Here is a 57,671-nt window from a genome sequence, read left to right as displayed (position 1 = left end):
AATACACACCTTTAAAATGATGGTCCCACACTGCTGCCTCTCCCTTAAAATGCCGATAATTCGTTGCATAATCATCGTTAAAACCATCTGGAATCATGTGGATAATATTTTTCGCTTTGTCTCCATTGGCCTCGCTGTTAACCACCTGTTTTTTTCCATCTGCACTTGCCGTTGTGGTACTAATCCCTGAAAAAATCAGCCCTGCACTCAACGCTGCAACTCCAAGCTTTCTTATCATTCCATCATCCTCCTTTAAATTTGAACCTAACTTGATTGTAAGTGGAGAACTTTAACTGAGGGTGAATAGAATGTAAATAGTATGTAATTTTCCGTTTTTTTAATGTGTTTAGAGATAAAGTTGACTATCTAGTAACCTTTAGATAATACTAATGGTTGAATGAATTTCTGTATACGTTATAAAAGTTATGTCTGACATAACAAACGAAGAAACAGTTGCGGAGTTCAAAGAAATAGAGGTAATATATGGTATTCTTATAGAATTAGCTTCAACTACTTGGGATGATGAAGCAGAGACAAAAGTTCTAATAACCCGCTCTTGATTCCCATTATCCAAGCATTCATAAGGCCCAAGGAACTTGTGTCCCCTTTCTTAAATTTTCACCTACACTTCTCGACAAATTAAAACGAAGGTGTTAACATAAATGTGTAACCGGTTCCAGTTGGAGGTAGAATGTTATGGCGATAACGATTCGTGACGTGGCAAAGAAGGCTGGGGTTTCAGCTGCTACTGTATCGAGGGTAATTAATAATAGTGGCTATGCACATGAAGATACGAGAAAAGCGGTATTAGATGCGATTCATAAATTAAATTATAAACCGAATGAAGTGGCTAGGTCTTTATTTAAACAAAAGTCAAAATTGATAGGTTTGATACTTCCGGATATAACTAATCCATTCTTTCCAGCGTTAGCTAGGGGAGTAGAGGATCATCTTCGGGAGGCAGGGTATCGTTTGATTATTGGTAATAGTGATGAGCACCTCGAACAGGAAATCGATTATCTCGATACGTTTATCCAACATAATGTCGTCGGTATTATAGCTTCCGTCAATGAAGCTCATAGTGACATGCTTAAAGATTTAAATATACCGGTAGTTTTGCTAGATCGAACGATAGAGAGTTTGCCTGCTGTGTATGCAGACCAGTTTGAAGGGGGCAAGTTAGCTGCTCGGAAAATATTAGAACTTGGAAGTAAGGAAATTACGATTATAAGGGGCCCTGTAGAAGTGAAGCCTGTTTATGAGCGGTTTGTTTCTTCCTTTCAAACGCTAAGGCAAGTGGATGTGAAGATAAATATATTCGATTCCAAGCTTACTTTTCAAGGGGCGAGCAAATCGGTGAAAACATTGTTTGACAAATACCCGAACACAGATGGAATTCTTGCATGTAATGATATCGTTGCCGTTGCTGTCATGAATGAAGCACAGCGGACTGGACGAAGGGTACCTCAAGATGTTCAAATTATCGGCTTCGATGATATTTCTATATGTGAAATTGTTTATCCGGGATTATCAACGATTCGTCAGCCCGCATATGAGATGGGGGCTAAGGCTGCGGAAATTATAATTAATAAAGTAAATGGGGAAGTTTTACGAGATATACATTGTAAATTACCTGTTCAATTTATAGAAAGAGAGTCTACGAGAAAGGTAGGAGATTAAGATGGTAAATATTGTAGTGGTAGGAAGTTCTTCCATGGATTTAGTTGTTACAGCTGGAAAAAGGCCAAAAGCCGGAGAAACGTTAATCGGAAAGTCATTTCAGACTGTGCCTGGAGGAAAAGGGGCCAATCAAGCAGTAGCAGCGGCGAGACTAGGTGCTACTGCATCCATGGTTGGCCGAATTGGAAAGGATGCATTTGGTAAAGAAATACTCGAAAATTTAAAGAAAAATGGTGTTTCTGTAAACTGTGTGGAACCCGTTCCACATGTATCTTCTGGTACCGCACATATCACGATTGCTGAAGGAGATAACAGCATTATCGTGGTAAAAGGTGCAAATGACGAGGTCACCCCGACGTACGTAGAAAAGGCTGATTCGATTCTTAAGGACGCAGATATGATCCTAGTTCAGCAAGAAATCCCAGAGGAAACAGTCGAATATATTGCAGATTTCTGCAAACAATTTAATAAAAAATGGTTACTGAATCCTGCACCTGCAAGGGAAATAAGTGATAACGTTATTGAATCTGCAACGTATCTTACTCCAAATGAGCATGAGTTTACAGTTATGTTTGGTGAAGAGAATCGTTCCGAAGTACTTACCCGTTATCCTAATAAATTATTGATAACAGAAGGGAAAAATGGAGTTCGTTATTTCAATGGGGAATGCGAAGAAGTGGTTCCTTCTTATGTTGTGGAAGCCATGGATACTACGGGAGCTGGGGATACATTTAATGCAGCTTTTGCAGTTGCTATTGCAGAAGGAAAGGCAATAAAAGAGGCCATACAATTTGCGAATCGTGCCGCATCCATTTCTATTACGAAGTTTGGGGCGCAAGGCGGTATGCCAACAAGAAAAGAAGTGGAAGGAAGTTTATAAGCATGAAAAAGAATGGCATTTTAAATAGTCATATAGCAAAGATATTAGCGGATTTAGGTCATACAGAGACGATTGTAATAGGCGATGCAGGTCTACCTGTTCCTGACGGCGTATTAAAAATAGACCTAGCACTAACACCAGGTACTCCATCTTTTCAAGAAGTGGTAGAAGCTGTTTCGGATGACATGGTTATTGAAAAGGTGACAATTGCATCAGAAATAAAAGAGGCTAACTGGAATCAATATGAATTTATAGAAAAATCATTTGATCCGGAAATAATAGAATATGTAAAACATGAACAGTTTAAACAATTGACAGCAAATGCGAAGGCGATCATTCGAACAGGAGAAACGACAGCCTATTCTAATTGTATCTTGCAGGCTGGTGTCTTTTTTTAGTAGACAGGAGAGTAAAGATTTTCTCCTAAACTTTGAAAAGTCTAATAGTAGAAGCCAAATTCACTATAAAAGAGGGGTGATGGATGTGAGAATTTTGATGGAAAATATTCACAAGGCCTTTGGTGCAAATAAGGTTCTTGAGGGAGTAAATTTTGAATTAGAGCCTGGGGAAATTCATGCGCTGATGGGTGAAAATGGTGCAGGGAAGTCGACGTTAATGAATATTTTAACGGGGCTTTTCCATCAGGACCAAGGAAAGATTACGATAAATGAAAAGGAAACGGTGTTTGCCGATTCTAAAGAAGCAGAGGAAGCTGGTCTTGCTTTTATTAGGCAGGAGTTAAATATTTGGCCACAAATGACTGTTTTGGAGAACTTATTTATTGGAAGAGAGAAAAGGAATGCACTAGGTGTATTAAAAGAGAAAGAAATGAAAGCGTTAGCTAATGACGTATTCAAAAGGTTGAATATTTCCATTCCATTAAATAAGGAAGCTGGAAAGTGTTCTGTCGGGGAGCAACAAATGATTGAAATCGCAAAAGCGCTAATGCTTGATGCAGAAGTAATTATTATGGATGAACCTACCGCAGCTTTAACGGATAGAGAAATTAGAATGTTGTTCCAAATCATGAAGGAACTTACGGCAACCGGAGTTTCCCTTGTTTATATTTCTCATCGAATGGAAGAAATCTTTGAAATATGTGATCGCATTACAGTCATGCGTGATGGGGTGTCCGTGGCAACCTCGTTTATTAAAGATACTTCCTTTGATGAAATCGTGAAACAAATGGTCGGACGTGAATTGGAAGATAGATATCCAGAACGAAATCCTAAATATGGGCAAACGATTATGGAAGTGAAAGGTTTAACGAGAGCAGGCGTCTTTGAAGATATCCACTTTTCTATAAAGGAAGGAGAAATATTGGGGATATCCGGTTTAATGGGTGCAGGGCGAACCGAAATAATGCGTGCATTATTCGGGATTGACCCTTACGATCGTGGAGAAATAATAATGGATGGAAAACCCGTTTCTATTAAAAATCCATCAAGTGCAGCAAAACAAGGGTTAGCTTTCATTACAGAGGATAGAAAAGATGAGGGGTTAGTTCTGGATTTTTCAATACGTGAAAATATCGCCCTAACAAATTTAGAGAGTTTTGCCCCAAATGGGATGGTGAAAGCAACGGATGAGAAACAGTTTGTAAAAATGATGGTTGAGCGCCTAAAAGTGAAAACAGAGTCTCAGGAAACACAGGCTGGTAATCTATCAGGCGGAAATCAACAAAAAGTAGTAATCGCCAAGTGGGTTGGTACTTCTCCTAAGGTTTTAATTATGGACGAGCCTACAAGAGGGATCGATGTTGGTGCGAAGCGTGAAATTTATAATCTGATGAATGAGTTAACCGAACGAGGGCTTGCAATCATTATGGTTTCCTCAGATCTACCTGAAGTATTGGGGATGAGCGATAGAATACTAGTTATTCATGAGGGGAAAATTTCTGGTGAATTGTCCAAAGAAGAAGCAACACAAGAAAAAATTATGACGTTTGCTACAGGGGGTAATTAAAGTGAAAACATCAAAGCTATCAACGATTTGGAATAAATTTATTCCTCTATTGGCGTTAGTTGGTTTAATCGTAGTGGTTACGATCTTAAATCCATCTTTTATGGACCCGGCTAATATTATGAATCTATTACGCCAAATATCGATTAATGGGCTGATTGCATTCGGTATGACTTTTGTCATCTTAACAGGTGGAATTGACTTATCCGTTGGGTCCATCCTTGCTCTAACAAGTGCTCTTTCAGCCGGAATGATGGTAGCTGGGATAGACCCAATTCTTGCTATTGTTATTGGTACATTACTTGGAGCAGTATTTGGAGCACTTAATGGTGTGTTAATTGCTAAAGGAAAATTGGCCCCGTTTATTGTAACACTTGCAACGATGACTATTTTCCGGGGGCTTACTCTTGTTTACACAGGAGGTAAACCAATTACGGGACTTGGAGATTCGTATGCATTTCAATTGTTTGGTAAAGGATATTTTCTAGGAATTCCTGTTCCAGCGGTAACGATGATTCTTGCATTTATAGTGTTATGGTTTATGCTTCATAAAATGGCATTTGGACGTAAAACGTATGCACTCGGAGGTAATGAAAAAGCAGCACTTATTTCAGGTATTAAAGTAGATCGAGTAAAAGTCATGATTTATTCCATCAGTGGGATGATGGCAGGATTAGCTGGTATGATTCTAACTTCTCGTTTGAATTCAGCACAGCCAACCGCAGGCCAAGCGTATGAAATGGATGCGATTGCTGCAGTTGTTATTGGTGGTACAAGTCTTGCAGGCGGTAAAGGACGAATTGCCGGCACATTTATCGGGGTTTTAATTATCGGTATCTTAAATAATGCGATGAACTTACTCGGTATTTCATCTTTCTATCAACAAGTAGTAAAAGGTGTCGTTATTTTAATTGCAGTATTACTAGACAGAAAGAGATCATAAGAGGTGAAGAAAATGAAAAAGATAGTCGCAATTGCGATGGTTTTGATGATGGTCTTTTTAACAGCATGTTCCATGGAAAGTCCATTTGTCAAGGATGATTCAGGTGAAAAGGGAAATGTGAAAATTGGCTTAAGTGTTTCTACATTGAATAACCCATTCTTTGTTTCGCTTCGTGACGCAATCGTTGCAGATGCGGAAGCAAAAGGATATGAGATTATTGTTGTTAATGCACAGGATGACGCGGCAACGGAGATTAGTGGAATTGAAGATTTAATTCAACAAAACGTGGATGTTCTCTTAGTGAACCCAACCGATTCTGCAGCTGTTTCTTCTGCCGTACAATCAGCAAACAATGCAGGTATCCCTGTTGTTACGATTGATCGATCCGCGGATAATGGGGAGGTAGAAACACTCATTACTTCAGACAACGTGGCCGGTGGAGAAATGGCAGCTAACTTTATTTTGGAACAACTTGGCGAAGGTGCAAAGGTAGCAGAAATTCAAGGTATTGCAGGTGCATCCGCTACAAGAGAACGTGGAGAGGGATTTCATAATATTGCGGATGAACAGCTTGACATTGTGGCAAGTCAACCAGCTGACTTTGATCGGACGAAAGGATTAACCGTTATGGAAAACACGCTACAAGGAAAAGACGACATTCAAGCGGTGTTCGCGCATAACGATGAGATGGCCCTTGGGGCTTTAGAAGCCATTAAAGCAACAGGAAAAGATCTTGTTGTCATTGGTTTTGATGGAGTGGAAGATGCATTAGTTTCCGTTGATGCAGGTGAACTTACAGCAACGATTGCACAACAACCAGAGCTTATGGGAGAAGAAGCGGTTTCCACAGTGGAAAAGGTACTTAACGGTGAAGAGTTGGAAGAAGTAATTAAAGTGCCTTTGGAGTTAAAGACTAAATAGAAGAGCTAGGGGGACAGGTCCCTTGTCCCAGGTTAGTATTACTGTGAGTTACAGTAATGGCAGTCTTTTTACAAATAACCGCCAAAGTTAATGGAAGAAGCGGGTGTGCCAAAAGGCGTTGTGAACCTTGTACTCGGTGCTGGTAATACAGTTGGTCCCTTTCCTATGGTGTTGCTGTTGAACTAAGTTATTGGTATAAGGGAAATGTTAAGACCTCCCTGCACAAAATGAAGTGTCGGGTCATTGAATATTTTAGGAAGGGAATAGCCGGTTATCCAGCTATTCCCTATGCCGATATTAATAATCCAAATGCTAAGTGGCAATTCCCTATTCCAGCTTTTTATCGGTTACATCAAGTATATCGAGTAAGAACACAAATACCGGGATTCCGATAATCAATCCCCAGACTCCAAAAAAGTGTTGGGAAAAGATCAGGACAACAAATGTATAAAATACGGGCAAATCTGTTTTGGAAGACATTAATTTTGGGTTGAGAATATAGGCTTCAATAGCATGAATAATCATAACTGCGATCAACAAGTAAACTACTTTTAATATCCCGCCGATTGTAAAGGCAATGAGTGATAAAGGGATAAGTGAAATAATTACACCTGCAACAGGGATTAATCCCAAGAAGAAAATCATAATGGACAATCCAAAGATTTGCGGGAATCCAAGAATCATTAACATCACTGCAGAAAGGAATGTATTGATAAGTGCAATGATAAACTGCGCCTCAATGACTTTTCCAAAGGTTAGTGAGAACTTTCTACCAAAATACTCGATTTCACGGTAAAATGGTGCAATTTTGCTGGTTTTAAACTTGTTCGTGAATTCAATTAAGCGTGGTTTTTCTAGTAGGAAAAATAGGCTTAACAATAGAGCAATCAACACTTGGACACTCGTTGTACTAATATCGGAAATGGATTTTAAAAGAAACGAAAAGCCATTTTCAATGTAATTGGTAATTTGATTACTTGCAATAATTGATTCAATATAGTTAAAGATGGGATTGTCATAGGATTCAATCGAAAAGTTTGAAATTTGCTTGATCAACTGACTGATTTCAAATGTAATGATTGGTAAATACTTCACAATCCCGAATGTTAACAAGCTAACGATGATAGAGTATAGCAATAGGACAAGTACGGTTCGATTTAATTTAATATGTTTCGTTGTATACTCGACAAGCCCATTCATTAAGAATGAAAAAATAAATGTGAGTAGAATAAGGTTTATCATATTTCTAACACTAAAAAGAATAAGAATGATAAGGCCAAAAATAATAATTCGTTTTACCTCGGTTTTTCGAAAAAACCCTATAATGGATTCCATAAAACTAGTTACTCACTCCTTTTATTAATCGAATTTAGCTTAAATGATGTTTAAGTAATGGAAGACATTCTTCTTTATCACCAAGAAAAATGTTGTTCCACCTCAGAATTACTCCCCAAATGCAGTAGAAGGTGTTCAGTCACCCTCTTATGAAAGTATTAGAGCTCCGTTTACACTTGCAAAGCTAAATTATCGATTTTTTTCTTGATACCTACAGATACAATATGTCTTGGTTGGATTTTATTCGACTACTTTATGGAAACACTTGCCCCCTTATTAACTTACCCTTCTGAATTCAAAACGTCGGTTTAGTTGCCTATTTTGTTAAGTATCCACTTTTTCGGGAAAAAATACAAGACAAAACGAGGGACGTCCGCCTGTTTCACTTTATACGTAATTGTCTTCGTGTTTCACCGATTGTTCATAAATGAACTTCTTTCTATCACCAAATCTCCTTTTTAACTTGATATAAGGACAGTCAACAAAATAAAAAATGTGGAATTGGACAATATAATTGATGGTTATATTTGTTTTAAAAGGAGGATATTATGGGAAAAACGATTGCAGATGTTTTCATTGATTCATTATTGAATGCTGGGGTGAAAAGGATTTATGGAATTGTTGGAGATTCTTTGAATGCCGTGTTGGATTCGATTAGGCGTTCTGGAAAAATAGAATGGATTAGTGTTCGTCATGAGGAAGTGGCAGCTTTTGCTGCTGGATCAGAGGCATTATTGACAGACAGTATTGCAGTTTGTGCCGGAAGTAGTGGGCCGGGGAACCTGCATCTAATTAATGGGCTTTATGATTGTCACCGATCTAAGATTCCTGTACTGGCAATTGCTGCGCATATTCCAAGCAGCGAGATTGGTAGTGGGTATTTTCAACAAACTCGTCCGGAAATGATTTTTAAAGAGTGCAGTGCCTTTGTAGAGACGATTACAAGAGCGGACCAGATGCCGATGATGGTGAATATGGCAATGCAGCATGCGGTTGCCCAAAAAGACGTTTCTGTTTTAGTACTTCCTGGAGATGTTGCTGGTTTAAACCAGAAAGAGGATGTTGCAGCAACCCCTGTTCATTTTACAAAGCCTGTGGTTAGACCGTCTGAGGAAGAACTGGAAAATCTCGCGAAGCATTTAAATAAGGGAGATAAAGTTACTTTACTTTGTGGCGCAGGCTGTCAAGGGGCACATGATCAAGTGATGGAACTTTGTGAAAAGTTGAAGTCACCTATGGTTATTGCCTTACGGGGAAAAGAATTTCTTGAGTATGATAATCCATATAACGCCGGTCTGACTGGGTTAATTGGTTATTCCTCAGGATATCACGCGATGATGGAATGCGATGTTTTACTGATGCTTGGGACCGATTTTCCTTACAGACAGTTTTATCCCGAAAAAGCAAAAGTACTACAGGTAGATATTCGCTCTGAGCATCTTGGCCGCCGGACTGCCTTAACACAAGGTGTGGTTGGTGATGTAAAAGAGACCGTTGAGGCACTTTTACCGATACTTAAAGAGAAGAAAAATGATAAACATTTAAGGAGGCATGTAGGTGCGTACAATAAAGTAAGGGAGGATTTAGATAATTTAGCAGTTGGAAAGCCTGGGAAAAAACCAATTCATCCACAATATTTAACGAAGGTCGTTAGTGATTTAGCGATGGAAGATGCAATATTTACCTGTGATGTTGGGAGCCCGACACTTTGGGCTGCCCGTTATGTAAAAATGAATGGAAAAAGAAGGTTGCTTGGTTCCTTTAACCACGGAACGATGGCGAATGCACTTCCACAAGCAATTGGAGCTCAAGTTACAGAACCCAAGCGACAGGTGATTGCGCTTTGTGGAGATGGTGGGTTGTCTATGTTAATGGGCGATTTACTCACACTCCATCAACATCATTTACCTGTAAAAGTGATTGTGTTTAATAACCATGCTTTAAGTTTTGTGGAACTGGAAATGAAGGCAGCGGGATATCCTGAGACTGGAACGGAGTTGGATAAGACAACGGATTTTGCTGCAATTGGACGTGCCATTGGAATAGAAGGATATCGGGTAGAAGATCCGGCTGAATTAGAGGAGGCTGTGAAGAAGGCATTCAAACATGATGGACCTGCTATCATTGATGTGGTGGTGAATCGTCAAGAGCTTTCCCTGCCCCCAAAAATTACCTTTGAACAGGCGCATGGCTTCACACTTTGGATGATGAAGGCGGTTCTCAATGGAAATGGGAATAAACTGGTGGAAGTGGCGAAAACCAATCTGTTACGTTAGCTATATAATTAATGTTTGCCTTACTCTAAAATAATCTCCTCTTTCAAGGGGAGGGGGTTATTTTGATTCGATTTGGGATTTGAGCAAGAGATTGCACCAAACCAGAATTAAGGGGGAAAATGAATGCAAACAAGATATATCTGAAGGGTCTAGCCGAGAAACGGATAACCAATATTTATTTTGAAATATCAAACAACGTTATAGGGTCAAGGATGTTGAACTTACTTTAGGTTGTTGATTGCCGCTAAGCTTCATCTGGAATTTTTTCGACTTGTCTCAGCTCCATAAGATAAAAAACAGCTTTTCTCCAAAACTTAGAGAAAAGCTGTTTACACCATATTTTATAACGTCTCATTTTTATGATTCTCATATAAATCTTTAACTGCTTTCGGGGCTGTCCAGAAAGTAGTCAGCAATAAGAATACAACAGGGACAGCGGTAACTACGATGAACGACTGTAATGCATTGATACTGTTTTCTCCCAGTGTTACAAGGACAATAGCTACCAAGCCCATAACCATTGCATAAAAAGCTCTTAACCATCTTGGCGGATGTCCATTACCGGAAATGGCCATAGATATGGTTAGTGACATAGAATCTGTTGTCGTTAAAACAAAGATGACAGTGGCTAACAAGAATAAGAAACTGAAAATCAACCCAAACGGTAATTGTTCCGTAATTGCCATCATGGCAGCAGGTTGCCCAAATTCATTCAATGCAGTTGATATGGAACCCGGCAGTTTTAATTCTTGAAAGATTCCTGTCCCGCCAATAACGGCAAACCAGATTGTCGCAACGACAGGAGCAATAATCGCAACTGCTACAACAAGCTCGCGAATGGTACGTCCACGTGAAATGCGGGCAGAGAAAATCGCCATCATTGGTCCATAGCCGATAAACCATGCGAAGAAAAACACGGTCCATAGGCTGAGCCATGCCTCATCACCACGATAAGTGCTGAATGGGATAAGTTCATTAACATAGAGTCCGAATGCCTCCAAATAATGATTAAAAATAAAGTATCCAGGGCCAAGTATCAGTACGCCAATAATTAATGCAAGTGCCAAAATAACATTAAAGCTGCTTAAAATTTGAATACCTCTGTGAAGACCCGAAACAGCAGAGATAGCTGCAGCAACCACGAGTAAAATAATAATAACGATATGAACAGTTAAGGTGTTAGGTAAATTTGTAATGGTACTTAACCCATAACCTGCCTGTAAACCTAAAAACCCAATTGGTCCAATGGTTCCGGCTGCAACAGAAATAATTGCAAAAGCGTCAACAATGGTTCCAAATACACTTTTATAGACAACTTTTTCCCCGAAAATCGGGTAGAGAAGGGACCTTGGTTTTAATGGCATTCCTTTATGGTAATGGGAGTACATTAATACAATTGTTCCGAGTGTACCTAAAATCGCCCATGACAGGAAGCCCCAATCAACAAAGCTCATTGCAAGTGCAGGAACAACTGCCTCAGGTGAGGAATTTTCAATTCCTGAAAAATGAGGAGGAACCTCCAAGAAATGGCTGAGAGGTTCTGCGGCTGCCCAAAACACCCCGCCGCCGGCTAATAAGGTACACATAATGATGGAAATCCATTTAAATGTACTCATTTCTGGCTTATCGATATTACCCAAGCGAATTTTTCCGTATTTTGAAAAGGCTAATATTAAGGCAATAAAAAAGGTTCCAAGAATGACTATTTGATAAATGATTCCAAAATAAGTAGCTGACCAGCCAAATAAAGTGTCCACCATATTTGAGATAAAGTCTGCGTTGATGAGCGCAGCTACAACAAAGAGGATGAGTGCACCGCCACTTATCAGAAATGTAGGTAAATCTAAAGATTTCTTCTTTTTATTTGAAGTTTGCATTACTTCTTTTCCTCCAGTTTCTTAATTATTCGTTGGTATTATTCTTTCTCTGGATCTGAATTCTATTCTATGAATAAATCGTTATGATACGAGGGGAACGGCGAAAATACCTCGTGGAAATCTCATTTAAGCGCAGCTGACAGTTAGTTTCCCGCTGCAAGAATAGATTAAACTCAAAATACTAAGTGGGAAATCAAACAGTCAGTAACGACTCGAATGATTTAACTGTATAAAATAGAGAGTAGAAACGCAGAAAATAAAAAGTGGAATCATACTCCAACAACGGAAGTATAATTCCACCATTCCATACCCTAAATGACTTTTAGAGCGTTGTCAATCATCCTTCCTTATTCGTAATTGTCCCGCTTTTTCAACAATGTATATGGCATTAGACAGGCAGGTTATTTTAACGTATCGTATGGTAATAACGGCATAACTGTTATAAAAAAAGAGATATTTATAGTTTGACAATTTGGAGAAATAAGTTATTATGTAAGAGAATCGAATATATTTTCTTCGGGGCAGGGTGTAATTCCCGACCGGCGGTGACAAACATTTAAGGTTTGAAGTCCGTGACCCGCTTATAGCGGTGGATCTAGTGAGATTCTAGAGCCGACAGTGAAAGTCTGGATGGGAGAAGAAAACTGAAGTCAGCAAATAGGTGACGTGTATTCTTTTTGTGTACACAAAAATCCTGTTTAAATGAATATGACTTAGTTTATTAATCATGCCCCGTGAATTTTTTCACGGGGCTTTTGTCGTTATCGGAAAGGAGGAGGCGCATGGACACGCTGTATATGGAAAAAGCCATTGAGCTTGCAGGTCTAGGAAAAGGAAAGACACATACCAATCCATTAGTTGGTGCAGTGATTGAGAAAGATGGTGTCATTTTAGCTACAGGCTACCATCCGAAATACGGTGGCAAGCATGCAGAAAGAATGGCTATTGACCAATGTGATACTCCCGAAGATTTAATCGATTCAACAATATACGTGACGCTGGAGCCTTGTAATCATACTGGAAAACAACCCCCTTGTACCCAAACGATTATAGATAGCGGTATTTCAAAAGTTGTGATTGCCCAGCTTGACCCCAACCCAATCGTAGCAGGTAAGGGAAAAGCCTATTTAGAATCGCAGGGAATACAGGTCGTTACTGGTATATTGCAGGAAAAGGCAGAAGCGTTAAACAAGCATTATAACTTTTTTCACAAGAATCAGTTGCCCTATATTGCATTGAAACAGGCTATCAGTATGGATGGGAAAATAGCTGTTCATCCTGATCGGCGGACATTTCTTACAGGGGAAGAGACTTATAAAAAGGTGCGTGATGAGCGGCAGCATTTTCAGGCTATTTTAGTTGGGAGCGGGACAGTAACAGCAGATGATCCCGAGCTATTACCGAGTACGGTCACAGATTTTCCGCCTGTTCGCATTATTTTGGACCGGCGAGGAGAAACATTAGACTTTGAAAGGTATCAAATTTATAGCAAGAAAGTCCCTGTCTGGGTTTTTACAGGTAATCAAAAAATAGAGAATATACCTGCTCATGTCCGGGTGATACAGGATAATCATTGGACCGTTTCAAAAGTTATAGAGGTTCTTCAAAAAGAAGGTATTCAATCTGTTTATGTGGAAGGCGGAGGCAGGATTCATGATGCCTTTTTAGAAGCAAATATGTTTGAGGAAGTAATTACGTATATCTCATCAAAACTGATAGGCGGCAGGGCCGTTTCTGCTTTTTCTAGTGACAGAAACAATCTTCAGGTAACCCCTTTAACGTTACAAAGCGTTGAAACGGTTGGGGAAGATATACGAATTGTCAGCAGGAGGGCGGAAGAAACATGTTTACAGGATTAATTCAAGAGATAGGAACAATTAAAAAGATAAAAAAAGCGTCTCATCATATCGAATTAACATGCGCAGCCTCAAGAGAACTGCTGCAGGGCTATAAAGTAGGAGACAGCATGGCAGTAAATGGTGTATGTCTAACTGCGACAACGGTGACGGCATCTGATTTTACCGTAGATATTATGCCGGAAACTTTCCATAAATCGACGTTCTCTGATTTACGCGTACATGCGAAGGTGAATCTGGAACGTGCTATGTCTGCCAATGCTCGTTTTGAAGGACATATTGTTTCAGGTCATGTTGATGTAACGACTCGGCTCATTAAAAAAGTAAGAAAAGAAAATGCCGTTATACTCACCTTTTATTATCCGCCGCAAATACAAGGAGAAATTGTTCCACAAGGCTCTGTAGCCATTAATGGAACAAGCTTAACCGTTTCTAATGTGGCGCCAGGAACGTTCAGTGTTTCATTAATTCCATTTTCGATGCATCATACAAATCTGGGACAGTTAAAACAAGGAGAATTTGTCAATATAGAAACAGATATACTCGGAAAATATATCAAGGCGATGATAGGTCCAGATAAAAAGCATGCATTGCATAAATACATGGGAGAATAGGAGAGGGAAAAAATGTCTGTAAATGAAAATATAGAACGAGCTATCACAGCGCTGAAGCAAGGAAAGCTGATTATTGTTGCGGACGATGAGGATCGGGAGGCTGAAGGAGATTTAGTTGGTCTTTCCAGCAATGCAACTGCAGAAACAGTAAACTTTATGGCCAAATACGCTCGTGGATTGATTTGTGCACCGGTGTCAGAGCAAATAGCGAATAAATTAAATTTACGGGAAATGACTACAGAGAATACAGACGAATATGGGACAGCTTTTACAATTAGTGTGGATCATATAGAAACGACAACAGGAATCTCCACATTTGAACGAGCGAAAACGATACAAAAGTTAGCAAGTATAGAAAGCTGTGCGGAAGACTTTCATAGACCAGGACATGTCTTTCCTTTGATAGCCAAGAACGGTGGTGTGTTAGAACGAAGGGGACATACAGAAGCGGCGATTGATTTAGCTAAGTTAGCAGGAGATACGGAGGCAGCATACATTTGCGAGATTTTGAAGGAAGATGGGACGATGGCTCGGTTAAAAGATTTACAAGAACTCTCCGTGGAATGGGAAATGCCATTGATTACCATAGAGGAGCTTGCAGAATATTTAAGGAAAACCATAGGGAAGCCGAATGCAAAAGCAAAACTGCCTACGAAATATGGTGATTTTAACCTTTCTCTTTACCAAGATAAAGAAGGAAAAGACCAACTTGTTTTATCAATGGGAGAGATACGTAATAGTCAAACGCCTATTTTAGTTCGGGTTCACTCGGAATGCCTGACAGGAGATATTTTTGGCTCCCATCGATGTGACTGCGGGGAACAATTAGAGCGTGCTATGCAGTTGATTGCATTAGAAGGAAGAGGAGCCATTCTGTATTTGCGTCAGGAAGGAAGAGGCATTGGATTACTTAATAAATTGAAGACATACGAATTGCAGGAGCAGGGCATAGACACCTATGAAGCAAATGTAGCGCTTGGATTCCAGCCTGACGAACGGCATTACGATATCGCGGCTTGGCTGTTAAAAAACGAAGGTGTTTCTCAAATCCGATTGCTGACAAACAATCCAGATAAAGTAAGTGAATTGCAGCAATTTGGTATAGAGGTTGTGGAACGCGTCCCTATAGAAACAACGATTTATAACGATAATAAACACTATTTAAAAGTTAAAAAAGATAAATTTCATCATTTACTAACTTTATAAGGAGAATGAATTATGACTGTATACGAAGGAATGTTTCAAGGTGAACAGATAAAAGTAGCAATTACGGTTTCTAGATTTAATGAGTTTATCACTTCTAAATTACTGGAAGGTGCCAAAGATATTTTAAGAAGACATGGCGTAAGAGAAGAGGATATTGATGTTTACTGGGTGCCAGGCGCTTTTGAGCTCCCATTTATTACGAAACAGGTAGAGAAAACGAAAAAATATGATGGCATCCTAACGCTTGGAGTGGTTATCCGCGGAGCCACCACACATTATGACCTAGTCAGTAATGAAGCAGCAAAGGGGATTGCTCACATAGGCTTGCATGCAGATATTCCGGTTATGTTCGGGGTGTTAGCAACAGAAACGATTGAGCAGGCAATTGAAAGAGCAGGCACGAAAGCTGGCAACAAAGGCGGGGAAGCAGCTTTAGGCTTGCTGGAAATGGTTTCGTTGAATAAACGTATTCTTTCCTAAAATGGAGTTAATCGAGAATTTTTCTCTGTAAAACAATAGGAAAGCAAGGTGATTCAGGAAACCTTGCTTTCCTATTCCAAATGAATCACTTTACAATATCAATAAGCTGCGTTAAATGATCAATTTCATAAGTCGGCTTTATCCCAATGGAGTTTTCCTTGTGATTTGGGTTGAACCAGCAAGTATCTATCCCGTAGTTAATCCCGCCTTGCATATCAGATGTTAATGAATCTCCAACCATTAATGAAGTAGCTTTATCAGTCAGTCCTAGTTTAGAAAACGCATAATCGAAAATTCGTTTATCAGGTTTTTGGAAGCCGGCATCCTCTGAGATAATAATCTGTTCAAAGGTATTATAAAGTGGCGAGCTTTCCATTTTAGCTAGCTGCACATTCCTGAAACCATTGGTGATAATAGCCAAACGCTGGTCGGAAAGCGAATCAAATAATTCTTCCACGCCATCCATCAGATATACTTCCTTTCCTAGATTTCCAAGGTAAGTACCGTTAAATTCTGCTGCATCGATATCAATCTGGTTCGTAGCAAATAATCTTCTAAATCGCTCTACCCCCAATGCTGATACCGAAAGCTTTCCCTGTTCTAGCTCTCTCCATAGTACATTGCTAATCTCTCTGTAGTTTGCATGGTATTTGTTAAATCCATCAGGTAATCCAAATGTTACAAATGTTTTATGCAGCGCTGCCTTCTCTGATTGGCCAAAGTCAAATAAAGTATCATCTAGATCGAAAAATATAACGTCGTATTTCATGATTGCCTCCATGGGGTGTTTTGTTTTATGATTTTTCTTCTTGATTGTAGCAATTATTAGGAAAACTGACCATGGCTAATCTTTTTTGCAATAAATATACAAAACAACTCCTAGAAGTTTACGTTGCCTTCTAGGAGTTAAATATGTCATTACTTCATTAAGATACTTTTTCGATCTTATTTGAAATAATAGTCCTAAGTTGTGCTGGGTCATCTGATTTAATGGCTACATAGGAATATTCTTTTTGTATGCCCATACGTTCTTGGCCATAAAGAATGTACTTGAGATCTATGCCGCTAATAAATGACACCTTACATCAATGACCCATATTATTGTTATCTTCATCGAGTGGTTCTACTACTTCTCCATTTTTATCCGTTACAATGCTGTCGGTTCCTTTGTCAGCGTCAGTAGGATAAGAATAATACGTAAAAATACCAAAACCAATGATGGCTATTGTTATTAATACAATGATGCTCTTCTTTTTCATATAAAAATCCTTTCTTACATGTTATAGAATTACTGTGGTTACCTTATATGTTTGTCCTGAATTGGATTATCTAAAACAAAATAGAAATAAGCAGCTGGTTGAATTTCCTCTTCTGAATTAGTTTCTTCAGCAAAAACTGTGTTGCTACAAAGTATGAACGAAATAGATAACAACCCAAAATACAACCTAACATTCTCTTTCCCGTTACATATACCCCAAAAATTTATAGTATTTTAACAATATATTAATTATAACGTGGTTGGACTATAATGGAAACACCCCCATTTGATGTGCTCCTTTAATTGATTTTTTAATTAGACTATAAATTTAGATGTTTTTCTTTTGCTTTTTGTTCCACTTTTTTAAGGTGTGACTGGTATTTTACATCCGATTCATAAACGATTACCTTTGCCAATCATGCTTGCAGGGATAATACTCCGTCGATTTAGAACCGGAAATTAAACAGGCTCTAATTGAGATGAACTTTATAGAAGAAAAACAAAAAATGAGCCTTTCTCTTTTTAGAATGGCTCATTTTTTGTTGTTATTTCTTTTTACGCAAATCTCGTTTTTCCTGTCGGCTAAGCCCTGCAGTCAGCTGTTCAAATAAGTTATCCCACTTATCTTGATAGGATTTATAGATGAGCGGATATTTTTTCTTCAATTGGTAGATACCTGCTGCATAGCTCTGTTTGTCACCCTCTAGCTGCTGTCTTATATAGAAAGGTAATTCATTCATAACAGCAATGATTTTTGCAGGAGCTATTTTTCCGGTATAAAACCATTCATATGCTCTGTAATAAAGAAGCTGATAAGCATTTACATCATGAGACAGTTTGTTGATCTCTTTTTGCAGGCGAGACTGTTTTTTGGTTGTTACATGTGCTTTTTTAATTTCATCATCTTTATTTTGGGAGATGAAATCGGCTAAACCGATGTAAATCTCAGCTTCTTGAAATAGGGCTTCTTTATGAAAATACATATATTGCTGGATAAGTTCCTCTTGTAGTTCTTTTAAATAAACTTTGTCCGATACATTTTTTAGATGCTTTTTGAATTTTGATAACACCTTTGATAATGCAGACCATTTTTCGACTGTGATAATAATATTAACCCAGAATAAATAGAATGCAGTAATCGTTTTTGTATCCTCTGCTTCTGTTGGTATTGATTTCTCCATTAAATGCATGGCTTTATCATATTGTTTTGCATTGGCATAAAGATTTGCAAGTGGGGGTACGAACATGGCTGTTTGTTTAGGGAATTTTTCCAATAATTCTTTGTACGTTTCGATAGCTTTGTCAAGATAGCCGTTATCCTGGTAAATATCGGCTTTTAACGTATAGATCACTTGCAGCTCTTCATCACTTGAAGTAAGGGGAATAATTTCCGAAAACACCTTTTCCATCTCATTGACATCGCCATTTAAACTAGCTAGCTTTAATAGCTTAAACTTAACTTCTCCGCTATCCGGTATTAATTGGTTTAATTTTTTATAGATTTCAAAGGCTTCTTTATTATCTCCTTTATCCATTGCTTCCTTGGCAGCAATCATGTATTGCTCTGCTTCATCATTCTGTGTGGTTTTATCGGTTTGGGTATCTTCTATGTCCACATCTGCCTGCTTCTTCTTAGCTAAAGCTTCTGAGTCGGTTATTTTCGATTGATTTTCTTTTGACTTACCGTGCTTACGGATATAGTCATATTCTGCCCTTCTATCGGGGTCTTTTAAAACCTCATAAGCTTCTTGCACTTTAGCGTGGCCTTCCGGATCTGTTTCAAGAGGATGTTTTTTCAACGCCTCCAGATATTTTTCCTCGATTCTTGCTTGCCCAATATTTGCTGTTGTGCCAAGAATTTTATAATAGCTTTCTTGTTTTACTTTACTCATATTGATAAACTCCTCATTATTTAAGGTCCAAAAAGGATAAAGTCACTTCCTTTATCCCTGTCGATATAGATTAATAAAATCCCTTGCCCATAGACGAAACGTGCATCATCTCCGTCTTATATAAAAAAGTTGGGGAAGGATTCTGCTGTTTTATAGATGCCTTATTCTTGCGGATGACTGTTTAGGCATATTGAAAGGCAGTACTGTCTCTTAAGACTATAATAGATAGGATTTTGTATTTGGGTCCGTTTTACATTGTAGCTTTTCTTTGCGAATCTAGCAAGAAAGTGACAAGAACAAGGTGATTCACTTAATTTGTGGTCATTTCACTGAAGCAATTTCTCTATCTTAACATAGATTGAGTGCGGTATTTAAAAATGGTATATTTAAAGGGAAAGCAGATATATATCATACAAAATAAAAAAGCTAAAAGTGGCTGATTAGGTCACTTTTTTATTATTCAAAGGAAGTAAGCAAATGAATATGCAAACAATCCAATCAACATTAAAAACGGATGGGACGTTCTTTTCTCCGTTATATAGAAAAAATAATTATAAAACAGAAGAATTAAATGTCATGCATCGTACGGTATCTAAGCTATTAGATGTTTCCACCACGTCGAAAAAGCCGGGAATGCTATTAGGACATATCCAATCTGGGAAAACCCGCTCCTTTCTGGGTTCCATGGGCTTAGGATTGGACAATGGATTTGAAGTAGTGATCATCTTAACCAAAAACTCGAATGCACTTGTTAAGCAGACCTTTGAAAGAATAGAGAATGAGTTTATGGAGTGCATCGAGGAAGATCATTTAGCTGTTTATGACATTATGAAAATGCCTGTAAAGCTGCGTAAATTCGAATTAAAGAGAAAGCTTGCGATTGTTCTTAAAAAGGAAAAGAAGAATATGCAGCGTTTAGAAAATCTATTATTTGAAATGTATCCAGACCTAGCGGAACGAAAAATTTTATTTATTGATGATGAAGCTGATTTTGCTTCTGTTGCCTATGACAATGTAAAAGATAAAAATATCATTGATTTAAAAGTCATTGCCGGGCAAATCGATCAGATCCGTGCAAGGCTAGAAGATGCTGCCTACCTACAAGTAACCGCAACTCCGTACTCCTTGTATCTCCAGCCGGATGATATGACGGTACATGAGCATAAAGCCTTTCAGCCGAAGCGGCCAGCTTTTACAGAATTAGTACCGGTACATGATAAATATATCGGTGGAGAAATGTATTTTGAAAAATCCAAAGAAGATGGACATATGGCAAGTTACCTTTATCATGAGATTTCAGAAGAGGAGCTGGAAATTTTAAGGAAAAGCGATAAACGCAAAGTGAAAGTAAACCATTTGCTTACAGGTGAGCGGTATGAAGGAATTCGCAGCGCGTTGATTCATTTTATTGTTGGGAGTAAAATCCGCAATATCCAACAGGAGAGAAAGGAACAGCGTGTTGAAAAATATGCTTTTATTATGCACACCATCACCACAAAGGCTGCTCATCAGTGGCAGGAAGAAGTGATGCTGCATATGGAGGAGCAGCTCCGGGAAGCGATTCGGAAGGATGATCCTATTTTTGACCAATTAATCCGCACAGCCTATCAGGATTTTGTGCGTTCTCAAATAAAGGATATCTATTTTCCATCCTTTGATGAAGTATTATCCAACGTTCGTGAAGCGATTGTGGAGGAGGAGCTATTAATTGAAATTGTGAACTCGGAGCAAGATGTCGATAATTTATTAGATAAATCAGGAGAACTAAAATTACGGACTCCGCTGAATTTCTTTATTGGCGGGCAAATTCTTGACCGAGGTATAACGATAAAAAACTTAATTGGTTTCTATTATGGAAGAAATCCGCAAAAATTCCAGCAGGATACCGTATTGCAGCATTCCAGAATGTACGGCGCGCGCCCGCTTGAGGATATTGCAGTTACCCGTTTTTATACGACAAAGCGTATTTACAGTGTGATGGAGCAAATGCATGAATTTGACACAGAGTTACGCCGTGCTTTTGAATTCGGAGCAAATAGCGGGGAAGTTGTCTTCATTCAAAAGGACATGGATAATACGATATTGCCATGCAATCCCAATAAAATATTGTTATCAAGTGTGCAGATGTTAAAGCCAGGGAAACGGATGCTGCCGACAGGATTTCAAACGATTCCGAAGAGCTACCTACAGCGCGAAATGAAGAAATTGGATAAATACGTAGAAACCATGAAGCGAACAGCAAAAGCGATACATCCCAAAGATGCTCGTTGTTTTCTTGTGAAGAAGGAAAAAGTACAGGAACTGTTAGAAATGATTTATCAAACTTATGAATTTAAGGAAGGTTATGGTTGGGATCTAGAAACGTATTGCTCCGTGATGAATTATTTATCAGAGGAAATGGATACGAATCGAAAAGGACATGTTTGGGTTGTTCTGCGTCAGAATCGTAATATGGCGCGTATTCGCAAAAGTACCGGCCGATTTGAAGATGCGCCGGATACGAAGCAGGATGAATTGAAAATAGCGAGGAATCTGGCTCGAGTGGTTCCATCATTAATTTTGATAAGGCAGAATGGAGCGGAAGAACAAGGCTGGCGAGGCGGAGCATTCTATTGGCCGGTGATGGTTGCGCCTGAGGAGACAAAAACGACGGTGTTTGCTGGCAAAGGGATTAAGGAGAAATAATTTAGATAAACAATTGTTTTTATAAAGGTCATAAGCAAGTGGATAGCGAAATGCAACATTCTATGGAACAAAGGGAATATGGGAATTTAGAGCAATTGCATTTTATGAAGGAAAACTGGCTATAAGTTTGGAAGTAATAGTGTGCGAAAAGGAGAGGGAACTTTAATCGTCCCCTCTCCTTTTTTTAATTCCATCCCACCGAAAGATAACTGCTATAGGAATAAAATCTTTCGAATGGGTGATTCTTTATCTGGTAATCGAGTTGTATCTTTATTGAAAGTCAATTTAACTAATCCTATCTTCGCAATTACCGTTTTCTTAGTGGTCGTAAAAACAGTGTTAGCAATTTCTGGGTTCACGGAGCATCACTTACCTTTTGATTCGTCTCTGTGCCATAGGTAATAAAGAAAATACTAGAAACTAAATTTAATATGAGCGTGCAGATTATAGTCAATATTGGTAATTCTATTTGTGGTACCCAATTTTGATTGACGAAGGTTATGATTGAATACGTAATAAGAATATGAAAAACAACGATAACCCCACGACCTAAAGTGTTTAATTTTTGATATAAAAAGAATATAGAGAATAAAGAAATAAAGCAAATAAATGATATAAGTGTGTACCACAGTAAGTTCACATCGCTGAGTATTCTACTATCATTGATAAAGAAGTTAAGGACTTTAAATATAAACATGTAAACGCCCATATAAAATATAAAAATTATAAAGCTTGTAGCTATTGCTTCCACAATTAATTTCATTATGTTTATTTTTCCTTTGGATTTTATTAACTCGCTTACAAAGTGAAGCAAACTCACTGCAATAAGTACACAAACGACAGCATAGACCTGAGCCAGTGGTATTTCTCCTTTTAAGATTTGCATGAAAATTCTAACCACCTCTAGAAAGTTATCTAACATATAGAATCACCTACTTAATTAATATTTTGTTGAATGGTTGATATACAAGTGTTCACTATATATCTTAAATCTTTAATTTGTCCTATATTACGTAATAAGCCTTGAACAATAATTAGATCACCTTGTGGTTTAATGAGTTCTTTACGAATTAATTTTATTGAGGCGCTTACTTCTAGATATTCTTCTCTAGATAGTCTGATATTTTTAATTAAAAGTTCTAAGTCCTCTATTTTGTTATTCAGAGAAGAGCGGATATCAATATTATTTTCCTTTTCATAGTCTTCTGGAAAAGTATTAGGATCTAATAAGGGTTCGATTTGATTTTTGGTAAAGCCTTCATAAACACATGTAATAATCTGACTAATATACTCGACAAGATCGTCAACTTTTATATTTTTACGGTCATATATTGCTACAACGCTATATTCTTCAACCAAGCTATTTAAAATGATGACGATATCTAGTGAACAGAAGTTTAAATCCTTACCACCTAGAAATTGCATAATCTCTACAAGTCTTTTATAAATTTGATTTCTTTTCTCAATAACATAATTTGCCACCTCCGGGTCGTTAATATTTTGTTCATTCATTTGCATGATTAAAAACTCTTCATGTTCAAAAGGAACACTTAAATAACTTCTTAACACTTTTTTAAAAATTTTTAACCTCTCTGCAAACTGCTCATGCTCTTTTAACTCCATTTGTAAGTGATCATACAAACTGTCTAAATAAAACTGATAGACGGAAATGAGTATATTTCTTTTTGATGTAAAATACGCATATAAAGTACTTCTAGATACTTCAGCGCAATTAGCGATTTCTTGAACACTGGTAGCATGATAGCCTTTTTGAGCAAATAATGTTAATGCCGCTTTCAAAATCCTTTCTTTCAAATCACTCACCTCACTATAATTACTTGATAAAACGAAATTTGTACTAGTCAGTTCAGTATGTTTTTAAGGGAACTTACATTTTGTTATTTTATAGGCCTACTATCTATTTACTCTTAATACTACATTTAATTTGTTTATGTGAGTATAAAAAAAGAAATGTGATAAAATATTACCTTAATTGTAACGTTTCTGAAATACATGTAATGCTTATGAAATATCTTTTGGACGGACTCCATGATTTGGAAGGGTATTGAATCAGTTGCTATTAAAAGGACCCCGAAATTAGTAAAATATTACAATGAGATACACGGTTGCTTTATCTTTGGGTGCATTAATTCAAGGGAAGTGAGTAAAGCTTGCTTTCAGTTTGGATAGCCAGTACTATAAATTATAATAGGAAAGTTAAAAGAATTTTTAAAAAAGAGGTGATTCAAAATGAATTTTGTTTTTGATATAGATGGCACCATTTGTTTTGATGGAAAAACAATTGATCCAGCTATACTACAAGCATTAGAAGAAATACAGACAGCGGGACATCAAGTTATTTTTGCGTCAGCGAGACCAATTCGGGATATAATTCCTGTTTTGCCGAAATCTTTTCAGCAAGGGAAACTGGTAGGTGGAAACGGGGGATATACTGCAAGTAGCGGTAAGATTGGTGTGACCCATTTTCAAGATGATCTGCTGACAAATCTTATTGAGATGGTGGAAGCTAATCAACTAACCTATTTGGCAGATAGCGATTGGGACTATGCTTTTAATGGATTGAAGACGCATCCTATTTATAAAAATATTAATCAAAGCTCCGCGCAGAATAAAGAGCTGCGAAGTTTGGACAAGGTATGTAAGCTCGTTCTTTTCCAACCGCCGCAGCAGGTGATAGATGAACTTTCCGCACTGCCTGTAAATATTACATATTACAAAGGGGAGAATGCAATCGATATCAGTCCAGTTGGAATTAATAAGGTGAGTGGATTGCACAACGTACAGGTGAGAGAATTTATTGCATTTGGGAATGACAGTAATGACCAGTGTTTGTTTGAGAATGCATTATACAGCGTGTGCGTCGGTGAACATGAGGTTAAAAAATATGCATCTATATCGATACAGAAGGAAGAATTGCCAGCAACGATAAGGAACGTATTGGGAGTATTGGAGAATAAAAAGGCACAAGGAGTGCAGGTGTAATATTGTCGTATCTTTTAGCAAGGTTCGTTAGTAGTCGAAAAAGAGCTAGGGAATATTGATCAAAAATATTTCTAGCTCCTTATCTGTTTTTCAGTATGCCGTTCTATCCATTCACTGATAAACTGAATATGCTCTTGTAAATTGATTGTTTTATCATCTCGCTGTGCAATAAAGAGAATCATTTCTTCAACAGTTTCTTCACTGGCCGTTAATTTATATCCGTTGATTCGCAGCATATAAATCAAAGACCATAGTGCAGTTCGTTTATTGGCATTATAAAAAGGATGATTTTTAATCAAGGAATGGCACAGAGTAGCGCATTTGGTAAATAATGTTGGATAGGCATCTTTCCCAAATAAACTTTGTTTTGGGCGATTTCGTGCAGAATCAAGTTCTTTATATGAATTTATTCCTTTTTGTTCTCCTGGTGAATACTTTTCAATCACATACGCATTGATTCGTACAATATCTTGTTCAGAAATATAATTCATTATTTATCCACCAATCGCCGTGTAACATCTCCGTATTGTTGGTCCGTTTCCTTTAGAAAATTGATAAAATCCTGGTCTGACTCTAACGCTGCTTCCTTTTTTGAGACAGGGGTAAACATGAAACCATTTTCTTTTAGTTCTACTTCTAGCTCTGTGGTTTCGTCAATACCTAAAGCCTTTTTAATATATGCTGGAACAATTACTGCAGAACTTCCCCCATAACGATGCATTTTTACAGTCATTTTTTTACCCCCTTTATGTTTATTACTACTCATTATAGCACCCCATTTCTATTATATATATATCAAAGTATATACATTCATATATATTTCAGTTTCTCAAGAAGATGACGGTCATATACATAGGTTTTGTTATATCATAAACTATAGCTGATTATATTTTAAGCCTGTATTGGTGCTTAAAAGCTGAAAAAGCAATTGGAATAGCCGTGATCTTCCATAATATTTCATCCCGGTTTCATAATTGAACCCCCTTGTACATACGTTTAAACAAGGAGGATGATAGGATGGATAAAACAGATGAGCCAATGAAGAGAATGGCTAATTTGCAATTATCACATGCGGGATTTGCCCAGTACTATAAGGAATTACTAAGCAGAAACCATCATCTATTCAAGGGGAGTCAAAAAAATAAATCCCATAAGCATTTTTTTCAGAAGGTCCAAAGGGCAAATTCTTTTCATATTACATAGAATTTGCTTCACGTAAATAAAAACAAAATTAATTCAGTCTAGCCGTTAGATATGCTTATATCAAGCGGCTTTTTAGGTTGTTTTTAAGCTCCGCTAGAATGCAAAATCTATTTTTTGTAAAATACAAGGGGGAGGAATGCGATGATAAAGGGATTATTCCCTTTTTATCAAGCTGTAAACAATGCTACAATAATAAGATGGCATTCATTCCACAGGGAGAGAGTTCTATCTGGGAATGAAACCTTGAATATAGATGAAACAGCGAGTGGTGCTCAGTACGCTGCAGGGGCTGTCTGCAATAAATAAAAAAGACAAATATACATCTTTCAGATTAGCAGCAGGAGGAGTAAGAATGGTAAGGACGAAACAGGATGTGGAACGGTTAGAAGCAGAATTGAATCGAATTCACGAAAGCATTGATATTAGCTCGGAGGATTTATTTAATTATCGGATTAAAGGGATATGGCAGAGACTGAAAATCAGTTCAGGAAAAGAACAATTAAAAGCGATGCCGATAGACTCAGGTTTATTTGAGAAAGGGGTTCCGGTAAATAGCTTAATGGAGAACGGTTTCCAAACAATGAAAGATATAGCTGATCAGGAGCCTCCAGATTTAATGAAAATAGAAGGAATTGACGAGAATACTGCGCAGCAAATTTATCAAACGGTCACAAAGATAAAAGAATCTGTTTATGAACAAGCAATACCTCGTGTGAATCCAGATGAGATCTCGGATGAGGACTTCAGTTTGTTAGAATCTATTTATAAGAAGTGGCATTTGCTGAAGATTCTGGAGGAATTGCAAGCAAAGTTTCAGGAGTACTATGAAGAAACGATTCCTGATATTGAAATGGCAAAAAAGCAAAAGAGTTTTTTTGGAGCGCTGTTCCAGCCAAAAGAGGAGAAGGAAAAAATCCGGTCTGCCTTTGCCAATTTAAATAGAAGCACGCACCAAAAGGAATTAGAGAAAATCAAGAAAAAGCTGGATTATATGCTTGATTTTGAAGTGAGTAAAGAAGAACTTAAGAAGCACTTTGAAACAGAAAATGCTTTCTACTATACAGAGATTGAGAAGGCAACGGACTTTGATTCGAAGAATATCTCAGAAAGTTTGCCGCCTGAGGTAGTTGAAGAGGTGAATAATTATCCATTTGATACGGCGGGGCTGAACATTACCTTGAGGAATTATCAAATTTTCGGTGCAAAATATGCATTGCGGTATAAAAAGACGCTGTTGGGTGATGAGATGGGGTTAGGTAAGACCATTCAAGCACTTGCGATTCTCAATCATCTGGCGCAAAACAAGCAGGGACATGCTGTTATTATTTGTCCATTAAGCGTTCTTGCAAATTGGAAAAGAGAGATTGAATTGCGCTCCAATTTACAGACATTTGTCTTTTATGGCAGCAATCGTCTCGAACAATTTAAAGCTTGGCAAGAAGAAACAGGTGTCTTAATTACAACGTTTGAGCAGGCAGTCCGTATGCAAGTGGAAGAAGAGCACCAGCTCCATGCGTTGATTGTGGATGAGGCGCATTATGTGAAAAACCCCAATGCCAAGCGCTCGCAAAGTGTTTATCATTTAGCGAATCTGGCGGAGTATGTCCTATTTATGAGTGGAACGCCGCTAGAAAATAGTGTGAAAGAAATGCAACAATTAATTTCTGTTTTACAACCAGACATTGCGAAAGAATTATCAGAAGAAATGCTTCTACTGCAGCCACAAGCATTTCGAAAAGCGATTGCCCCAGTTTATTTAAGAAGAAATCGAAAGGACGTATTAAATGAACTACCGGATTTGGAAATCATTCCAGAGTGGGTTCATTTTGGCGAAGAAGAGGAAAAGTACTATCAACAAGCTGTCAAAGATGAACAGGTGATGGCAATGCGTCGTGCAGGCTGGCAGGGGGGGACTCCAGAAAAATCGCCGAAGCTGAAAAAACTTCTAGAAATCTGTGAAAATGCTAAAGAGAAGGGGCACAAGGTGTTAGTATTTTCTTATTTTAAAGAGGTTATCCAAACCATCAGTGAAAATCTAGAAGGGCAACCCCATCGAGCAATTACTGGCGATGTCTCGAATCATAAAAGACAGGAAATTATCGATGCATTCTCAGAGGATGAGGCTGGATCTGTCTTGGTCAGTCAAATTACTGCTGGCGGTGTGGGTGTAAACATTCAAGCGGCAAACGTTGTTGTTTTATGTGAGCCACAATGGAAGCCATCTATGGAAGAACAGGCAATCAGCCGTGCTTATCGAATGGGGCAATCCCGAAACGTTGTTGTCTATCGTCTCTTAACGGAGGATAGCATTGATGTAGCGATGCTGGAGGTATTAGGAGAGAAATCAAACCTCTTTGACTTGTTTGTCAGAGATTCTGATACGGCAACACGTATATTGGATGAGCAGGAGCAAGAGGAAGAAGAAGCTTCCCTTCAAAAGAAAGTGTTGGAGCTGGAGAAGGAGCGACTGACGCAGGGTGTTCGCTAAGGTTAGCTGATATTTTACAAAAAGAAGCAATAGGTGTATAAAAGGTCCAAAGAATAGGAGTTTAATTAAGATTGTTTAACACTATTCTATGGACTTTTTTGCGCGTTCAAAAACTATAAAATTATAACATGTATTTATTTGACAATTACAAAACCTTATTTTTTAGTTTTACTTTGGTTTTAGTTTCTCGGAATGTCTTTGATTAAATTTTTGCATATGCTTGTTGTTTTTAGCAAAAAAAGCAATCATTACATTAAAAAAAACAGGGAATAAGCTCATTAAAAAGAATCCCAAATTATTTGTTATTAAAGAAAGAACTAAGAAGAAAACAAGAGCTCCAGCTGAAATGTAAATTACGCGTTCTTGATATTTATTCAATCTGTGTACCTCTCCTTTCTAAAAGTTACGTTTATTTAGGAACTTATATTTACCTACACATTATTCAGCGATATAATCTGATTTAATTCTTTGAAATTGGATGTTTATTAGTATTTGAATTCAATCCAATCCAGATAATTTTAGGTGCTCGCCGCAACATCGTTACATCGCTGTATCCACCTGTTAAGCTTTCGATCATTACACACCACCGTTATTACGTATAAATCACTAACGAAACTATACTTATCCCAACCCCGCAAGCTAAAGGAATAATTCTGGTTAAGTTTAATCCAGCTGTTGTCACTGTTGTTTTTTCAAAAGGATCTTGAGCAGGAGAAGCTAAATAGCGGATAAATCGCTGCCAAGTTGTTTGTTTTTGCCTTAGCTTTTGTTCTGGAACAGTAACATGAAATTGATTCAGCTCTGTTTTTAGCTTATCTGCTCCTTTAAATTCATCCTTTAACATAAAAATCCTCCTTTAGATCCTCTTTTAATGTTTTAATTGCCTGATGTAGCCTTGATTTAACAGTACCTACAGGGATATTTAATATGGATGCAATCTCACGTTGTGGTAAATCTTCATAATAAACCAGTAAAATAATCGCTCGTTGCTTATCTGGAAGTTTGGCAATAGCTTGCTGAATCCACAGTTTTTCATCCATGTTTATGGAGTGATGAGTCTGTGGGGCTAAAAATGGGAGTAAGGATCGCCATTTTTTTCTCCTGTTTAATTTGTTCATTAATAAACGGTAAGCTATTTGAAATAGATAGGCCTTGACCGTACCTTTAGCAGGGTTAAATGTATGTTTTTTCTTTTGTAAGATTTCAAAAGTATCCTGTATAATATCGATACTAAGCTGTTCTTCCTGTGTATATCGGTATAAGAAGCAATACAGCGGCTCATGGAGTTTTTCATATAATGCGGTATATCCTGCTTCATCCCCATTTTGATAGATTTTCATCCATTCTTCGTTACGTTTCATCTTCTTTATCCTCTAAATGAGCTTTGATTGATTTTAAAGTAAGTGAAACACGAGATACAAGGTAAGCAACCGTAACAATTACCCAAGCCTGTGATTGATTCGTAAAAAATTGAACGTAAGGGTTTTCGATGGTAGCCCCTGACATTAATAAAAAATTTAATATCTGCACGCAAATAATGGTATAAATAGCAACCAGCAATGTGAGTGTATCGAACATATTCCATCTTAAATAGATGGTTGTCTTCTTATAATTTATTTTCCCATTTTCTTTGACAACATATTTACGATTTAAGGGAATAGCGATGGATAAAATTACAATCATCCAAATTCCCACTGCAATTAAAGAAACAATATATCCTGTGTCCATATAACTCTTCCTATCTATTGTATATTTTTTTCGCTAGTATACTAAAGATGATGCTGAAACCGATTAAAATAAGTGCATAGTGATAAAGATTTAGCCATGTATGATCAATTAATTGTAATTGTGCATGAAGCGTATCAAATAAATAAAGCATTGGATTCCAACTTAAAAAGATATAGTAATCTTGTGGATTCGCGCCGCCTATGGTTAAGAATAAAGAAGGCATCGTAATTGAAAACATTAAAATAATCATACCAGGAACCAATAAGCTCTGCGCTACTTTTTCATCTTTCACAATACCAGCAATAATAAAGCTGGCTGGATACAAAGCTAACAAGATCAGATTACAGATAAAATGAATCATCAGGAATGAAGTAATCGAGATAGACGCTACCCATGCATAACCTATCAAAAGCAGAATAAGTAATAAATTCATGAAGAGAAATACCCCGACACCCATTCCCAAAAAATAAATGAATGGGGAGACATCTGTTCTTTTCAACCAATGGAAGGTTTTATGCGCTTTTAGTTCTGCTAAATAAATGGTGGCGCTGGAAAGGGAAAAAGAGAATAACAATAATAAAATCGAGATAGGGAGAAATTGTCCCTTAATCATAAATTCTACTGTTTCTGGACTGTCTAAGAAGCTTTTAACTAATACGGAGCAAATCAAGAATATAATAGGCGGAAGTATATTTCCAAAAAGAACGCCAAAATTTCGCAAAGTTTCTAGCATGTAACCTTTTGCAACAGATACAATCATCCTGTCATCTCCTTTAATGTTTTTCCGGTCACTTCAAAGTACACACCTGCCAATCCTGGAAATACATTATCCGGATATTTTTGCAGGAGTTCTGTATGGCTCCCCTGTTCGATAAATGTGCCATTCTTTAATATATAGACATAGTCAAATAAATCCTCCAAACCAGTTATTTCATGACTGATAAGGATGAGACATTTATTGTTTTGCTTTACCTGCCTTTGTAAAAAATCGGCTAAGCGTTGCTTTTTATGCAAATCGAGATCGGCAAACGGTTCATCCAGTAATATAAAAGGCTTATTTAGTAAGAATGCTAATAAAATGGAAACGGCTTTTCGCTGGCCTCCCGATGTGTTTTTTATGAGTGTATTGGTGAAGGTATCCATATCCAATATTTTTTCTAATTCATCTGTATGAAAAGGATTGGTAATTAGTTGACGGAATAGCTGGATAACCTCTTTTACCTTTAAATGTGGGTAACTGTCAAAATCTTGGTATTGTAAAGCAATCTGATCACTAAAATGAATTGTATCTTGCTTCAGAGAAATAGTGCCTTCATCATAAGGTTCATCCCCCGCAAGGCATCTGGCTAAGGTAGATTTGCCAGAACCATTTTCACCAAGCAACAGATAACACTTGCCTTCTGAAAAAGTTCCGGTAATTTTGTTTAATACAGTAGTATTTCCATATTTTTTGGTTAGATTTTCTACGGTTAAAGTCACTTTCATCCCCCCTGTTTACTAACTATACAAATAGGGAAGGAGAAAGGTTCAAAAAAATAATCAGATAGGTGCGAAAAGTGGCAAATCAATATATAATCAAGCCTAATACATGCTATAGCAGAAGCAGCAATTAATCTTTGGGAAGGGGATGCTGATGAAGGTGAATAAAAATATCTATATTATCCGGCATTGTGAAGCAGAAAGTCAAGCACCAGATGCGCCATTAACAGCAAAAGGAAAAGAACAGGCAAGAGAGCTATCTAAATTTCTATTTGAGAGAAATTTAGATCGGATTGTTTCCAGTCCATTTTTACGAGCTATTCAAACGATAGAGCCATTTGCGGCGGAAAAGCATTTGGAAATTGAAGTGGATCATCGTTTGCGGGAGAGGGTGCTAAGCTCTGTTTCGATGCCAGACTGGATGGAAAAGCTGGAGGCAACCTATAATGATTTCAATTTGAAATATGAAGGTGGAGAAAGCAGTAACGAAGCAATCCGGCGAATCGTTGAAGTGGTACATAGTTTGATCGCAAATGATTCTCAAAATAGCTTAATTGTTGCCCACGGGGGTATTATATCTTTGCTGTTGCATCATTATGATAAACGCTTAAGTTTTGAAACATGGAGAAATCTTAGCAATCCAGATGTCTACGAATTACAGATATCAGATAATAATCATCAATTGCAACGGTTATGGAAAGAACCATAAAATTAGAAGATTATAGTTTTAAGCAACGAAAGCGTGTCTCATTTTTCGAGAGGCACCCTTTCATTTTTAGGTACTTTGCTTTGAAAATAGAAAGTATATCTAACTTCTTTTACTCATCCCACCAGCTCGTTTCCATATCTATCAGCCAATGATTTTTCAATGTTAAGGTACGTTCAATAGCTGCAACTGTTCCTGCGATTAATAGCGTCATATTTAACCAAGAAGGAAGGACAATTGGTGACTCAAAGGAACCCCATCTTTCTTCAATGAACGGAAACTGCGAGATAAGAGAAGCCAGTTGTGGCAGGCCTAGTATGAAAGAGACTAATAGAGTAAATATCGCCAGCTTACCGATAATAGAGCTAGCCTTAGGAAATTTTGCATCAAAGCGCATGCGTAATCCTTCGGCGGAACGGCGGTCTGGAGATAGTACATATTCCTGTTCATCTTCTGTAATATAATGAATTCGTTTCAAACCATAAGTAGTTGCAGCCACCTCAATTACACCTCCAGGAACCGGGAAAATGGCAGGAGTAGTGGCTTTTGCATGGTGTTTTCCGTCGCGATATAAATCTACCGAATCATTTTCATCAAAGTAATTAACATGGACCGCATAGGTATGCAGTTCGCCATCAACTTCACGCAGATTCATATAAAAAAGAGAACGATAGAATATTTCATAAAAACGATAGGGCTTCAACGCATGCCCGTCTCCATCTTTTACTTTCTTCATTGCTCTTTGCCTGCGCTTGCTGTTGAAAGAACGTAACATTTTATCTTACCTCCGAATAGTGCCCTTTGGTAGAACATACGAAAGAAACGAGGAAAAGGTTTCTTTTATTTTTGATTTTCCTATTTAAAATAAACTCTCACACAGAAAGATGGATCTATATTTTCTTATCCATATAGATAAATTATGTTTAATTTTTGTTATAATTCCTTGTATTCGGTTTTATAATGGAGGGGGTACAATGTTTAAAATTCTAATCCTTTTTGCGGTTCTATTTATTCCCCTCGCAATCGGATCTTATTGGTTTGTTACCTTTATGTCTAAAAAAGAGGGGGAAGAGGAGAAAAGCTACGTAAGGGCCATTGTTGCTTGTGGTTTGTCCCTTATTATAACGGTTGTTATCATGCTATTTATTTTTGCATTTTTTGGTTCTGTCACCATAGCCAAAAGTCTTTTAGGCTTTCAAATAGATGCAAATACCTTGTTTTATATTATTTTGATTGTAGTCGCATACGCTTTTATTCTGGATGATATTATTTCTGTGATTGTCAAATACCTGTTTAGAACAAGTCTATTTACCTTGGCCGCAATGGCAATTATACGGTTCATCCTATTTTATATGATTGGAATATTTTTTGATCTTTCGCAACAAACGAACAGTATTCTTGCTATCGTCTTATTAATTTTGTTCTTAGCGATGGATATATACGAGGTGAGAGATAAGAAGAAAAAAGAAGAGCAAAGATGAGGATAAGAAGGTTGTAGCGATTTTTTAAGTAATTCAAAAGGACATATGATAAAATTAGGTTATATAGAAATTTTGGAGGGATAGTCATGTTTGGAAAGCTTTTTAAAAAGAAAGAAAATCAAGAAATTGAATTATTTGCACCAGTTGATGGAGAAGTGGTTCCTTTGGAGGAAGTACCGGATCCTGTATTTGCACAAAAAATGATGGGAGACGGAATTGCTATTAGACCATCGAATGGAAAAGTTGTCTCACCAGTTGATGGGGATATTGTGCAAGCGTTCCCGACCAAACATGCGGTAGGAATTAAAGCCAGCAATGGAGCGGAAATTTTGATTCATATTGGTTTAGAAACGGTTTCTTTAAATGGAGAAGGGTTTACCATCCATGTTAAAGAAGGAGATAAAGTAAAAAAAGGCGATGCACTTGTTGATGTGGATTTAGCAGTGGTAGAGGAAAAAGCAGCAAGCACTGTTACGCCGATGCTTATTACAAATATGGATAGTATAGAAGCTTTAAATAAACAAGACGTGAAGCAGGTTCGTGCAAGTGAAGATGTTGTTATTACGGTGAAATAATAAGAATTGAAAAAGAGGGTTCAAAAGGTGAGTATTACCGGAAGCGGAATAAGGATTTGGGTTTTCCTACTGTGAATTTTCTTTGTTTGAAGGATAGTAGAAGTAAAAATGATAAAGCGATCATACCTCTTGGAATATAGGGATATGATCGTTTCTTTCTTTGTGTTTATATGAAGATTTATTATAATGAATTATATAACAAAGTAGATACTAAAGGCGCAGGGAACATAGAAGCATCATAAATAATTCTAATGCTGAGTGCAGGTGAGAAAAATGGAATATAAATATGAAGTGATGCAAAATGATGACAAAGTACCTGTAAAAGTAGTGATTTATGAAAGAGAAGAACATCAATTTATACCGAGACATTGGCATGAAACAATAGAAATATCCTACATTATTTCTGGTCAAGTGCAGGAAATCTATATTGATGGTGCAAACTACACTGTAAAAGGCGGGGATATTGTCTTAATAAATTCCAATTCCATTCACTCTGTTTTTGTCGATCAGGATCGAGGATTTAAGGGAGTTACTTTCTTTATACCTATAGAGTTTCTAACAGAGAATACAGAGAATGATAACCAGATTACCTTTAATTGCATCTCTATTGGTGAAAAAGATGAAGCGAGAATAAAACAATTTGCAGAGCTGAGAAACGTATTGGATTCTATGGTAGAAGCCTATGAGAATGCAAAGAAAGATAGTTTAGCGTTCATCCGGTTTAAGGGTTTATCGTATGAACTGATTTATATTTTATTAAAGTATTTTAAAATAAATGAAAAAAGAATGGGAATTATTAAAACGGAAAAATATCTGGAGCGTTTGACAAAGATTACAAATTACATTAAAGAAAATTATAATCAGAATTTAACTATAGAGCTGATTGCAAACAAATTTAATTTATCCTCCGCTTATCTTTCCCGTTTCTTTCTAAAGCATATGGGGATGACAGTGTTAGGTTATATCAATGCAATTCGCCTTGAGAAATCATATAGAGATTTGTTAAATACAGATAACTCCATTATTTATATTGCCTTGGAGAATGGTTTTCCAAATGAAAAGTCGTTTAATCGAGTATTTAAATCAGTTTATAAGGTAACACCAGGTCAATATCGAAAAGAAAATAAAATGAAAAAGTAGAGAAAACAAGCTGAAGAATAGCTTGTTTTTTATATTTTAGAAGTTACATAATTGAAAAAGCAGCTGATTTTAATATATTGGGTTTTAAACTAACTCCAGGATTTGCTAAAAGGTAGTGGTGAAATACTTTTCTAGAAAAATAGAGTATAAAAACACCCTCAATAGGAATTTTTTCTAGAAGTAGAAATTATTTACTGAAGAAGGTCAGGATTTGACGGTAATTAAGGCAAAATAGAGCAGGATTATATTTTTTAAATCTTTTAAAATGTAATCATGAAAACGCTTTATATGGGTGAATTACATTCTATGAGGTTGGTTTATGCAGATAAATCAGATGGTATTTTTCTTGTTTTAAGCAAAATTTAAAATAGGTTTTTCGCACATATATGATAGCGCTAAAGTAGTTGTAGGGAGAGCGTGTTGAACGATAAAAGAGAAAAAGGAGAGTTTATATGGCTTTATTCAGAAATACAATTTATTCGGATAGTTTAATGTTGAATACAGATGTAACTGTAATTCTTCCAATCCCGAATGTGTCAAATATGGAAGACGGAGATACTCTTCGTTTGCCGGAAGATGGAGAGAAATATCAAACCTTGTGGTTACTGCATTGTGGTACAGGGGATAATAATGAGCTTCTCCGGTTTTCTAGGATTGAAGAGTATGCGCAACAAAAACAATTGGCTGTTGTGATGCCGAATGTCGGGAATAGTTATTATTGTAATGTACCAAATGGCGGTAATTATTATGATTATTATACCAAGGAGTTGCCTCAGATTATGCGCGCAATCTTTCCTTTATCTGAAATAAGAGTAAATAATTTCATAGGTGGAATATCGATGGGGGGATTCGGTGCTTTTGCTGCAGCATTACGTAATCCGGATAATTATGCTGCTGCGTTTTCCCTTTCAGGAGGACTGGATTTCCGTAATGTGAATTTTGGTGAGAATTTAAAACGGTATTATGAAAATACATGCAAGACACTTTTTGGTGAAAATGATCAACATTATGATCCACAATCACATGATCTCGTTGCAATGGCAAAGAACTTAGTCGATAGTGGAAAAGAACAACCTCTTTTATATGCGCTGAACGGTAAAGACGATCCGATTATCTATGACTCAACAGCGAAATCAGTTGCTGGTATCAGAGATAGTGGGTTGGATGTAACCTATGTAGAAGAGCGCGGAGGACATGAGTGGGATTTGTGGGATCCGTATCTTAGAAAAATTTTGGATTGGCTGCCTTTGGCTGGCAGTTTTGTGAAATAAAAGTTTGAATGTTTCCAAAGCAATCAAACATTTTTATGTAATTGCTTTAAATATTGAAGAGATAGAATGTTGAATAAATCAATTCGTTTCATTGAATAAGTGAAATTTTTTCAGCAACATTTCAACTTTCTTTGCTGATAAAGGGATAGATGAGGGAGGAAAAAAGAAAAATGCAACCCAATGAAACAACTTGGAAAGAAAGAATTAGTTATGGTTTGAGCGATACAGCAAGTAATCTTATTTATCAAATGATAATTATGTATTTAATGTTTTTCTACACAGACGTGTATGGAATAAGCGCTGCTGCTGTAGGTACTTTATTTTTAGTGTCTCGAATTATTGACGCTTTTGATAGTCCTATCTTTGGAGTATTGATTGATAGAACTAATTCTAAATGGGGGAAATCACGACCTTGGTTGCTGTGGCTAGCTGTTCCTTTTGGAATTATTGGAGTATTAGCTTTCTCAACACCTGATTTTGGCGATACAGGAAAGCTGGTTTATGCATATATTACTTATATTCTTTTAGGGATTCTTTATGCTGGGATTAACATTCCCATCACATCGATATTACCTAGTTTAACGAGTAATTTGAATGAAAGAAATGTTCTAGTAAGTACACGGATGATTTTAGCTTCAGTCGGTGTAACCATTGTCAGCTTAGGTGCTCTGCCTCTTGTAGACTTCCTGGGAAATGGGGATCAGCAAAGAGGTTTTACATTGACGATGACAGTGTTTGGTATATTGGCAGTTATTCTTCTCATTGTGAGTTTTAAAAATATAAACGAGAAGGTAGAAATGCCTGGAAGTGATCAAGTTGTTCCTTTTAAAAAAGCTGTAAAGTCAATGAAAGGAAACGTTCCACTCTATATTCTATTTTTCGTTAGTTTTATCTATACAATAGGATTTATTATGAAAACGCAGACAACAGTGTATTACCTGTCTTATAACCTTAATAAGCCTGAACTGGTTGGAGTTATATTAGGTTTAAGTTCATTAAATGTTATCTCGTATTTTATTATGCCATCCCTAGCTAAATGGATTGGTAAGCGAAATATTATGATTTTGGGATTAGCTTTAATGAGTGTAGGACAAATTGGTTTTTACTTCTCTGGTTCAACAACACCTTTTATCATTGCAACACTTATCGGAGTGATTGGACAAGGGTTCTTAATGGCATCGATATTTTCTATGATAGCGGATGTGGTAGATTATGGTGAATGGAAATCAGGTATACGTGCACAAGGGTTAGTATCTACAGTTCCTGTATTCAGCTTTAAAATTGGAATGGGAATTGGCGGAGCGCTTTCTGCATGGGTTTTATCCTTTGGGAACTATGTGCCGAATCAAATACAAACAGCTTCTGCGTTAACAGCTATTGAAATTAGTTTTATATGGATTCCATTGGTTGGATTTATTTTAGGTATTGTTGCTCTATTATTCTATAAGCTGGATAAGCAGTCAGAACAAATGATGATTGACTTGAATGCAAGAAGGGCTACTGCAAAAATCGTTGAGTCGGGTGTTGCTGAAATAAAAGCACAATAATCATTATGCATTCCGGGGACAAAGGAAGAAACTTCTTTTATCCGATGGCACCTTTATTGTAAAGGTACTTTTTAAGTAATGGTGGCTAGAAAATGAAAACTGGCAAGAATGGATTGTGATTTTTTCTCGTATCTTTTGGATATTTAGAGTCTACCGAGAACAGATGCTTTTTCAAATACAAAGCGACCCATTTAAAGAAGGATATCAAAAAGCTTTTAAAAAAATATGAAAAATTTAGGAGGAAAACAAAATGAGTATAGTTTCAATAAGTGCAAAACAAACCATCGAGGTTATCAATCGTCATGGAGATGCAATGGGAACAAAAGACCCGGATATTATTGTGCGGGATTATGCAGAAGATGCGATTGTTCTGACTAATTTATCGGACAAGCCTGCTAAAGGTCATGAAGAGATTAAAGCTTTAATTGAAGAATGTTTCCAAATAGAAATTCTATTTAACGATGAATCTCCTACTGATATTATTCATCAGGAAGCAGATGGAGAATATGGACTGCATGTATTTAAAAAAGGAGAAGATGAAGTATTTGGCTCAGAAACCTACGTAGTTCGTAATAATAAAATTGTTTTTGAATCAGCATATATTGAGTATAAAGGACAGAAGTAATTTTTATTATTTAAGCTTCACCAGGAGGTTCTACAAAGAGTTTATTAGTGGTATTTTAAATGCGGTGGAAATGAAATGAAGATAGGGTTAGGGGAAACAAATTTGTTTTTAAAACCAACAGGCAAGTATTTGGACAAGGCGAGCTTGAAACAATAGCTGATATACTTTCTAAGGAAAAACCGCTAAGATAATTATGCTTAGCGGTTTTTAACTTGAATGCAGATGATAATTTGTATTAGATCACCGGATAATATTGCTCGTAACGAGGATTAATAAAATACGGTGGTCTTCCTCCTATTTTGGGCAGCTGGAATGTATGATTTGAAGCTGTATATAATACATCCACTTTCTCATCAGAATGATTAACTAATAATAACTTTACTTCGGGATTATAATAGTATTGCTGCATGATGGTTCCCCCTTCATTTCTTCTATTCCCTACATTATTCAACTTCTCCCAATATGGAACTTAAATCTGTATTTTTTCACTACATTCGCCCAAGTGTCATAAAGTAATCCATCAAAGTAATTTCGAGGGGGATAATGATGACACAAGATAGATCAAAGAAACCGGCGAAGCAAGCATATCCGATGTATCCAAACTACGGAAAAATAACACAATATGAAGAGGTTGCAATAACTGTCCCAGAGCAGAGGCAATATAGGCAGCCTGGGCTGGAAAAATGGATGGTGCCAAGGCCGATTATTGAAAATACAAATGAAAAGGGCAGTAATAAACTGTGTGGCAAGGTTGCGCTTATTACAGGAGGAGACAGCGGGATAGGAGCGGCGGCAGCGATTGCTTTTGCTAAAGAAGGTGCAGATGTCGCTATTTCATATCTCGACGAAGATGAGGATGCACATCGGACCAAAAATCGTATTGAAGAGCTAGGACAGCGCTGTTTGTTGCTTCCAGGTGACTTAAGGAAAAAGCAGCAGTGCTGTTATATTGTAGAGAAAACGATTGAAACATTTGGCCAGTTAGATATACTCTGCAACCATGTAGGGATTCAATTTCAGCAATTAAGCTTACTGGATATTACAGATGAGCAATTTGATGATACGTTTAAAGTAAATGTATACTCACATTTTTATACCACACGTGCTGCACTTCCTCATTTAAAAGCAGGCAGCTCAATTATCAATACGGCATCTGTGGTAGCGTATGAAGGATATAGTGAGTTGATGGATTATACTGCCACAAAAGGAGCCATCGTCAGTTTCTCAAGGGCGTTGGCAAATAATTTAGTAGATCAGGGAATCCGCGTAAATGCCATCGCTCCAGGACGGATATGGACGCCGTTGATTCCATCCAGTTTTGCTGCGGATGAAGTAACATTGGCAGGGAATCCCATGCAACGTCAAGGCCAGCCATTTGAAGTAGCACCAACGTTTGTTTACCTGGCTTCAGATGATTCGCGTTTCGTTACTGGGCAGACACTGCATGTGAATGGGGGGCAGTGGACGACTTCTTAGCGGAAAAAGCAGGGATCTTCAATAACATAATATTTAAAATCACTATTCTAGCGTTTGTCTAACCGCGCTTCCTCATTTTATGTATTATCAGCCCAGCTCCCTTTTGCATATAGTAGTAACGACTAATTTGAGGGAGGCTTTTTCATTGTCACAGTATCTTAATTCAACAGAACAATGGTGCGAAGAAATTTTGCAGATATATCGTGAGTCCAGTGCGTTGCTTCGGAAAAATATTCAGGAAGAATCATTAAAGGAATGGGAGAATAAATTAATTCAATTTCAAAATGAGCTTGCAAATAATGAGACTTTAGAAGAATGGGATGCCTACAACCAGGCAAATGACTTATACACACAGCTGAATGCTTATCTAAATCAAAGCGGTGATGAAAATCGAGTAGAGGAAAGCCGTGAAAGAGTTGTTCCTATTGGCGGACATACGCTACCGCCGTTACCGTATAGCTATGATGCCTTAGAGCCCTATATTGACCGCAGAACGATGGAACTGCATCATGATAAGCACCATCAGAGCTATGTAGACGGTTTAAATAAAGCGGAAAATGAAATGGAGCAGGCAAGATGGACGAATAACTATGATCTGATTAAGCATTGGGAAAGGGAAGCTGCATTTAATGGAGCGGGTCATTATCTGCACACGATTTTTTGGAAAGTAATGAGTCCGGATGGAGGCGGTAAGCCTTCAGGGAAATTAATGAATGAAATTGAGCAATCCTTTGGCAGCTATGAACAATTTAAAGCGCACTTTACAGAAGCGGCTAACCACGTAGAGGGTGGAGGATGGGCTATTTTAGTATGGTCCCCACGGGCAAGGCGTCTGGAAATTCTTCAGGCAGAGAAGCATCAAAACTTAAGCCAATGGGATGTTGTACCTCTCCTTGTCCTTGATGTGTGGGAGCATGCCTACTACCTGCTTTATGAAAATGAAAAAGCAAACTACGTAGATAACTGGTGGAATGTCGTTAATTGGAAAGAAGTAGAGAACCGATTTAATAAGGCCAGGCAATTGAAATGGCAGCCTTTTTGATAAAGGAAGTAGGTTCTACATTGGGTAGCTAGTAATCGTGACCTATGTAAAACAATACAATCCATTTGGATGAAATCTATACGTATATATGGAAAGTTAAATAAAACAGGCTGATACAGCCAGTTATATATCTGTATCAGCCTATTTTTAATGGTCCCTTCTTGCAAAATCAACGAATCTAAACTTATCCGGACGGTGTCTGGACTCGGTATATTGAAATAAGGTCGCGTCGTCTAAATAGACATAGTTTTTAATAACCACTACATTATAAAATCCCTCTAAATCCAGCAGCTTACGGTCTTCCTCCGTCGGTTCTTCCACTATAATTTCCTTTTTGGCAAAGCTGATAACAAGACCTAAATCATTTTCAAGATAGTCGTAAATAGAGGTTTCAGCAATTTCTTTTGACATATGCTGAACGGTTTTTGCGACCAGATAATCTTTGTCCAAAATAATGCGCTGGTCAGAGAAGGAGCGGGTCCGAATAATTTCCCAGACTTCCTGGTTATCCTTGAGCTTTAATTGCTTCTGAATAAAATCAATTGCACTGACTTTTGCACATTGATGGACCGTTGTAATCGGTTTTTCTCCCATTTTATCAGCTAATTCTTTAAAGCTGACTAAGCCGGATACGGGAAAATCGAATTTATTCCTTTCAATTACGGTGGAACCTTTTCCACGGATTTTTTGGATATATCCGTTTTGCGCTAGCAGGTTTAATGCTTTTCGAATCGTTTCTCTTGATGTCTGATACTGTTCTGCCAATTCATTTTCAGAGGGCAGAAATTCATTTGCTTTAAAGAATTCTTTATCTATTTTTTGCGCCATTTCTTGATAAATGATTAAATACTTGTTTTGCATCGTAACGAACTCCAGTTAATTCTTTATATAATAAACAATAGACTCATATGGGCGAAGTGAAATCGTATTGAGCGTTAATGATGGAGAATCGGTATAATTGGATAACAAAATCTCGCTGTCCCTAAATTCACAATGAATCGATTCAGGTAAATCAAGCTCTGTTTCTTTTCCATAGAAATTGTTTACTACGAATAGTTTTGTATCTTTATTTTCTCTTAAATACGCAAAAATTGCAAAGTCATTAGGCAAAACTAGTTGATATTTTCCGTCTGTGATTACTGGATAGTCTTTTCGGAGCTGGATAAGTTTCTGGTAATGATAAAAAATGGATGATGCATCCGTGATTGCAGCCGCAGCATTGATCTCTTTATAATTATCGGGAATGCCAATCCAAGGCGACCCTTCTGTAAAACCTGCATTCGTTTGGTCATTCCATTGCATTGGTGTTCGTGCATTATCACGAGATTTCTCCTGGAGAATTTCAATAATTTCTTGGTCCGAATATCCCTCTGCTCTTTTCATGCGATACATATTTAGTGATTCGACATCACGATATTGATTTATATGGTCAAAACCAGGGTTGGTCATGCCGATTTCTTCTCCTTGATATATATAAGGCGTGCCCTGCATCATGTGAATCGTTGTTGCCAGCATTTTTGCGGATTCTTTATGATAGATTGTATCGTCACCGAAGCGGGATACAATTCGCGGCTGATCATGATTGCACCAAAACAGGGCGTTCCAGCCGCCGCCTTCTTGCATTCCTACTTGCCAATCGGATAGAAGCTGCTTGAGGCGAAGAAAGTCAAACGGTGCCTTTGTCCACTTTTCGCCATTCGGATAGTCCACCTTTAAATGATGGAAGTTAAACGTCATATCCAATTCTTCGCGTTCCGGATTGGAATATTTCATACAATCCTCCATAGAAGTAGAGGACATTTCTCCTACCGTAATGGTTTCCCGTCCTTTAAATACTTTCTGATTCATCTCATGAAGAAATTCATGCACCCGGGGTCCATCTGTGTAGAATTTACGTCCGTCTCCTGGAGGTATACTGCCGTCATCATCTGGAAAACACTGGTCTTTGGAAATCAAGTTGATTACATCTAAACGAAAACCATCTACACCTTTATCCAGCCAAAAGTTCATCATCTGATAAACATCATCACGAACTTTTTCATTTTCCCAATTTAGGTCCGCTTGCGTTACATCAAATAGATGCAAATAGTAAGAGCCCGTCGTTTCGTCATACTCCCATGCATTGCCGCCAAATTTTGACTGCCAGTTTGTTGGAGGGTTGTCAGGTTCTCCGTCTTTCCAAATATAATAATTTCGATAAGGATTATCCTTAGATAATTTAGCTTGCTGGAACCATTTATGTTCGGTGGAGGTATGGTTTACAACAATATCCATAATTACTTTGAGCCCGATTTGATGTGCTTTTTCCAGCATTTTTTCGAAGTCGTCCATAGTTCCATATTCCGGCTGAATCGCATAATAATCTGCAATATCATATCCGTTATCTTTTTGAGGAGAAACGTAGATGGGGGTAAGCCAAATCACGTCGGCTCCTAGTTTCTTAATATAATCCAACTTTTCTGTAATACCGTTAATATCTCCCATTCCATTTCCAGTCGTATCGTTAAAGCTCTTCGGGTAAATTTGATATACGACTGATTTTTGCCACCATTTTTCTTGCATAGTAATCCTCCTAATCGTTGCTGCATTTCAATCATTATTCATTTCATTGCTCTTTGCTTAACATGAAAAGGAGGGAGCGATTCCCTCCGTATTTTAACTTATTTTCCTAAGCGTTTATATGCATCCACACCCATTTTTGTTTTGGATAAAACAATGGTCAGAATAAATGGAATAATAAACGCAGCTACCATTGCTACCGCAAACATTAGCATATCCGCTACTTGAATGGATAAGATTCCCGGTATTCCACCGACGCCAATGGAGTTGGCCATCACACCGGATCCGACAGAAATAACTGCTGCAACCGCAGAGCCTGCCATACCGGCGATAAATGGAAATAGGTATCGTAAGTTTATACCGAATAATGCCGGTTCCGTAACCCCTAAATAACAGGAAATTGCTGCTGGAATAGATACCTGCTGCTCTTTCTTATCTTTTCTGTTCAGGTAAATCATTGCTACCACCGCAGATCCTTGTGCAATATTAGATAGAGCGATCATTGGCCAAAGGTTTGTTCCATCAAATTCACTCATTAACTGCAGGTCAATGGCATTTGTCATATGATGCAGACCAGTAATGACAAGCGGTGCATAGGCGAAACCGAATAACGCTGCAAACAGCCAGCCGAATGCAGAAGTTAACCCATCATAGACAACCGTTGAAATCCATGAACCGATTGTCCAGCCGATTGGACCTAATACAACATGGGCCACGATAACCGCAGGAAGTAATGCAAAGAATGGCACAAAAATCATCGATACGACTTGTGGGATGATTTTACGAAGGCCTATTTCCAAATAAGCTAATACAAAACCTGCTAAAATAGCTGGAATAACCTGCGCCTGATAACCAATCATTTCAATTTGGAAAATACCAAAGTCCCAGACAGGTATCTCTGTTGCTTCTGCGACACCATAAGCATTTAAGAGTTGTGGTGATACGAGTGTAAGACCTAAAATAATTCCGAGTACTTGCGTGGTTCCCATCTTCCTGGAAATAGACCAGGTAATGGCAACAGGGAGAAAATGAAAGATCGCTTCAGCAATTAACCAAAGAAAATCATATAATCCCGTCCAAAATTGCGAGGATTCCGCTAAGGTCATTGTTCCATTTTCCAGCATTTCAATTTCACCAATCACATTTCGAAAACCTAAAATCAGACCTCCGACAACAAGTGCTGGGATAATTGGCATAAAAATGTCTGCTAAGTGTGCCATTAGTCGCTGCATGAAATTCATATTTTGTTTCGCTGCTTCTTTGGCATCTTCTTTAGAAGTATCACCAATACCAGCAATACGCGTAAATTCGTTATAAAAGGAAGCGACTTCATTTCCGATAATAACCTGGAATTGACCAGCCTGTGTGAAGGTTCCTTTTACAATTTCAATATCTTTAATTGCTTCTATATCTGCTTTTTTTGGATCATTTAAGACAAAGCGCATTCTAGTAGCACAGTGCGTAACGACAGAGATGTTTTCACTTCCACCGACTTTTTCCAATAATTCTTTTGCTGCGTCCGTATATTTACTCAATGTCTTACCCCCTTTTTCTTATCTTGTATATACAAGTGTTAACGGTTTCATTTTAACTTGTATATACAGGAGTGTCAATAAGAAGTTAGGAAGTTTTTGATGATTGGTTGTTTGTTGGAAAGCTAGCAGTATTGTATATTGAAAGTAAGATATAGCTACTGAGATTAGCGAGATTGAGTGTTTAGATTAATATAGTACAAAGATAATTTTGGAAGATAGTACGCGGTTTTCAAAGGAGAGGAAGATATGAATCTTGAAGAAGTATATCTAAACATAATCCAAAAAAGATTCGGAAGTGTAAAAGAGCTTGGAGATAATACGTTTAAACAATTATCAGAAGAGCATATTCATTGGTCTTTAAATGAAGACTCTAATAGCATTGCTGTGATTGTCAAACATTTAAATGGAAATATGATATCGAGGTGGACTGATTTTTTAACTTCAGACGGTGAGAAGCTGAATAGAAACCGTGATCAAGAGTTTGAGAATACGATAGGTTCTATGCAAGAATTAATGGAAGTTTGGGAAGCGGGCTGGAATGTTCTTTTTAAAGCTTTGCGGGGACTAGAAGGGACAGACTTATTAAAGAATATCTATATCCGTGGTGAAAGCCATAAAGTTATGGATGCGATAGAAAGGCAGATGGCACATTACGCTTACCATGTTGGTCAAATTGTTTATATTGGAAAACAGATAAAAGGGGAGAATTGGGAAACGCTTAGCATTCCTAGAGGGAGATCAGTGGAGTATTTAGAGGAGATGCAGAGAAATACAAGTAAGTCTAGTTACAGAAAAAACATAGAGTAAGGAAGCCGTTTGTGTGAAAATATTAAATGAACAAATTATTCCTTTTCCCCTCACAATTCAGTCGTAAGGGGATGGGGAGATTCACTATGGAACAGAGGGCAGGGATATCCATTGAGAGAAGAGATAAAGAGAATACATATTATCGGTGGTGCAGGGAGTGGGAAAACCTATCTGGCAAAGGTATTATCAGATATTCTCGCTATTCCAGCTGTTGACTTGGATAATTTGTTTTGGAATAAAAGCTATGGAACGAAAAAGGATTCGGTGACAAGAGACAGGGAACTGGAGGCTATTCTTTCAGGAGATGTATGGATAATAGAAGGTGTCTATTATGCTTGGATGGATGACAGCTTTCAAAGAGCAGATCGAATTATTGTGTTACATACAAATGTTTACTTGAGACAAATGCGGATAATGCTTCGCTTTCTAAAAAGGAAGCTTCATATTTTACCCACCAAAGAAGAAAATATAAAGGATCTTTTACAGTTATTAAAATGGAATGCCAAGTATGATGCGAATAATTTAGTAAAAGCATTGAGAAAAATAGAGATATATGAAGAAAAGGTGATTCACATCTATGAGAAGAAGGAACTGAATCAGTTTCTGGAAAATGTCAGGCGGCAATGGGCTAGATAATCATACGAACTTGCAAACAATCTTGGCTTTGTTAAATGGCAAGACTTGTCCGAATGCTGTGTAATACGGTTATTTCGTATCATGGTTCTACTCCAAAGTGGATTGATGACTCTTCTTATTACAGAAACCCTTAAACGAAATACTCCTTCTTTTCAAGTAAATCAAGCAGTTATGAGATTCTGCGGTGAAAAGATGTTATACTAGTTGTAGTTTTCTTTTCAAGGAGGAATCGAAATGAAAGCATTCTTTGATAATGCTTGCTCTAGACCACGCACCTTTTAGGTCAAAGAGGTCTAGAAAAACGAATTCTGATAAATGATGAATGATCTCTTTAGGCCGCAAGTTTTGAAGAAAAGCCTATAATAATGGAGTGATTTCAAATGGAAAAACAAACAATTCAGCCGTTTTTAACGGTCGCTAATTATCATTTAATCAAACAGCAAGCAGATAAAATTTTAAAAACGTTAGCAACAACAAAAGATAAGAATGTTATTCTTGCTGTGCGCGGTATTGTAAGAAGTGATGTAATAGATTCATTCGTGCTGTCTGATGAGCAGGTAAAATTAGTTGAGCCGCTTATTCATATAAAAGACCGAACAGAAGGAGAAGCTTTTTTAGAACAGCTAAAAGCCTATGTTATTCCGTTTAAAGCAATGGAACCGAGTAAATTGAAAAGCCTGTTTAAAAAGGAAAAAAAGCTTAAACTGCCAGATCTTGATGATATAGACTTTCAGGAAATTTCTTATTTAACCTGGGATGATTCAGGAAAGCAGCGAAAGTATATGGTTATTGAAGAAAATGGGAAGTATAAAGCGCTAAAAGGGACTTTCAAGCATCAAACAACGAAAGGTATTTGTGCGCTGTGCAATTGTCATTCAGATGTTGTACGTCTTACTACTTCTGTAAAGGGTCAAGTTTCTGGTACGTTTACCAATCACTATAGTTATATCTGTGCAGATAGCCAATTGTGCAATCAGCACGTAACGGATATGGAAAAGGTGAAGGCATTCTTTGAGAGAGTGACCAATTAAAAGGTGCAGTCAATGAGGAAGCGCGATGAAAAGCGAATAAATAGAATTACTAACTAGAATTCACTCAAATTAATTCTATTTGATACACGGGTGCACATGTCAGAAAAAGCAATGTATCTAGAACCAAGCGTGAAAGCTAGTCTTTAGCGGTGTCTTTGTTGCAATAATTGCAATGAGGGCACCTTCTTTGTTAGTCTATGTGACTATGTTAATTAGGAGCCAGAAGCCGTATAATCAGTGTTTTAACAGTTGTTTTATTTATTAAAAATAGGGTATAATAATAGTAAATAGAGCATACAATAAAAACGTCCGGTGGTGGCACACCGAACGTTCGTGCAATAGCCCTTCAAGGGGCTGCGTCACAATGAGTTTTTGATAACCACACCTTCATTGCTTGCTAGGCTTAGGAAGGGTGGTTATTTATTTTGATGAAATGACAACAGCGCTATAAGCAGCATTCCAAATGTTATCATTAGCGTTAAACTTTCAAATACGCTCATCAAAGCCTCACCCCCCTTTCGAATCTAGATTGAAAGGTACGAATTAAAGGGAGTGAGCCACCACCCACGAAAAGCCTTATGCACTGCTATGATTATAACATAAAAAAACTATAATTCTGATTATTCAGTTCTGGGAAAATACCCTGTATGTGCCTTATTGGTATCTTAGAGCAAGGGTATTGGTGTGTGATTTCTTAAAGAGACATTGGTGTATAAAATTATAGAAAAAAACCTCTATATCTCAGAGCGGATATAGAGGGAGAATAAGATTAATCACTCTTTAAAAGGGAATACATGTGGATATCAACAAACTTCCCCTTCACTTTTTCATATTGTCTTAACGTTCCTTCAAAGGTAAAATGCAATTTTTCCAGTACTTTTATCGAGTTTACATTTGCAGGCTCTACTTTTGCTTCGATACGGTTTATTCTTAAATTCTCAAAAGCTTCATGGATTAATGCCTGAATGGACTCTGGTGCATATCCGTTTCCCCAATAAGGTTTCGCAATATCATAACCAATCTCAGCCCTGGAATTTTCCGGATCGATAGAATTAAAACCACAGGTACCGATTATTTCCTTTGAATTCAAGTTAAATATACTGTATCGAATGGCTTGATTTTTTTCAGCTAATTCATGGAGCAGGGTAATCATTTCTATAGCTTGTGATTCATGGGTAAAAGCAGAGATATTCATGAATTCTACAACTGCCGGATCCGACCAAATGGTAAATAATGCAGGGGCGTCGGATGTCCGCATTTTTCGTAAAGCTAGTCTTTTAGTGAATAATTCCTCTTTCAATACATTTACCTCCAACTTAGAATCCGTTTAGAAAGTATTATTATCTGGCATCCTTCACTCCTTTCCCCTTTGGAAAACGTTATTTTTTCTTTTTCGGTTTGTCATCCAAAATGGATTTTAATTCTTCAATATCTTCCTCAGATAGTGAATCTTCTTCAATAAACTGGACAAGCATTGATTTTACAGTTCCTCCGTATATTCGTTTTATAAAGGATTCTGCTTCTGCACGTTGACAATCATCCTGGGAATAAAGAGGGTAAAAAGTATACACTCGCTGTTCCTTGTTCACTCCCACAACGTTTTTCTGCACCAATCGATCTAAAAGGGTGCGTACGGTTTTTGCTTTCCACTCTTTTTGTCCTTGCAGGGAGGTAATAACGTCATTTGCTGTTTGCGGTGATTTTCCCCACAATACATTCATTACTTCCCATTCTGCTTCAGAAATGCTGGGCACTTTTTCTGCCATGTATCTCATCCCCCTGATTTTACTCATCATAAATTTGTTTATCATTTAAAATAGCTAAGGTTATTTCTGTTGCCATACTTCCAGAGGCATTATCCTCATCTTGTATATTAGTTGCAAAGAAATAGGTGTTTGTTTCCGTTTCAACAAACCCAATAAACCAGCCGTTTATATCCTTGCCATTTACATTACCAGTTCCCGTTTTTCCATAAAGAGCGATGCCATCCTTTTCTTCTATTTTCAGTGCGTTTTTGACAGCTTGAATATGTTTTTCCTGGAATTCAAAGCTGTTGTTATAGAATGATTGTAATCGTTCAACTTGTTCTATTGGAGAAATCTTCAAACTGGATTCCAGCCAGTATTTTCCGAGACCTCCAGAAACATCTTGGTTTCCATAATGGATTTGGTTGACATAGGATTGAATACTATCTAGACCCATTTCTTGATCTATTTGCTTGAAATACCAATTAACAGAACGGCTTAAAGCAGTTTCTAAATTTTGATCTTCATTCCACTGATCATAAGGCTGCTCCGTGCCATCCCACTCGACGGTGTTCTGTTCCGGAGTAATAATATTCTCCTCTAATCCGAATAAGGCACTATAGATTTTATAGGTAGAGTCAGGAGAAACTCTTAATGTGCTCTGATCTTTATTATAGATATGATAAGCATCTTCCTGCATGTCATATAGTACAAAACTGCCATCGTAATTTTGAAAATAGGCGCTGAGGTCTTCGTAGTTTGTCTGTTCATGCTTAAAAGACGTGTAGTGGTTGTTGTCGTTTGCCATCACGGAAGCGAGCGGTATCTGTGAGGCTACAAACAATCCCACCAGAACGAAGACTCCAATGCTTTTGGCATGCTGTAATTTAGTGTCTGCTTGAAAGGATGCAATTTCTATAATGCGTTTTTTAATTTGCTTTTTCGACCCATTTAATTGATTTGCCAGCTTATTGTGCTGCGGTCTGGGAGATTTATCGATAAAATGAATGATTGTATTTCCGTATTCCTTATAGTTCTGATTATCCAAAGACGTTAATACAGCATGATCACATGCAATCTCACGGTCCATACGCATGTTTTTAAATGCAATCCAAATCAGGGGATTGAACCAGTAGATGATTTGAAAGAGAACCATCAAATAGTTAATCGGTATATCTTTAGATTTATAATGATTTAATTCATGCAAGAAGATATGCTTGATATCACCGTTAGATAGCCATTCCTCGAAATTCACCGGTAGGACCACAAAGGTTTTACGCAGCCCAAATGTCAAAGGAGAACGTACTTTATTTGAAACGCTCAATACTATATTTTTGGAAATATTTAATTGCTGTTTTGATCGTTTAAATATGTCAATAATATTTTTATTCTCCACCTGGGAGATTGACTTTTTGATTTCCCTTAAATTCAACCATGCGCGTATAGAAAGCATAGTTAATACAAACGCTCCAGTAATCCATATTCCAGTGGCAATACCATTTAACAGATCCGTATTTGTCTGCGTAACCGTTACGGAAAAATCCTGCATCCAATTTGTGTTTGTTCCTCCGGTCTCGGACACTACATTTTTTGTGGAATTGGGAATCCCTTCGAGCGACTGACTTTCAGTAAATGCGGAGAATAAATTACCGGCAGGAAGGAAATGAGCAGGAATAAATGGAATCACTAAAGCAACAAGCAATAAATACCATAGATTGTATTGCCATTTTGCGGATAATTGCTTTTTGAATAACTTTTTAATAAGCAAAATAAACACAACGGTAACGGAAGAAATGACGAAACCTGTGATAAGCGTTATAAGCATGCTCTTTGTCTCCATTCTTCATTTACGGTAAATATATATGAACGTCCTCTATATGAATTTTTACCGAAAGTTATTTTAAATTACATTTGTAATATATTAGATTCTAGCACGCTGTAGTGGAGTTATCAAACTTCTAAAAAAGAACTTGCTAAGATTAAAGAAAGGAATTGACATTCTCTGACTACATATGTAGTATTGTATTACAGTTGTAATCAAAGAGGGATTTAGGAGGGTTTAAAATGAGGCATTTTCAAGCTAGGTTTAATAAGAGATTGTTAACTTTATTGTTACTTATTGCCGTAATAGGGTTAGCAGGCTGTTCGAATGGTGTGCAAGAGGAAAGCGATGATGAACGTGCAGAAGTTTCAGAACAGGTACCTCAAAGTAAGAAGGTTTTTAAAGAATTGGAAGATGAGTTCGATGCAAGGCTAGGCGTATATGCGATAAATACAGAGACCGGTCAGACAATTTCTTATCGCTCAGATGAAAGATTTGCTTATGCATCTACGTTTAAGGTTTTAGCAGCGGGCGCTGTTTTACAAACAAAACCCATGGAGGAATTAGAAAAGGTTATTACTTATTCAGAAAATGATTTAGTAAAACACTCTCCCGTGACAGAGAATCATGTAAATGATGGCATGAAGCTGCAAGAAATTATGGAGGCTGCTATTCGTTACAGTGATAATACGGCAGCAAATCTTTTGTTTGAAGAGCTTGGGGGACCAGATGGACTGGAAGAAATATTAAGGAGAAATGGCGATGAAACAATAGAGATGGACCGAATGGAACCGGATTTAAATGAAGCTGCACCAGGTGATATCCGAGACACGAGTACACCAAAAGCGCTTGCTGAAAGTCTGCAAAAATATGTACTAAGTGATTTACTTCCTGCGGACAAGCGAGAATTGCTGATTGATTGGATAACGGGAAACGAAACTGGAGATACGTTAATTCGCGCAGGAGTTCTAGAGAATTGGGAAGTAGGAGATAAGAGTGGTGCAGGCGGTTATGGTACGCGAAATGACATTGCGGTTGTATGGCCGTCTGACGATAAAGCACCGATTGTTATTGCCATCCTTTCCAGCCGTGATACAGCTGATGCAGATTTTGATGATGCACTAATTGAAAAAGCTGCTGAGCGTGTTATGGAACAGATCCGGTATGAGAAATAACAGGAAGGTGGAAAAATGAAAGGCTATCGAATAGTTATCTTGATTGTACTGGCACTTATGGCGATAGTAGGGTGTTCCAAGAAAGACGATCCGCCAGAGGTATTTAGCGACTATCTGTCCAACTGGGAAAATGGAGATTTTCATGCCATGTATGAGCAGCTTTCTGAAGAAGTTAAAAGTAAAATAACGGAAGAAACATTTACGGAACGTTATGAAAATATATATGACGGGATAGAAGCTGAAAATTTACAGGTGACTCCAGCAGCAGACCAAAATGAAAAGATAGAGCCAAAAGGGGATTTCATTACGTTTCCATATAGCGTCAAGATGGATACGGTTGCCGGACAGATTGAATATAGTCATCGAGTAACGTTAGAAAAAGATGGGGAGAATAATTGGCTGGTTAAATGGAATACGTCACAAATTTTTCCTCAGTTAAGCACAGGAGATAAAGTAAAGGTAAAAACCTTAGAAGCAGAAAGAGGAGAGCTGAAGGATAAAAATGGAACTGGGATTGCAATCAATGAGGAGGCAAATGTCATTGGTGTTATACCTGGTGAACTTGAAGAAGACGGAAAGCAATCCAAAGAGAAACTAGCTGAATTGTTGGGGATTTCTATTAAAGAGATTGACAATGCTTTAGAAGCTTCCTGGGTAACTCCGGAAGTATTTGTACCGATAAAAACATTGCCTATGGGAGAAGACGATATAGAAGCTTATATAGAACTTCCAGGAGTAAGTTCCCGAGTGGAAATGGTTCGTACGTATCCGTTGGGAGATTCGGCAGCTCATTTAACAGGCTATGTTCGGGAAATATCTGCTGAGCAGCTAGAGGATCTGGAAGGTTATACTACTGGAGATGTGATTGGAAATGCAGGACTAGAGCAGATATTTGAGGAGAGATTACGTGGGAAAAATGGCAGCCATATTTATATCGCAAATTCAAGTGGTGATTTGAAAGAAACGTTGGCAAAAACAGACCCTGTTGAAGGAGAGGATATTCAATTAACGGTGGATGCTGAACTGCAGCAAGAAGTATATAGGCAGTTCGAAGGCGACGCGGGAACTTCTGTTGCTTTAGATCCGCATACGGGAGAGGTGTTATCTCTGGTCAGTTCCCCTGCTTATGATCCGAATGCTTTTGTAAGGGGTCTTTCAGATGAAAAATGGCAAGAATGGAGTGAAGATCCAGATGAGCCGTTTTTAAACCGTTTTACAAGCCGCTATGCCCCGGGATCTGTATTTAAAACGATAACGGCATCAATTGGATTGGAAACAGGCGTGACCAATCCTGAAAAGGTAAGACAGATTAATGGTCTTCATTGGACAAAGGACGATTCGTGGGGAAATTATTATGTAACACGCGTTCATGATAAAGCAGAAGTCAATCTGCGGGATGCTTTTGTACACTCTGATAATATTTATTTTGCTCAGGAAGCAATAGAAATGGGGAAAGAAACCTTTTTAAAAGAGGCAGCTGCTTTTGGTTTTGACGAAGAGGTCCCATTTCCATTTACTATCCCAGCTTCCAATCTGACAAACAATGGAAAGATTGACAGTGAGGTACAACTGGCTGATACAGCGTATGGTCAAGGTCAAATTATGATGAGCCCGTTGCATCTTGCGTTGACATATACGCCATATCTCAATGAAGGGGATTTGTTATATCCTTCTTTAGTGGAGGAGGGCGAAATGAAGACTTGGAAAGAAAAGGTGATTAGCAAAGAAACTGCTAATTTAGTCAAAGAGAATCTGATTCAAGTTGTTGAAAGCCCTGAAGGTACTGCACACAGCGCATATATGCCCGGTGCTGTTATTGGCGGAAAATCTGGAACAGCGGAAATTAAAGGAAGTAAAGAAGATGATAATGGAAATGAGAATGGCTGGTTTGTCGGCTTTGAGGAAGGTAATTCTGAATTATTGCTGGTAATGATGGTGGAAGATGTAAAGAACCGTGGTGGCAGCGGGTATGTTATATCCAAGGCTAGAAATGTGTTTGAGTATACGCAATAGGGAATAAATTTTAAGCATTCAACTGAAATAGCTTGACGATGTTTAGACAAGTATTTCGGTTGAATGCTTTTTAAATAGATTATTAAGCTCATTTATTTATCACATAGTAACCCCACTGAAGGAAATTTCAATAAAGATGGGTATTTGTTACAATGGTTCTATTCTCCGCCTTCAAAAATGTCCTTAATTCTGTCTTCATCCGGTCCATCTTCGTTATCTTCTGTATCGTCTGCTTCAGAGTCGCCTTCATTATCGTTTTCTTCTTGAGGCGGTTCTGGATTATCCTGTTGTTTATTTTCGTTACTCTGACATGCTCCTAAAATAAGCAACAGGGAAATACCAATTGCTGCTATGCGAGATTTTTGCAACCTCATGATGTATCACCCCTTCTAATGTATGCACTTACCCGATTTCAAAAAAATAAATCAGGGGAAATCATTCTGTTATCAAATTGTAAAAGGGCCAACAATTATTTAAGTGTGAGGAAGGGAATTTAGTCTTAATTAAATAACCCGTATTATCATGCGATTTCTACATGAAAACAAGCGTTATTTCTTCGGGAGTTTAAACAAAGAGGTGTCATTTTATGGTATAATTAATAAATCAATAGCATTAGGATGACTCAAGGGTGGGCACACTCCCGTGGATAGGGGTGAGGCTATGACGGTTTTTGAAGCTTTTATGTTAGCGATTGCATTTGCTAGTCTTGTGCTGACGCTGTCAGATAACCAAAAAAAATAATCCACCCTTGAGTTGAAACTTCGGTGGATTACCATCGGTGCTAACCCTTTAGTAGGGATCCAGCTATTGTAAGTCGTTAGTGTTACCGGCACTAACGACTTTATTAATCTATGTATATCCACTGTAAATATACACGAATATTTTTTGTTTGTAAAATAGAATGACGCTATTCTTGATCGGAGTGCACTCAAAAAAAGATGGGAGTTTAAGGGTGCCTATTCCAAGGTTCTAATGTTCCAATAACCTTAACTTCTTGATTGCGTATAATCGCATCGATAATCCCTTTACTGATTTCTTGATGTGTTAACCATCTGGAGTAACTCTTTTCCCAAATAAATCCTAGCTGTATTTGTCTATATTGACAATTGGGATGCTTTTTTACAGCAACTTCTTTGATTTGGGCTATATTAGCGCTGCTCCCCAGGACATGATAGAGCTTCCAGAATGGACTTGTTTGCGCTACTTCATTGGAGATAATATCCAGTGCATTTTTTCCGTCAGAGTGAATCCATGCAACAACCAGATCAATTGGCCCGTTTTGGCTGATACAGGCTCTGATTTTCTCTTTTAATGCAGTACTATCTTTATAGTCAACCAATAGCGGGATAATGCAGGCATCTTGATGGGCCTTTACTAATAACTCTTTCATTTTGCCCTGGCTGCGTGCGATAACGGAGACTTTAGTTGCTTCACCAGCAAGCCATAAAGAAACGCCGGATAGCATCCCTGTCCCGCCGACAACTAAGGCATGAGCAGGGAAGTCATTTATTCTGTCAGCAATTACTTCCAACCAAGGATGCTTTCCATTAAATTGGTGGCCTAATGCATAATGAAGCCAATGTACTTCTGCTTTTTTTAGGATAGGGAGCATCCGCAGCAAATCATTCCCGTCCTTCTCTCTGATAACAGAGCTTCCACCTTTGTATAATAATTGTATCTCAGGCCTTACATATGGCGTGCCGTCCTCTGTAATCGCCCCAATGTCTTCCAGAGGCCGTTTAATATGTTTATCCCTTTTATATATCCATTCGTCATTCTCCGTATCCATAAGCATGATTTCAAATAGCCAGCTAGATCCGTTTTTCTTTCTCACCCAGAGACTATTTGCTTGACTGCTTAGATTTTCTAAATTTGTCAATTTTGATAACGTTCCGCTGCTTGCAAGGAATAATTCATAGTTTTCATTCAAATGCTTTTTTAATATTGGCAGGTCACTTCTTTTTATAAGAATATCCATGTCGTCATGCTTTCTTGTTTGTTTCCCATAATATAAATCTAGTGCCCAGCCCCCAGCAATCCACCATGAGATAGACATATCCTTTAGTAAGTGTTTTATTTCTTCGACAGATAGTGGCTCCCAGTGATCATTCTTCAAAGAAATCTCTCCTCCTAATATTGTTTTAATTTTAATTATTCATATTATTTATTCTTTAATAGTTTCATTGTAAGAGAGGTTACAGAAGTCGGCAATTTTCTTATCTCGGAATATCAAAAATACATTTGAAGGCAGAGGCTGAAAATGATCATGTAGAGATAGTTTATGAAGAGGCTGAATTTATTAAAGGAAAACATTCATTTATTATAAGTTTCATGTTTAAGGAAAAATATGTAATGAGTATTGCAATTGTCGAGGATAATTTCAAAAATTTACATTTGCGGTAATGATTTTCCGAACCAAAGCAGACCCGCTCCAAAATGATGGAATAGCGCTCCGGACGAAGATTGATCCGCTCCAAAAAGCAGACAAGCGCTCCGAATGAAGTTCATGCGCTCCAAAAAGCAGACAAGCGCTCCGAATGAAGTTTATCCGCTCCAAAATAACGGAAAGCGCTCCGGAAGAAGATTGCTCTGGGTACTGTCAATAAGTATGTGTAAATTCCCAGGAAGTGCACCGGTTTTACATGGAGTAGTGGGCATGGTAGCCTTGGTGGTAAGGCCAACGCTTTTTTCCATAGTTGGGTCTTGGCCTATGAACCAT

At 37.6% G+C, this 57,671-nt stretch carries 58 protein-coding genes, 1 pseudogene and 1 riboswitch (1 of these 60 running past the window's edge); of the genes and pseudogenes, 32 read left to right on the top strand and 27 right to left on the bottom strand.

Annotated elements, in window-relative coordinates:
* On the bottom strand, positions 1 to 238 hold the 5' portion of the coding sequence (locus tag KI343_RS11715; protein WP_212926612.1) for an alkaline phosphatase. Its footprint begins 1,130 nt before the window's first position; the window shows 238 of its 1,368 coding nt (coding positions 1-238); the start codon lies at positions 236 to 238; its stop codon lies off the left edge, out of view.
* Positions 239 to 696: 458 nt separating this feature from the next.
* Here KI343_RS11715 and KI343_RS11710 point away from each other — a divergent pair, with 458 nt between their 5' ends.
* From KI343_RS11710 to KI343_RS20625, 7 genes and pseudogenes are all read left to right on the top strand, one after another.
* Positions 697 to 1,680, top strand: a complete 984-nt coding sequence (locus KI343_RS11710) for a LacI family DNA-binding transcriptional regulator (RefSeq protein WP_212926611.1) — start codon at positions 697 to 699, stop codon at positions 1,678 to 1,680.
* Between the two features lies 1 nt (position 1,681).
* The gene (rbsK, locus tag KI343_RS11705) at positions 1,682 to 2,560 is read left to right on the top strand and encodes a ribokinase (protein ID WP_212926610.1); all 879 of its coding nucleotides are present in this window, start codon (positions 1,682 to 1,684) and stop codon (positions 2,558 to 2,560) included.
* Between the two features lie 2 nt (positions 2,561 to 2,562).
* The gene (gene rbsD, locus KI343_RS11700) at positions 2,563 to 2,958 is read left to right on the top strand and encodes a D-ribose pyranase (RefSeq protein WP_212926609.1); all 396 of its coding nucleotides are present in this window, start codon (positions 2,563 to 2,565) and stop codon (positions 2,956 to 2,958) included.
* An 85-nt stretch (positions 2,959 to 3,043) separates the two neighbouring features.
* A complete protein-coding gene (locus tag KI343_RS11695) occupies positions 3,044 to 4,525 on the top strand; it encodes a sugar ABC transporter ATP-binding protein (protein ID WP_212926608.1) in 1,482 nt (493 codons plus the stop codon).
* A 1-nt stretch (position 4,526) separates the two neighbouring features.
* Positions 4,527 to 5,465: an ABC transporter permease gene (locus KI343_RS11690; RefSeq protein ID WP_374705433.1), complete on the top strand. Its 939-nt coding sequence runs from the start codon at positions 4,527 to 4,529 to the stop codon at positions 5,463 to 5,465.
* Between the two features lie 12 nt (positions 5,466 to 5,477).
* Positions 5,478 to 6,386, top strand: a complete 909-nt coding sequence (gene rbsB, locus KI343_RS11685; RefSeq protein ID WP_212926607.1) for a ribose ABC transporter substrate-binding protein RbsB — start codon at positions 5,478 to 5,480, stop codon at positions 6,384 to 6,386.
* An 84-nt stretch (positions 6,387 to 6,470) separates the two neighbouring features.
* Positions 6,471 to 6,542: pseudogene (locus KI343_RS20625) on the top strand (hypothetical protein); the annotation flags it as partial.
* 171 nt (positions 6,543 to 6,713) lie between these two features.
* On the opposite strand, the gene KI343_RS11680 reads toward KI343_RS20625, so the two are convergent.
* The gene (locus tag KI343_RS11680; RefSeq protein WP_212926606.1) at positions 6,714 to 7,721 is read right to left on the bottom strand and encodes an AI-2E family transporter; all 1,008 of its coding nucleotides are present in this window, start codon (positions 7,719 to 7,721) and stop codon (positions 6,714 to 6,716) included.
* A gap of 548 nt (positions 7,722 to 8,269) precedes the next feature.
* On the opposite strand from KI343_RS11680, the gene poxB reads away from it, so the two are divergent.
* Positions 8,270 to 9,997, top strand: a complete 1,728-nt coding sequence (gene poxB, locus KI343_RS11675; protein ID WP_212926605.1) for a ubiquinone-dependent pyruvate dehydrogenase — start codon at positions 8,270 to 8,272, stop codon at positions 9,995 to 9,997.
* Between the two features lie 341 nt (positions 9,998 to 10,338).
* Here the strand turns inward: poxB and KI343_RS11670 are convergent, their stop codons facing one another.
* Complete coding sequence (locus tag KI343_RS11670; protein ID WP_212926604.1) at positions 10,339 to 11,874, bottom strand: BCCT family transporter; 1,536 nt, start codon at positions 11,872 to 11,874, stop codon at positions 10,339 to 10,341.
* Positions 11,875 to 12,382: 508 nt separating this feature from the next.
* Positions 12,383 to 12,520: riboswitch (FMN riboswitch) on the top strand.
* Between the two features lie 136 nt (positions 12,521 to 12,656).
* Between KI343_RS11670 and ribD the strand changes: the two genes are divergently transcribed.
* From ribD to ribH, 4 genes are read left to right on the top strand one after another with little or no spacing between them, the layout of a single operon-like run.
* A complete protein-coding gene (gene ribD / locus KI343_RS11665) occupies positions 12,657 to 13,733 on the top strand; it encodes a bifunctional diaminohydroxyphosphoribosylaminopyrimidine deaminase/5-amino-6-(5-phosphoribosylamino)uracil reductase RibD (protein WP_212926603.1) in 1,077 nt (358 codons plus the stop codon).
* Complete coding sequence (locus tag KI343_RS11660; protein WP_212926602.1) at positions 13,718 to 14,344, top strand: riboflavin synthase; 627 nt, start codon at positions 13,718 to 13,720, stop codon at positions 14,342 to 14,344. Before ribD ends, KI343_RS11660 begins: the two co-directional genes overlap by 16 nt.
* 12 nt (positions 14,345 to 14,356) lie before the next feature.
* Positions 14,357 to 15,550, top strand: coding sequence for a GTP cyclohydrolase II (ribA, locus tag KI343_RS11655; RefSeq protein ID WP_212926601.1), 1,194 nt, complete (start codon positions 14,357 to 14,359; stop codon positions 15,548 to 15,550).
* 12 nt (positions 15,551 to 15,562) lie between these two features.
* Positions 15,563 to 16,030, top strand: a complete 468-nt coding sequence (ribH, locus tag KI343_RS11650; RefSeq protein WP_212926600.1) for a 6,7-dimethyl-8-ribityllumazine synthase — start codon at positions 15,563 to 15,565, stop codon at positions 16,028 to 16,030.
* 85 nt (positions 16,031 to 16,115) lie between these two features.
* Here the strand turns inward: ribH and KI343_RS11645 are convergent, their stop codons facing one another.
* The 3 genes from KI343_RS11645 to KI343_RS11635 all read right to left on the bottom strand — a co-directional run bounded on the left by KI343_RS11645 (position 16,116) and on the right by KI343_RS11635 (position 19,180).
* Positions 16,116 to 16,799, bottom strand: coding sequence for a YjjG family noncanonical pyrimidine nucleotidase (locus tag KI343_RS11645; protein WP_212926599.1), 684 nt, complete (start codon positions 16,797 to 16,799; stop codon positions 16,116 to 16,118).
* Positions 16,800 to 17,115: 316 nt separating this feature from the next.
* Entirely contained in the window at positions 17,116 to 17,289 is a 174-nt protein-coding gene (locus KI343_RS11640; protein WP_212926598.1) for a hypothetical protein, read from the bottom strand.
* 544 nt (positions 17,290 to 17,833) lie between these two features.
* Positions 17,834 to 19,180, bottom strand: a complete 1,347-nt coding sequence (locus KI343_RS11635; protein ID WP_212926597.1) for a J domain-containing protein — start codon at positions 19,178 to 19,180, stop codon at positions 17,834 to 17,836.
* Between the two features lie 477 nt (positions 19,181 to 19,657).
* Between KI343_RS11635 and KI343_RS11630 the strand changes: the two genes are divergently transcribed.
* A complete protein-coding gene (locus KI343_RS11630) occupies positions 19,658 to 21,865 on the top strand; it encodes a Z1 domain-containing protein (RefSeq protein ID WP_212926596.1) in 2,208 nt (735 codons plus the stop codon).
* Positions 21,866 to 22,220: 355 nt separating this feature from the next.
* On the opposite strand, the gene KI343_RS11625 is transcribed toward KI343_RS11630, so the two are convergent.
* On the bottom strand, positions 22,221 to 22,751 hold the full coding sequence (locus tag KI343_RS11625) for a hypothetical protein (RefSeq protein ID WP_212926595.1): 531 nt from the start codon (positions 22,749 to 22,751) through the stop codon (positions 22,221 to 22,223).
* A gap of 50 nt (positions 22,752 to 22,801) precedes the next feature.
* A complete protein-coding gene (locus KI343_RS11620; protein ID WP_212926594.1) occupies positions 22,802 to 23,680 on the bottom strand; it encodes a TetR/AcrR family transcriptional regulator in 879 nt (292 codons plus the stop codon).
* 435 nt (positions 23,681 to 24,115) lie between these two features.
* Between KI343_RS11620 and KI343_RS11615 the strand changes: the two genes are divergently transcribed.
* Positions 24,116 to 24,868 carry an HAD-IIB family hydrolase gene (locus tag KI343_RS11615; RefSeq protein WP_212926593.1) on the top strand — a complete coding sequence of 251 codons (753 nt, stop codon included), beginning with the start codon at positions 24,116 to 24,118 and terminating at the stop codon, positions 24,866 to 24,868.
* A gap of 71 nt (positions 24,869 to 24,939) precedes the next feature.
* On the opposite strand, the gene KI343_RS11610 is transcribed toward KI343_RS11615, so the two are convergent.
* Both KI343_RS11610 and KI343_RS11605 read right to left on the bottom strand, forming a co-directional pair.
* Complete coding sequence (locus tag KI343_RS11610; protein ID WP_212926592.1) at positions 24,940 to 25,359, bottom strand: type II toxin-antitoxin system death-on-curing family toxin; 420 nt, start codon at positions 25,357 to 25,359, stop codon at positions 24,940 to 24,942.
* Positions 25,359 to 25,601 (bottom strand): AbrB/MazE/SpoVT family DNA-binding domain-containing protein, encoded by a 243-nt coding sequence (locus tag KI343_RS11605; protein WP_212926591.1) that lies wholly within the window; start codon positions 25,599 to 25,601, stop codon positions 25,359 to 25,361. Before KI343_RS11605 ends, KI343_RS11610 begins: the two co-directional genes overlap by 1 nt.
* 284 nt (positions 25,602 to 25,885) lie before the next feature.
* On the opposite strand from KI343_RS11605, the gene KI343_RS11600 reads away from it, so the two are divergent.
* The 3 genes from KI343_RS11600 to KI343_RS11590 all read left to right on the top strand — a co-directional run bounded on the left by KI343_RS11600 (position 25,886) and on the right by KI343_RS11590 (position 28,559).
* Positions 25,886 to 26,071, top strand: coding sequence for a hypothetical protein (locus KI343_RS11600; RefSeq protein WP_212926590.1), 186 nt, complete (start codon positions 25,886 to 25,888; stop codon positions 26,069 to 26,071).
* A 141-nt stretch (positions 26,072 to 26,212) separates the two neighbouring features.
* The gene (locus tag KI343_RS11595; RefSeq protein WP_212926589.1) at positions 26,213 to 26,377 is read left to right on the top strand and encodes a hypothetical protein; all 165 of its coding nucleotides are present in this window, start codon (positions 26,213 to 26,215) and stop codon (positions 26,375 to 26,377) included.
* A gap of 46 nt (positions 26,378 to 26,423) precedes the next feature.
* The gene (locus tag KI343_RS11590) at positions 26,424 to 28,559 is read left to right on the top strand and encodes an SNF2-related protein (RefSeq protein ID WP_212926588.1); all 2,136 of its coding nucleotides are present in this window, start codon (positions 26,424 to 26,426) and stop codon (positions 28,557 to 28,559) included.
* A 168-nt stretch (positions 28,560 to 28,727) separates the two neighbouring features.
* Here KI343_RS11590 and KI343_RS11585 read toward each other — a convergent pair whose 3' ends face one another.
* The 6 genes from KI343_RS11585 to KI343_RS11560 form a co-directional block, all read right to left on the bottom strand.
* Positions 28,728 to 28,937 carry a hypothetical protein gene (locus tag KI343_RS11585; RefSeq protein WP_244856896.1) on the bottom strand — a complete coding sequence of 70 codons (210 nt, stop codon included), beginning with the start codon at positions 28,935 to 28,937 and terminating at the stop codon, positions 28,728 to 28,730.
* Between the two features lie 214 nt (positions 28,938 to 29,151).
* Positions 29,152 to 29,403 (bottom strand): hypothetical protein, encoded by a 252-nt coding sequence (locus KI343_RS11580; protein ID WP_212926587.1) that lies wholly within the window; start codon positions 29,401 to 29,403, stop codon positions 29,152 to 29,154.
* A complete protein-coding gene (locus KI343_RS11575) occupies positions 29,390 to 29,929 on the bottom strand; it encodes an RNA polymerase sigma factor (RefSeq protein WP_374705435.1) in 540 nt (179 codons plus the stop codon). Before KI343_RS11575 ends, KI343_RS11580 begins: the two co-directional genes overlap by 14 nt.
* Positions 29,910 to 30,287, bottom strand: a complete 378-nt coding sequence (locus tag KI343_RS11570) for a group-specific protein (protein WP_212926586.1) — start codon at positions 30,285 to 30,287, stop codon at positions 29,910 to 29,912. Before KI343_RS11570 ends, KI343_RS11575 begins: the two co-directional genes overlap by 20 nt.
* Before the next feature lie 10 nt (positions 30,288 to 30,297).
* Positions 30,298 to 31,047: an ABC transporter permease gene (locus tag KI343_RS11565; protein ID WP_212926585.1), complete on the bottom strand. Its 750-nt coding sequence runs from the start codon at positions 31,045 to 31,047 to the stop codon at positions 30,298 to 30,300.
* Complete coding sequence (locus KI343_RS11560) at positions 31,044 to 31,766, bottom strand: ATP-binding cassette domain-containing protein (RefSeq protein ID WP_212926584.1); 723 nt, start codon at positions 31,764 to 31,766, stop codon at positions 31,044 to 31,046. Before KI343_RS11560 ends, KI343_RS11565 begins: the two co-directional genes overlap by 4 nt.
* Positions 31,767 to 31,920: 154 nt before the next feature.
* On the opposite strand from KI343_RS11560, the gene KI343_RS11555 reads away from it, so the two are divergent.
* Positions 31,921 to 32,475, top strand: a complete 555-nt coding sequence (locus KI343_RS11555; RefSeq protein WP_212926583.1) for a histidine phosphatase family protein — start codon at positions 31,921 to 31,923, stop codon at positions 32,473 to 32,475.
* A gap of 109 nt (positions 32,476 to 32,584) precedes the next feature.
* Here the strand turns inward: KI343_RS11555 and KI343_RS11550 are convergent, their stop codons facing one another.
* Positions 32,585 to 33,247, bottom strand: a complete 663-nt coding sequence (locus KI343_RS11550; RefSeq protein ID WP_212926582.1) for a hypothetical protein — start codon at positions 33,245 to 33,247, stop codon at positions 32,585 to 32,587.
* A 199-nt stretch (positions 33,248 to 33,446) separates the two neighbouring features.
* On the opposite strand from KI343_RS11550, the gene KI343_RS11545 reads away from it, so the two are divergent.
* The 6 genes from KI343_RS11545 (at position 33,447) to KI343_RS11520 (ending at position 39,111) form a co-directional block, all read left to right on the top strand.
* A complete protein-coding gene (locus KI343_RS11545; protein ID WP_212926581.1) occupies positions 33,447 to 33,953 on the top strand; it encodes a hypothetical protein in 507 nt (168 codons plus the stop codon).
* An 86-nt stretch (positions 33,954 to 34,039) separates the two neighbouring features.
* Entirely contained in the window at positions 34,040 to 34,528 is a 489-nt protein-coding gene (locus tag KI343_RS11540; RefSeq protein ID WP_212926580.1) for a PTS sugar transporter subunit IIA, read from the top strand.
* Positions 34,529 to 34,801: 273 nt separating this feature from the next.
* Positions 34,802 to 35,668, top strand: coding sequence for an AraC family transcriptional regulator (locus tag KI343_RS11535; RefSeq protein WP_212926579.1), 867 nt, complete (start codon positions 34,802 to 34,804; stop codon positions 35,666 to 35,668).
* 452 nt (positions 35,669 to 36,120) lie between these two features.
* A complete protein-coding gene (locus KI343_RS11530) occupies positions 36,121 to 36,939 on the top strand; it encodes an alpha/beta hydrolase (RefSeq protein WP_212926578.1) in 819 nt (272 codons plus the stop codon).
* A 170-nt stretch (positions 36,940 to 37,109) separates the two neighbouring features.
* Positions 37,110 to 38,486, top strand: a complete 1,377-nt coding sequence (locus KI343_RS11525; protein WP_212926577.1) for a glycoside-pentoside-hexuronide (GPH):cation symporter — start codon at positions 37,110 to 37,112, stop codon at positions 38,484 to 38,486.
* Positions 38,487 to 38,736: 250 nt separating this feature from the next.
* Entirely contained in the window at positions 38,737 to 39,111 is a 375-nt protein-coding gene (locus KI343_RS11520) for a Cif family virulence factor (RefSeq protein WP_212926576.1), read from the top strand.
* A 235-nt stretch (positions 39,112 to 39,346) separates the two neighbouring features.
* On the opposite strand, the gene KI343_RS11515 is transcribed toward KI343_RS11520, so the two are convergent.
* Positions 39,347 to 39,520 (bottom strand): hypothetical protein, encoded by a 174-nt coding sequence (locus KI343_RS11515; RefSeq protein WP_212926575.1) that lies wholly within the window; start codon positions 39,518 to 39,520, stop codon positions 39,347 to 39,349.
* A 137-nt stretch (positions 39,521 to 39,657) separates the two neighbouring features.
* Between KI343_RS11515 and KI343_RS11510 the strand changes: the two genes are divergently transcribed.
* A complete protein-coding gene (locus tag KI343_RS11510) occupies positions 39,658 to 40,587 on the top strand; it encodes an SDR family oxidoreductase (protein ID WP_212926574.1) in 930 nt (309 codons plus the stop codon).
* Between the two features lie 145 nt (positions 40,588 to 40,732).
* Positions 40,733 to 41,629, top strand: a complete 897-nt coding sequence (locus KI343_RS11505) for a superoxide dismutase (protein ID WP_244856894.1) — start codon at positions 40,733 to 40,735, stop codon at positions 41,627 to 41,629.
* Between the two features lie 147 nt (positions 41,630 to 41,776).
* Here KI343_RS11505 and treR read toward each other — a convergent pair whose 3' ends face one another.
* From treR to treP, 3 genes are all read right to left on the bottom strand, one after another.
* A complete protein-coding gene (gene treR / locus KI343_RS11500; RefSeq protein ID WP_212926572.1) occupies positions 41,777 to 42,490 on the bottom strand; it encodes a trehalose operon repressor in 714 nt (237 codons plus the stop codon).
* Between the two features lie 15 nt (positions 42,491 to 42,505).
* A complete protein-coding gene (gene treC, locus KI343_RS11495; RefSeq protein WP_212926571.1) occupies positions 42,506 to 44,191 on the bottom strand; it encodes an alpha,alpha-phosphotrehalase in 1,686 nt (561 codons plus the stop codon).
* A gap of 98 nt (positions 44,192 to 44,289) precedes the next feature.
* Positions 44,290 to 45,723 (bottom strand): PTS system trehalose-specific EIIBC component, encoded by a 1,434-nt coding sequence (gene treP, locus KI343_RS11490; RefSeq protein WP_212926570.1) that lies wholly within the window; start codon positions 45,721 to 45,723, stop codon positions 44,290 to 44,292.
* A gap of 246 nt (positions 45,724 to 45,969) precedes the next feature.
* Between treP and KI343_RS11485 the strand changes: the two genes are divergently transcribed.
* From KI343_RS11485 to KI343_RS11475, 3 genes are all read left to right on the top strand, one after another.
* Positions 45,970 to 46,530, top strand: a complete 561-nt coding sequence (locus KI343_RS11485) for a DUF1572 family protein (RefSeq protein ID WP_212926569.1) — start codon at positions 45,970 to 45,972, stop codon at positions 46,528 to 46,530.
* A gap of 111 nt (positions 46,531 to 46,641) precedes the next feature.
* Positions 46,642 to 47,166, top strand: a complete 525-nt coding sequence (locus KI343_RS11480; protein WP_212926568.1) for a P-loop NTPase family protein — start codon at positions 46,642 to 46,644, stop codon at positions 47,164 to 47,166.
* A 380-nt stretch (positions 47,167 to 47,546) separates the two neighbouring features.
* Positions 47,547 to 48,197 carry a FusB/FusC family EF-G-binding protein gene (locus KI343_RS11475; protein ID WP_212926567.1) on the top strand — a complete coding sequence of 217 codons (651 nt, stop codon included), beginning with the start codon at positions 47,547 to 47,549 and terminating at the stop codon, positions 48,195 to 48,197.
* Positions 48,198 to 48,613: 416 nt separating this feature from the next.
* On the opposite strand, the gene KI343_RS20620 is transcribed toward KI343_RS11475, so the two are convergent.
* The 4 genes from KI343_RS20620 to KI343_RS11455 all read right to left on the bottom strand — a co-directional run bounded on the left by KI343_RS20620 (position 48,614) and on the right by KI343_RS11455 (position 51,767).
* Complete coding sequence (locus KI343_RS20620) at positions 48,614 to 48,697, bottom strand: putative holin-like toxin (protein WP_212926652.1); 84 nt, start codon at positions 48,695 to 48,697, stop codon at positions 48,614 to 48,616.
* Between the two features lie 269 nt (positions 48,698 to 48,966).
* The gene (locus KI343_RS11465) at positions 48,967 to 49,497 is read right to left on the bottom strand and encodes a GNAT family N-acetyltransferase (RefSeq protein WP_212926566.1); all 531 of its coding nucleotides are present in this window, start codon (positions 49,495 to 49,497) and stop codon (positions 48,967 to 48,969) included.
* Positions 49,498 to 49,576: 79 nt separating this feature from the next.
* Positions 49,577 to 49,963, bottom strand: a complete 387-nt coding sequence (gene blaI, locus KI343_RS11460; RefSeq protein WP_212926565.1) for a penicillinase repressor BlaI — start codon at positions 49,961 to 49,963, stop codon at positions 49,577 to 49,579.
* A 19-nt stretch (positions 49,964 to 49,982) separates the two neighbouring features.
* Positions 49,983 to 51,767: a BlaR1 family beta-lactam sensor/signal transducer gene (locus KI343_RS11455; protein ID WP_212926564.1), complete on the bottom strand. Its 1,785-nt coding sequence runs from the start codon at positions 51,765 to 51,767 to the stop codon at positions 49,983 to 49,985.
* A gap of 239 nt (positions 51,768 to 52,006) precedes the next feature.
* Between KI343_RS11455 and bla the strand changes: the two genes are divergently transcribed.
* Complete coding sequence (bla, locus tag KI343_RS11450) at positions 52,007 to 52,939, top strand: class A beta-lactamase (RefSeq protein WP_212926563.1); 933 nt, start codon at positions 52,007 to 52,009, stop codon at positions 52,937 to 52,939.
* 15 nt (positions 52,940 to 52,954) lie between these two features.
* On the top strand, positions 52,955 to 54,952 hold the full coding sequence (locus KI343_RS11445; RefSeq protein ID WP_212926562.1) for a penicillin-binding transpeptidase domain-containing protein: 1,998 nt from the start codon (positions 52,955 to 52,957) through the stop codon (positions 54,950 to 54,952).
* A 158-nt stretch (positions 54,953 to 55,110) separates the two neighbouring features.
* Here KI343_RS11445 and KI343_RS11440 read toward each other — a convergent pair whose 3' ends face one another.
* The gene (locus KI343_RS11440) at positions 55,111 to 55,326 is read right to left on the bottom strand and encodes a hypothetical protein (protein ID WP_212926561.1); all 216 of its coding nucleotides are present in this window, start codon (positions 55,324 to 55,326) and stop codon (positions 55,111 to 55,113) included.
* Between the two features lie 286 nt (positions 55,327 to 55,612).
* Here KI343_RS11440 and KI343_RS20615 point away from each other — a divergent pair, with 286 nt between their 5' ends.
* On the top strand, positions 55,613 to 55,693 hold the full coding sequence (locus KI343_RS20615) for a hypothetical protein (RefSeq protein ID WP_374705434.1): 81 nt from the start codon (positions 55,613 to 55,615) through the stop codon (positions 55,691 to 55,693).
* 205 nt (positions 55,694 to 55,898) lie between these two features.
* On the opposite strand, the gene KI343_RS20475 is transcribed toward KI343_RS20615, so the two are convergent.
* Positions 55,899 to 57,068 (bottom strand): short-chain dehydrogenase, encoded by a 1,170-nt coding sequence (locus tag KI343_RS20475; protein WP_212926560.1) that lies wholly within the window; start codon positions 57,066 to 57,068, stop codon positions 55,899 to 55,901.
* Positions 57,069 to 57,671: the final 603 nt, after the last annotated feature.

This window comes from Oceanobacillus sp. J11TS1, assembly GCF_018333215.1.
Classification (GTDB): Bacteria; Bacillota; Bacilli; order Bacillales; family Amphibacillaceae; genus Oceanobacillus.
The sequence above is the reverse complement of the archived record's forward strand: the minus strand, read 5'-3'. Positions and strand labels throughout refer to the sequence as shown.

Bases quoted from the DNA above. Each gene is read 5' to 3' on its own strand.
- KI343_RS11605 (WP_212926591.1), bottom strand. From the start codon at position 25,601: ATGACTGTAAAAATGCATCGTTATGGGGGAAGTTCTGCAGTAATTGTT.
- rbsK (WP_212926610.1), top strand. From the start codon at position 1,682: ATGGTAAATATTGTAGTGGTAGGAAGTTCTTCCATGGATTTAGTTGTT.
- KI343_RS11545 (WP_212926581.1), top strand. From the start codon at position 33,447: ATGTTTAAAATTCTAATCCTTTTTGCGGTTCTATTTATTCCCCTCGCA.
- treC (WP_212926571.1), bottom strand. From the start codon at position 44,191: ATGCAAGAAAAATGGTGGCAAAAATCAGTCGTATATCAAATTTACCCG.
- KI343_RS11645 (WP_212926599.1), bottom strand. From the start codon at position 16,799: ATGAAATACGACGTTATATTTTTCGATCTAGATGATACTTTATTTGAC.
- poxB (WP_212926605.1), top strand. From the start codon at position 8,270: ATGGGAAAAACGATTGCAGATGTTTTCATTGATTCATTATTGAATGCT.
- blaI (WP_212926565.1), bottom strand. From the start codon at position 49,963: ATGGCAGAAAAAGTGCCCAGCATTTCTGAAGCAGAATGGGAAGTAATG.
- rbsD (WP_212926609.1), top strand. From the start codon at position 2,563: ATGAAAAAGAATGGCATTTTAAATAGTCATATAGCAAAGATATTAGCG.
- KI343_RS11440 (WP_212926561.1), bottom strand. From the start codon at position 55,326: ATGAGGTTGCAAAAATCTCGCATAGCAGCAATTGGTATTTCCCTGTTG.
- KI343_RS20620 (WP_212926652.1), bottom strand. From the start codon at position 48,697: ATGAGCGTATTTGAAAGTTTAACGCTAATGATAACATTTGGAATGCTG.
- KI343_RS11610 (WP_212926592.1), bottom strand. From the start codon at position 25,359: ATGAATTATATTTCTGAACAAGATATTGTACGAATCAATGCGTATGTG.
- KI343_RS11640 (WP_212926598.1), bottom strand. From the start codon at position 17,289: ATGAAAAAGAAGAGCATCATTGTATTAATAACAATAGCCATCATTGGT.
- rbsB (WP_212926607.1), top strand. From the start codon at position 5,478: ATGAAAAAGATAGTCGCAATTGCGATGGTTTTGATGATGGTCTTTTTA.
- KI343_RS11565 (WP_212926585.1), bottom strand. From the start codon at position 31,047: ATGATTGTATCTGTTGCAAAAGGTTACATGCTAGAAACTTTGCGAAAT.
- KI343_RS11635 (WP_212926597.1), bottom strand. From the start codon at position 19,180: ATGAGTAAAGTAAAACAAGAAAGCTATTATAAAATTCTTGGCACAACA.
- KI343_RS11475 (WP_212926567.1), top strand. From the start codon at position 47,547: ATGGAAAAACAAACAATTCAGCCGTTTTTAACGGTCGCTAATTATCAT.
- KI343_RS11570 (WP_212926586.1), bottom strand. From the start codon at position 30,287: ATGGACACAGGATATATTGTTTCTTTAATTGCAGTGGGAATTTGGATG.
- treR (WP_212926572.1), bottom strand. From the start codon at position 42,490: ATGCAAAACAAGTATTTAATCATTTATCAAGAAATGGCGCAAAAAATA.
- KI343_RS11660 (WP_212926602.1), top strand. From the start codon at position 13,718: ATGTTTACAGGATTAATTCAAGAGATAGGAACAATTAAAAAGATAAAA.
- KI343_RS11595 (WP_212926589.1), top strand. From the start codon at position 26,213: ATGATAAAGGGATTATTCCCTTTTTATCAAGCTGTAAACAATGCTACA.
- KI343_RS11550 (WP_212926582.1), bottom strand. From the start codon at position 33,247: ATGTTACGTTCTTTCAACAGCAAGCGCAGGCAAAGAGCAATGAAGAAA.
- KI343_RS11535 (WP_212926579.1), top strand. From the start codon at position 34,802: ATGGAATATAAATATGAAGTGATGCAAAATGATGACAAAGTACCTGTA.
- KI343_RS11445 (WP_212926562.1), top strand. From the start codon at position 52,955: ATGAAAGGCTATCGAATAGTTATCTTGATTGTACTGGCACTTATGGCG.
- KI343_RS11710 (WP_212926611.1), top strand. From the start codon at position 697: ATGGCGATAACGATTCGTGACGTGGCAAAGAAGGCTGGGGTTTCAGCT.
- bla (WP_212926563.1), top strand. From the start codon at position 52,007: ATGAGGCATTTTCAAGCTAGGTTTAATAAGAGATTGTTAACTTTATTG.
- KI343_RS11615 (WP_212926593.1), top strand. From the start codon at position 24,116: ATGAATTTTGTTTTTGATATAGATGGCACCATTTGTTTTGATGGAAAA.
- KI343_RS11525 (WP_212926577.1), top strand. From the start codon at position 37,110: ATGCAACCCAATGAAACAACTTGGAAAGAAAGAATTAGTTATGGTTTG.
- KI343_RS20615 (WP_374705434.1), top strand. From the start codon at position 55,613: ATGACGGTTTTTGAAGCTTTTATGTTAGCGATTGCATTTGCTAGTCTT.
- KI343_RS11580 (WP_212926587.1), bottom strand. From the start codon at position 29,403: ATGTTAAAGGATGAATTTAAAGGAGCAGATAAGCTAAAAACAGAGCTG.
- ribA (WP_212926601.1), top strand. From the start codon at position 14,357: ATGTCTGTAAATGAAAATATAGAACGAGCTATCACAGCGCTGAAGCAA.
- KI343_RS11590 (WP_212926588.1), top strand. From the start codon at position 26,424: ATGGTAAGGACGAAACAGGATGTGGAACGGTTAGAAGCAGAATTGAAT.
- KI343_RS11455 (WP_212926564.1), bottom strand. From the start codon at position 51,767: ATGCTTATAACGCTTATCACAGGTTTCGTCATTTCTTCCGTTACCGTT.
- KI343_RS11600 (WP_212926590.1), top strand. From the start codon at position 25,886: ATGGATAAAACAGATGAGCCAATGAAGAGAATGGCTAATTTGCAATTA.
- KI343_RS11625 (WP_212926595.1), bottom strand. From the start codon at position 22,751: ATGCAAATCTTAAAAGGAGAAATACCACTGGCTCAGGTCTATGCTGTC.
- KI343_RS11540 (WP_212926580.1), top strand. From the start codon at position 34,040: ATGTTTGGAAAGCTTTTTAAAAAGAAAGAAAATCAAGAAATTGAATTA.
- KI343_RS11485 (WP_212926569.1), top strand. From the start codon at position 45,970: ATGAATCTTGAAGAAGTATATCTAAACATAATCCAAAAAAGATTCGGA.
- KI343_RS11510 (WP_212926574.1), top strand. From the start codon at position 39,658: ATGACACAAGATAGATCAAAGAAACCGGCGAAGCAAGCATATCCGATG.
- ribD (WP_212926603.1), top strand. From the start codon at position 12,657: ATGGACACGCTGTATATGGAAAAAGCCATTGAGCTTGCAGGTCTAGGA.
- KI343_RS11520 (WP_212926576.1), top strand. From the start codon at position 38,737: ATGAGTATAGTTTCAATAAGTGCAAAACAAACCATCGAGGTTATCAAT.
- KI343_RS11670 (WP_212926604.1), bottom strand. From the start codon at position 11,874: ATGCAAACTTCAAATAAAAAGAAGAAATCTTTAGATTTACCTACATTT.
- KI343_RS11630 (WP_212926596.1), top strand. From the start codon at position 19,658: ATGAATATGCAAACAATCCAATCAACATTAAAAACGGATGGGACGTTC.
- KI343_RS11530 (WP_212926578.1), top strand. From the start codon at position 36,121: ATGGCTTTATTCAGAAATACAATTTATTCGGATAGTTTAATGTTGAAT.
- KI343_RS11515 (WP_212926575.1), bottom strand. From the start codon at position 39,520: ATGCAGCAATACTATTATAATCCCGAAGTAAAGTTATTATTAGTTAAT.
- KI343_RS11555 (WP_212926583.1), top strand. From the start codon at position 31,921: ATGAAGGTGAATAAAAATATCTATATTATCCGGCATTGTGAAGCAGAA.
- ribH (WP_212926600.1), top strand. From the start codon at position 15,563: ATGACTGTATACGAAGGAATGTTTCAAGGTGAACAGATAAAAGTAGCA.
- KI343_RS11680 (WP_212926606.1), bottom strand. From the start codon at position 7,721: ATGGAATCCATTATAGGGTTTTTTCGAAAAACCGAGGTAAAACGAATT.